Raw genomic sequence first — 51,300 nt, 5'->3', positions numbered from 1 at the left:
CTCGGCTACCTGCCGCTGCCCGGCGAAGCCGCCTCCGCCCTGTTCCAGGTCATCAACCAGCGCTACCTGAAGACCTCGATCGTGATCACCACCAACCGGCCCGTCGGCGCCTGGGGCGAGATCCTCGGCGACACCACCGTCGCCGCCGCCATGCTCGACCGACTCCTCCACCGCTCCGTCGTCGTCACCCTCGACGGCGCCTCCTACCGGCTCCGCAACCACCACGCCGCCGCCGGCGAACTCCGCCGCGTCACCACCGGCACGAACCTGCACTAACCTGACCCCGCGACCTGGGGAACTTCGATGAGCAACTCTGGGGAAATTCGCTGAGCGCCGTCATTGCGGAACGCAACCGCCTCGGCCTTGCGTCGGAAGGTCTTACGACGCTGCCGCCCCTCGGGATCTCGGTAGTTGACGACGTAACGAGGGCTGCCGTCGTCGGATGGTCTCCCAGAACTAATGCTTGCCATGGCAGCCCTCGGCAGCGTCGGACCGGGTGACCAAACATGCTGATGAGCATCTGCTCGCTGGTGGCGATGGAGTCGATTCCGGGTCAGGCTGATGGCCTGTCGGGATCACTGATTCTCCTCGAGTCGCACCGTCCAATTGATCACGGTTGCTGCCCGCCAGCGCAGGTGCTTGCCGACACGGAAGCCGGCCGGGCCGTAACCTGTCGTCCGCCAGGAGTAGATGGTCTGCTTGGTCACGCCAAGGTAGGAAGCGACATCGTCGATGTCCCACAGCTCTTGGGCCTCGACCAGCCTGGGTGCCCGGCTTCCGCGGTCTCCGCGCCGCCGCGGCCCAAAGATTCCCGGTTCCATAGCCGGCACGTTCGAGTTCGTTGCCATCATCAAGCCCCTCCTCGCGGCGTTGACGGACAGTTGGTCTACGGGCACCTATGTCCGACGGCGGCATGGGAGCGATCACGTCGGAGGAAACGATGTGGCAGCAAGATGACTCGGGCATCGCGGCGGTGGTTGCCCAACTGTGCGATGCCAGGCTGGTGGCTCGGGCAACCGACCCGGGCCGCGACCTACCCGAAGAGTCCCCTGAGGACCGTGTGGCAGGAGATGGCGCTACCCAAATTTGTACCGGATTTGTAACAGACGAGCGGCTACCAACAGCAAACGCCGCCGAACGACCAAAAGGTCGCTCGGCGGCGTTTGTGCAGGTCAGCGGCTGTTCTTTGCGGTCGTTCGGCGTTGCTGAATGACCGCAGCCGGAGGCCCGGTTAGATGTCGAAGTACATCTCGAACTCGTGCGGGTGCGGGCGGAAGCGGATCGGGTCGACCTCGTTCTTGCGCTTCCACTCGATCCACGTCTCGATGAGGTCCTTGGTGAAGACGTCACCCTCGAGCAGGAACTCGTGGTCCTCCTCGAGCGCGTCCAGCACCGCCGGGAGCGAGCCCGGGACCTGGGCGATGGCGTCGTGCTCCTCCGGCGGCAGCTCGTAGAGGTCCTTGTCCACCGGCTCCGGCGGCTCGATGCGGTTCTTGATCCCGTCGAGGCCGGCCATGAGCTGCGCCGCGAACGCGAGGTACGGGTTGCACGACGGGTCCGGGATGCGGAACTCGATGCGCTTGGCCTTCGGCGAGTCACCCGCGATCGGGATGCGCACGCACGCCGAGCGGTTGCGGGCCGAGTAGACGAGGTTGACCGGCGCCTCGTACCCCGGCACGAGGCGGTGGTAGGAGTTCACCGTCGGGTTCGTGAACGCGAGCACCGCCGGGGCGTGCTTGAGCAGGCCGCCGATGTACCAGCGCGCGATGTCCGACAGGCCGCCGTAACCGCGCTCGTCGTAGAACAGCGGCTCGCCGTCCTTCCACAGCGACTGGTGCGTGTGCATGCCCGAGCCGTTGTCACCGAAGATCGGCTTCGGCATGAACGTCGCCGTCTTGCCGCCCTGCCACACCGTGTTCTTGACGACGTACTTGAACTTCATCATGTCGTCGCCCGACAGGAGCAGCGTGTTGAAGCGGTAGTTGATCTCCTGCTGGCCCGCGGTGCCGACCTCGTGGTGGCTGCGCTCGACCTTGATGCCGACCTCGGCGAGGTTGAGGCAGATCTTGTCGCGCACGTCGGCGAAGTGGTCCACCGGCGGGACGGGGAAGTAGCCGCCCTTGTAGCGCGTCTTGTAGCCCTTGTTGCCGCCCTCCTCCTCGCGACCGGTGTTCCACGCGGCCTCGACGGAGTCGATGAAGTAATAACCGGCGTTCGCCTTGGTCTCGAAGCGGACGTCGTCGAAGACGTAGAACTCGGCCTCGGCGCCGAAGTACGCGGTGTCGGCGATGCCGGTCGACTTGAGGTACGCCTCGGCCTTCGCGGCGATGTTGCGCGGGTCGCGGCTGTAGGGCTCGTCGGTGAACGGGTCGACGATGGAGAAGTTCATGACGAGCGTCTTCTCGTCACGGAACGGGTCGAGGTAGGCCGTGCTGGGGTCCGGGATGAGCTTCATGTCGGACTCGTGGATCGCCTGGAACCCGCGGATCGACGAGCCGTCGAACGCCTGGCCCTGCGTGAAGAAGTCCTCGTCGACCGTCTCGGCCGGCACGTTGAAGTGCTGCATGATGCCGGGCAGGTCGCAGAAGCGGATGTCGACGAACTTGACGTCCTCGTCCTTGATGAAGGACAGGACCTCGTCAGCGGAGCTGAACACGTGGCCTCCTAGCCATGGGGGAATGCGGGCCGGCGCCCGAGCATGGGCATGACCCTAGGAGGGGGCGGTTTCTGCGCCATGACTCGAATGTTTCGCCGGTGTTACACCCTGCCAGAGCCCGCGGTGACCCCGCGGAACCGTCCACGGTGACGCCGCATACAGTCACTGCCTGTGAGTGGTTCCGTTCCCGATGAGGGCTCGTATGCCGGTGAGCAGCTCGGCATGCCGGCTTCCGGTCCCGGGTCCATGGCGCCGCTGTGGCGGCGCGCCGTGGGTCTGCTGGTCGACTGGGTCATCGTGCAGGTCCTTGCCGTCGCCGCCTTCGGGGCGCAGCTCGGGGCCGGGGGAGCGCAGGCCTTCGTTCCGCTCGGAATCCTCGCGGTCCTCAACATCCTCTGCGTCACGGCGTTCGCGGCGACGCCCGGCCACGCACTCATGGGCCTGCAGGTGCTCCAGCTCCGACGCGGCGCGTTCCCGCTCCAGGTCGTCATCCGGACGCTGCTGCTCTGCCTGTTCGTCCCGGCTGTCCTGACGGACCGCACCGGCCGCGGCTTCCATGACGCCGCGGCCGGCACGGTCATCGTGCGACGCTGAGGCTCAGCTGACGTCGTCGTCGACCCAGTCGAGGGTCTTGCTGACGGCCTTCTTCCAGTTGCGGTAGAGCCGCTCGCGCTCGTCCTCGTCCATCTGCGGGGTCCAGCGCTTGTCCTCGACCCAGTTGTCGATGATGTCCTGCTCGCTCTCCCAGTACCCGACAGCCAGCCCCGCGGCATACGCAGCACCAAGGGCGGTCGTCTCGGCGACCTTGGGACGGACGACGTCGACGCCGAGCAGGTCGGCCTGGAACTGCATGAGCGTCTCGTTGACGACCATGCCGCCGTCGACCTTGAGCTCGGTGAGCGGGACGCCGGAGTCGGCGTTCATCGCGTCGAGGACCTCGCGGGTCTGGAACGCGGTCGCCTCGAGCACTGCCCGGGCGATGTGGCCCTTGTTGACGTAGCGCGTCATGCCGACGAGGGCACCACGGGCATCACTGCGCCAGTGCGGTGCGAACAGGCCCGAGAAGGCGGGCACGAAGTACGTGCCGCCGTTGTCCTCGACGCTGAGCGCGAGCTTCTCGATCTCGGGGGCGCTGCCGATGAGGCCGAGGTTGTCGCGCACCCACTGCACGAGCGAGCCGGTGACGGCGATGGAGCCCTCGAGGGCGTAGACCGGCGCGTTGTCGCCGATCTTGTAGCAGACCGTCGTGAGCAGGCCGTTCTCGCTCGGCACCTGCTCCTCACCGGTGTTGAGGAGCATGAAGTTGCCGGTGCCGTAGGTGTTCTTCGCCATGCCCTTCTCGAGGCATGCCTGGCCGAAGGTCGCCGCCTGCTGGTCGCCGAGGATGCCGGCGACCGGGGTGCCGTTGAGCACGCCGGGCTTGGCCTCCCCGTAGACCTCGGACGAGGACTTGATCTCCGGCAGCATCGACATCGGGATGCCCATGTCGGCCGCGATGGACTCGTCCCACTGCAGGGTCGACAGGTCCATGAGCATCGTGCGGCTCGCGTTGGTCACGTCCGTGACGTGCACTCCGTCGTTCTCCGCGCCGCCGGTGAGGTTCCACAGGACCCACGTGTCGGTGTTGCCGAAGAGCAGCTCGCCCTTCTCCGCCTTCTCGCGGGCGCCGTCGACGTTGTCGAGGATCCACTTCACCTTGGGGCCGGAGAAGTAGGTCGCCAGCGGGAGGCCGACCTTCGCCTTGTACTTGTCCGTGCCGTCGTCACCGGCCAGCTCGTCGACGATCTTCTGGGTGCGGGTGTCCTGCCAGACGATGGCGTTGTAGACCGGCTGGCCGTTCGACTTGTCCCACACGACCGCGGTCTCGCGCTGGTTGGTGATGCCGATGCCGGCGATGTTCTTGCTGTTGAGGTTGGCCTTGGCGAGGGCGCCGCCGATGACCTTGCGCGTGTTCTCCCAGATCTCGATCGGGTCGTGCTCGACCCAGCCGGCCTTGGGGAAGATCTGCTCGTGCTCGACCTGGTCGACGGCGACGACGCTGCCGGCCTTGTCGAAGATCATCGCGCGGGTGCTGGTCGTGCCCTGGTCGATGGCGAGGATGTAGGTCTTGGGTGCCATGGTGCTGCAGCTCCTGGAGTCTCGAGAGTGAGTGGTGCGAGTTCAGCTGGGGGAGAGGCGCTTTCAGCTCAGACGTAGTCGACGAGGTTGGCGACGATGCCAGCGAGGACGCCGCCGATGATCGGGCCGACGACCGGCACCCACGAGTACCCCCAGTTGCTGCCGCCCTTGTTCCTGATGGGCAGGACGGCGTGGGCGATGCGCGGTGAGAGGTCACGTGCCGGGTTGATGGCGTAGCCGGTCGGCCCACCCAGGCTCGCGCCGATGCCGACGACGAGGAGGGCGACCGCGAGCGGTCCGAGCCCCGAGGGCGTCTTGCCGAAGGCGATGACGACGAAGACGAGGACGAACGTGCCGATGACCTCGGTCATGACGTTCCAGAACGGGCTGGCGATACCCGGGCTCGTCGAGAAGACGGCGAGCTTGGCGTCCGGGTCGGAGTCCGGGTCGTCGAAGTGCTTGCGGTAGGCGAGCCAGCACAGGACCGCGCCGATGAAGGCGCCGAGGAACTGCGCGAGCAGGTAGGCGACGATCTGGCCCGCGGACAGGTCCGCGCCCGAGGCGAGCAGGCCCAAGGTGACAGCCGGGTTGAGGTGCGCGCCCGACTTGTACGCGGCATACACACCGGCGAAGACGCCGATGCCCCAGCCGAAGTTCACGAGGAGGAAGCCTCCGTCGAAGCCCTTGGTCTTCGCGAGCGCCACATTGGCGACGACGCCGGTACCGAGGAGCAGAAGAAGGGCCGTGCCGATCGTCTCGTGCAGGAAGATCGTTCCGAAGTCCAGGCTGTCCACCCGTACCCCTTTCGTGTCGAGCAGGGGCCCGCACGGCTTCTTCGTGCAGGCCACTCCGCCTGAGGTGCGCACCCGACCCTAGTCGTAGAGTCGACCCTGACAACGGGGCACGACGGGCCATTTCCGCAGTGGTCCCCGTCGTCCCGACGCGCGACGCAGGAGGATCAGCGATGGCGAACCCACCGAAGCTGGACGGGGCCTACCGGAGCAAGGCGTGGGAGCGCCTGCGGGACAACCAGTTCGACGTGCTCGTCATCGGTGGCGGGGTCACCGGCGCTGGTGTGGCCCTCGACGCCGCGACCCGGGGGCTCTCGGTGGCGCTGGTCGAGCAGCGTGACTTCGCCTCGGGCACGTCGTCGCGCTCGTCGAAGCTGTTCCACGGCGGACTGCGCTACCTCGAGCAGATGAACTTCGCCCTCGTGCGTGAGGCGCTCAAGGAGCGCGAGCTCATGCTCACCTCGATCGCGCCGCACCTCGTCAAGCCGGTGTCGTTCCTCTACCCGCTGACCCACCGCGTGTGGGAGCGGCCCTACGTCACCGCCGGGCTCACCCTCTACGACTCCATGGGTGGCGCGCGGTCCGTCCCGCGGCACAAGCAGCTCACCCGCAGCGGGGCGCTGCGCATGGCCCCGGGCATCAAGCGCTCGGCCCTCACCGGTGCGCTGCTCTACTACGACGCCCAGGCCGACGACGCCCGGCACACGCTCACCGTGGTGCGCACCGCGGCGGCATACGGCGCGACGGTCCTCAGCTCCGCGCGGGTGACCGGGCTGAAGCGCGCGGGGGAGCGCATCGTCGGCGCGACGATCGAGGACGTCGAGACCGGGGACACGGTCGACGTCTCCGCGTCGGTCGTCATCAACTGCACCGGCGTGTGGACCGACGAGATCCAGACCCTCGCGGGCGGTCGCGGCCGCTTCCACGTGCGGGCGTCGAAGGGTGTGCACATCGTCGTGCCGCGCGACCGGATCAACTCCGAGACCGGCATCATCCTGCGCACCGAGAAGTCCGTCCTCTTCGTCATCCCCTGGGGCACGCACTGGATCGTCGGCACGACCGACACCGACTGGGAGCTCGACAAGGCCCACCCGGCGGCGAGCGAGGCGGACATCGACTACATCCTCGAGCACGTCAACACCGTCCTGACCGTGCCGCTGACGCACGACGACATCCAGGGCGTCTATGCCGGCCTGCGCCCGCTGCTCTCCGGCGAGAGCGACTCGACGAGCCAGCTCTCCCGGGAGCACGCCGTCGCCCGCCCGCAGCCGGGGCTCTACTCGATCGCCGGCGGCAAGTACACGACCTACCGGGTCATGGCCGAGGATGCGGTCGACGCTGCGGGGGAGGACCTCGGTGGGGACCTTGCGAGCAGCGTGACCGAGCACATCCCGCTCGTGGGTGCGCAGGGCTACCACGCCCTCGTCAACCAGGTCGAGCGTCTTGCCCGCAAGCGCTCCCTGCCGGTCTGGCGGATCACCCACCTGCTCGACCGCTACGGCTCGATGCTCGACGAGGTGCTCGCGCTGGCCGACGACGACCCGAGCCTGCTCGAGCCGCTGCCGGGCGCGGAGGAGTACCTCAAGGTCGAGGTCGTCTATGGCGTCACGCACGAGGGTGCCCTGCACCTCGACGACCTGCTCACCCGTCGTACGCGGATCTCCATCGAGACACCGGACCGCGGCGTCGCCAGCGCGGAGGCCGCGGCACGGCTCGTTGCCCCGCACCTCGGCTGGGACGACGAGCGGATCGCGACCGAGGTGGCGGCCTACACCGCGCGGGTCGAGGCCGAGCGCGAGTCGCAGAAGGAGCAGAACGACCAGGAGGCCAACGCCGAGCGCATCGCCGCCAAGGACGTGCGCAACCTCGCGGTCGGGCGCGCCCTCACCTGACCGGCCGGCTGGTCGGGCCCCGCCCAACCCGGCTCGCGAGCCGACCTCGCGCTTCGCGAGCCGGATCGATCCAGCGTACGAAGGAGCGCGCGGCTCGCGAGCCGTCGTGGGTCCTCGTATGCCGTCCGCGCGCCGTCCCGGGAGCGTCCGGTCAGGGACGAGCGCGGGGTTGGGTCAGATGCTCCGGGCGCCGGTGGCCGCGGTGAAGCCGCCCAGGCCGATGTAGGTCAGCCCGATCGCGACGCGGCCCTTGCGCGAGCCCTTCTCGACCCCGCGACGAGCCCGACGCGCGACGATGCGCGCGTGGATGGCACCCGCCAGCGCGCCGTAGCTCATGTCGAAGAGCAGCCCGATCGTCACGAACACCGCCCCGAGCACGAGGATCTGGCTCGTCATCGAGCCCCGCGCGGGATCGAGGAACTGCGGGAAGAACGCGAGGAAGAAGAGCGCCACCTTGGGGTTCGCGATCCCGACGAGGTAGCCCTGGCGCAGGCTCGCCCAGTCGCTGCGTACTGCCCGCACGACGGGCTGTGGAACGTCCTCGCTGTCGCCACCCCGGCGGCGCATGACACCGATGCCGAGCCAGACGAGATAGGCGGCGCCGACATACCGGATGACCGACAGGGCGAGCGCGGACGTCGCGAGGACCGCGGTCAGCCCGAGCGCCGTCGCGACGACGAACGTCGCCGTCGCGGACTCGACGCCGATCGCCGACATGACACCGACGCGCCGCCCACCGGACACGCCCCGGGCCACGAGGAACAGCATGGCCGGACCCGGCATGAGGATGAGGAGGAGGGACGCCACGGCGAAGGCGGCAAGGGTGGGCGCGGACGGCATACGAGAACGCTAGCGGCGACCACCCACACCAGGTGAGCGGATATCGCGAACCGGCCGCGGCACCGCACGTCCTGCCCAATCCGGTTCGCGAACCACGCGCTGCTTCGCAGTCCGGATCGATCCGGTCTGCGAACGACTCGGTGGTTCGCGAACCGCTGTGTGCACGGTCGGGTCACCGACCGCTCCGGGTCACTTCCCGCGCATCGCGCGGCGGTCGACCCGGGCCTTCGTCGGGTCCATGCCCGCCGGGACACCGGTGCGCAGCCCACCGAGGGACTTCAGGCGCTTGTTGACGACCGACGTCTCGTCCTTGGTGAGGACCGGGCGCATGCGCGTCAGCTTGCTGCTGATCTTGCTGACCTTGACCTCGTCCTCACCATCGCCGACGACCCACAGGTGCACGGGCACACCCGGGGCGACGCGGGTGACCTTCTTCTCCTCGGCCCTGAGCAGCTTCTGCACGCGCTGCTTCGGGCCCTCACCGATGAGCACGACGCCGGGCCGCCCCAGCGCCCGGAACACCATGGCCGCGCCGGAGAGGTCGCTCGGCTTCGACGCCCGGTTCGCGTCCACGGCGACCGGCTCGGTCGAGGCGTACCAGCCACGGCGGCCCATGCTCTGCAGCGCGGCACCGGCGGCTCCGGCCTGCCCCTCGAGGACGCCGTACATCGCCTTGTTGCCGCGACGGTTCATGACGAACACCGCGGCGAGCAGGGCGGACGGGATCGCGACGAGGAGCAGGTACCAGCGCCACAGCCCACCGAGGAGGAACCCCAGCCCGGCGATGACGACGAACGTCACGACCGCCGCGAGCAGCATGTAGAGCCCGATGCGCGGGTCGAGCTGCTTGATGGCGCGGTAGCCCTGGCGGATCTCGGCCAGGCGGCCCGGCTTCTTCTCGGTGGTGTCGGACACGTCTGTGGGTGCTTCCTGAGGTCGGTGGTCCCGGCGAGCGCGCGGGTGCCGGCGAGGTGCCAGCACCAAGGGCGTATGCCGGTGGGTCAGACCCTCAGGATACGGCGCGTGCCGGGCGGGCCACCAACGCGGCGGCCTCCTGGCGGGCCGGGTCGTTCGCGGCCTCGGCGAGGTGCGACAGGTGCTCGGGGATCTCGCGGCCCCACTTGCGCATGGCCGTCGCCCAGAGACGACCCGCGCGGTAGGACGAGCGGACGAGCGGTCCCGCCATGACGCCCTTGAACCCGATCTCCTCGGCGAACTCGCTCCAGTGCACGAACTCCTCGGGCTTGACCCACCGGTCGATCGGGTGGTGCAGCTTCGAGGGTCGGAGGTACTGCGTGATCGTGAGGATGTCGCAGCCGGCGTCGTGCAGGTCGCGGATGGCCTGCTCGACCTCGTGGTCCTCCTCGCCCATGCCGAGGATGAGGTTGGACTTCGTGACCAGCTCGGCCTTGCGGGCCATGGTGAGCACTTTGAGTGACTTGTCGTAGGTGAAGGCCGGGCGGATCTCCTTGAAGATGCGCGGCACCGTCTCGAGGTTGTGTGCGAACACCTCGGGGCGGGCGTCGAAGACCTGGCCGACGAGCTCGGGCTTGGCGCCGAAGTCCGGCGGGAGGATCTCGACGCCGGTGTTGGGGTTCTTCGCGTGGATCTGGCGGATCGTCTCGGCGTAGAGCCAGGCCGCGCCGTCCGGCTGGTCGTCGCGGGCGACGCCGGTCACGGTCGAGTAGCGCAGCCCCATCTGGGCGACCGACTCGGCGACGCGGCGCGGCTCGTCGAGGTCCAGCGCGTTCGGGCGACCAGACGTGATGTCGCAGAAGTCGCAGCGGCGGGTGCAGATGTCGCCGCCGATGAGGAAGGTCGCCTCGCGGTCCTCCCAGCACTCGAAGATGTTGGGACAGCCGGCTTCCTGACAGACGGTGTGCAGCCCCTCGGTCTTCACCATGGAGTGCAGCGCGGTGTACTCCGGCCCCATCTTGGCGGTGGTCCGGATCCACTCCGGCTTGCGCTCGATCGGGGTCTGCGCGTTGCGCGCCTCGACGCGCAGGAGACGACGTCCTTCGGGTGCGACAGTCACGCACTCAAGGGTACGCCCGCTCGTGTGGCCTCCCTCACGGACCTCCGCGCGCCAGCGCCTGTGGACAACCGCCCGGCCGGATTCTGCGTCTGCGCCACACTCCAGTCATGGCAGTGCACCAGCTCTCGACGACGCGCGTCCCGTGGCACGGGTTCATGATCGAGACCGCCTCGGACGGGCGCGAGCTCTTCCTATGGCGGCAGAACCTCGCCTGGCGGCCGCGGTGGATCATGGGCGTCGCGGGCGTCATCGGGGAGCTCATCGGCGCGGGCACCCGACCCGTGGCCGCAGTGCCGTTCGAGTCGCGCGAGAGTCGCCAGGAGCGAGCCCTGTCCCACCTCCTCGTGCATGCCGTGCTCATCGTCGGGGCACCGGTTCCGGCGCTCGTGGAGATCCTCCTCGCGGCCCTTGCCGCGCCCGCCTGGTGGCTCGCGCAGCGACTGCGCGGACGCGGCCCGGTCATCCACCTCTATGAGTGGGGGCGGCACGTCGAGACACGCACCGACGTCACCCCGGACGATCTCGATGACCTGTTGCGGTCGATCCGGGACGGGGGCTACGACCGGGTCGACGAGGACTTCTCCGACCTTCTCGTGCGCAGGCCGGGGCGCACCGTCCGCCGCCGTCGTCGGTGAGGTGTGCGCGCCTGCCAAGAAGCGTTCGTATGCCGTCCGCGCGGGTGCGCGGACGGCATACGGTCCGCGGTCAGGCGCCGGCCTCGTCGTCGACGCGGGGCAGCAGCCAGCGCAGGATGTCGCCGACCGTGACGACGCCGACGACGCGGCCGTCCTCACGGACGACCGCGAGCTGCTCGCTCGCGTCACGCATCGCCGCGAACGCCTCGTAGGCGAGGGTCGTGGGGGAGAGCGCCATGGCCTCGCGCGCGAACTGCCGGGCGGGTGCGCCACGGTCCGCGAGCAGCGTGTCGCGCACGTGCACGACGCCGACGTCGTCCCCGCTGTCGACGAGGACGCGCAGGTGGCCCGTACGGGTTGCGGCGGCCTGGACGTCGGCGACCACGGCGTCCGCCGGGACCGCGGTCGGAGATCCGCCACGGCCCTCGAGCAGGTCGCCGACGCGCAGGCTCTCGAGCTCCAGCGCGCCGTGCAGCTGGGCGCGGTAGGAGGCGTCGAGCGCGCCGACGTTGATCGAGTCCTCGACGAGCTGGCGGAGCGTGTCCGCGTCGCGGCCGCCCGCGGCTGCCCGGTCCACGGGGGTGACGCCGGAGCGGGCGACGAGGCGGTTGGCCACGGCGTTGACCCACGTGAGCAGGCCGCGGATGGGCCGGATGTACGCCCGCGCCGGCAGGCCGATCGCCACGGCGGCGCGCTCGGGGTGGGCGATCGCCCACGACTTCGGCGCCATCTCGCCGACGACGAGGTGGAGGAACGTCACGAGCAGCAGGGACAGCACGAACGCACTGACACCGCTCACGTGGTCGGGGATGCCCCAGCTCTCGAACAGCAGGTCGAGGACCTTGTCGACCGCGGGCTTGGTGATGGCACCGAGCGCGAACGTGCAGGCCGTGATGCCGAGCTGGGCGCCGGCGAGCATGATCGTCAGCTCGTGCGACGAGCGCAGCGCGGCCCGGGCCGCCCGGCTCGTGACGGCGGCCTCCTCGAGACGGTGCCGGCGCGCCCCGAGCAGGGCGAACTCGATGATGACGAAGAAGGCGCTCAGCGCGATGAGCGCGACGGTCGCGGCGGTGACCACCCAGGGGTTGCTCATGACCGCTCCTCCTGCGTGGCGTCGGAGTCGACGTCAGCGCCGGTGTCCGTGTCGGGGTGCGGGTCGGTGCCGTCGTCCGCGTCCTCGAGCAGCCGGACGCGCAGGAGCGACGGGACATGACGTTCGACCTCGAGGACCTCGATCTCGAGAGCCCGTCGCACGGGGTCGCCCTCGACGAGGTCGCCGGGGTCGTCGGGCAGCTCGACCCGGGTGATGGTGCCGACCTCGGGCAGCTCCCCGAGCCGGGCGATGAGCAGGCCGGCCATCGTCTCGTGGTCGCCACGGGGGAGGACGTGGCCGATGGCGCGTTCCGCCTCGTCGACGGGGACGTCGCCGTCCATGGTCCAGACGTTCGTGCCGGACTCGTGGACGACCTCCTGCGCCTCGGGGTCGTGTTCGTCGGTGATCTCGCCGACGACCTCCTCGGCCAGGTCCTCGGTGGTGACGATGCCGGCGAAGCCGCCGTACTCGTCGATGACGCACGCAAGCTCGGTACCCGCGTCGCGCATCGCCGCGAACAGCTCCGGCAGCGGCATGAGGGCCGGGACGACGAGCGGCGGCCGCATGATGTCGCTCACCGGGCGGGACCCCTGCGCCTGCAGGACGTCGACGAGCTCCACGACGCCGACGACGTCGTCGCGACCCGACACGACCGGGTAGCGCGTGTGACCCTCGGCCATGAGCCGGCGGACGTCTTCGACGTCGGTGTCCTCGCGGACGGCGCCGACGCGCGAGCGCGGAACCATCGCGTGCTCCACGTCGCGCTCGGGGAACTCGAGGATCCGCGCGAGCGTGAAGGACAGCTCGCTCGGCAGGTCGCCGCTCTCGCGCGAGTCCGCGACGATCGACTCGAGGTCGCGCGCGGTGGCCGAGGTCTCGACGTCCTCGACCGGGTCGATGCGCAGGGCACGGAGCAGCAGGTTCGCCGACTTGTCGAAGACGACGATGAGCCAGCCGAAGACGGTGAGATAGATGAGGGTCGAGCGAGCGAGCTTGCGCGCCAACGGTTCCGGGCTCGCGATGGCGAGGTTCTTGGGGTAGAGCTCGCCGAAGATCATCTGCACGACGGTGGACAGGGTCAGGGCGCCGACGGTGCCGGCGGTGATGCCGACAGCCGTGGGGACACCCACCCCGCCGAGCAGCGCACCGATGGACTCGCCGACGAGGGGCTCGGCGACGTAGCCGACGAGCAGGCCGGTGACCGTGATGCCGAGCTGTGCGCCGGACAGCATGAACGAGGTCCGCTGCGTGACCGAGAGGGCGCGCTTGGCCGCGCCGTCACCGGCCGCCGCCGCAGCGCGAAGGCGCGTGCGGTCGACCGACATGTAGGCGAACTCCTGCGCCACGAAGTAGCCGTTCGCCGCGATGATCAGCGCGATCGCGAGCAGTCCCAGCAGCAGGGTGAGGACGGTGGTCGCCATCAGCGCTCACCCCCGAGCGGGGTGGGATGGTGACTGGGGTCGTCGTCGGTGGGTTCGTCAGGGGGCGTGGTGGGTTCCACGGGTGCGGCTCCGCCTCAGGGGTTCGGTGGGGTCACTGTCGTGTACGAACCTGTACGACCGGGGAGCCGCCGAAGTTCCGGACGCCGCCGCCGAGGTGAGGGCTGGTGGCTGCGGGGTCAGCCGAGAACGTCGGTGAGGTGCTTCTCGGCATACGGCAGGAGGTCCTGCACGGTCACGGTGCGGCCGGCCTCGAGGCTGATCGACGAGACCCCCGCGTCGGCGATGCCGCAGGCGACGATGTTGTCGGCCCACGAGAGGTCGGCGTCGCAGTTGAGGGCGAAGCCGTGCATCGTCGTGCGCCGGCTCACCCGCACCCCGATGGCGCCGAGCTTGCGGTCCGGGCCGCGGTCGTCCGCGAGCACCCACACCCCGCTGCGTCCCTCGACACGCACCGTCTCGACGCCGAACTCGCGCGTCATCCGCATCATCGCCTCCTCGAGGCGGCGCACGTGCGCGACGACGTCGATGGGCACTTCGGGCAGCGCGACGATGGGGTAGCCGACGAGCTGGCCCGGCCCGTGCCAGGTGATCTTGCCGCCGCGGTCGACATCGATGACCGGGGTGCCGTCGAACGGCCGCTCGTGCGGCTGCGTGCGCTTGCCGGCGGTGTAGACGGCCGCGTGCTCGAGAAGCAGCGTGGTGTCCGGCACCCGCCCCTCGACGACGTCGTCGTGCACCTCGCGCTGGCGCGCCCAGCCCGCCTCGTAGTCGACGAAGTCGGGCGCGAAGCCCACGTGCTCGAACCGCATGGCCCTACGGTATGCCGTCCTCCGGTATGCCGTGCGCGCGCCTCGGGCGTCACCGCTCCCGCCTAGGGTGGGTGGCGTGCCGCACGGACAGAGTGGGTCAGGGGGCGTGGGCAGACCACGCGCGGTGCTGCTGGCTGCGCTCCTCGTCGTGCTGGCCTGGCTCGCCGTCGGCGGGATCGGGGGGCCGGCGGTCGGCCGGCTCTCCGAGGTGCAGAAGAACGACAACGCCTCCTTCCTCCCCGCGGACTCGGAGTCGACGGCGGTCCTCGACGCCGTCGCCCGGTTCGAGGACGAGGAGAGCGTGCCGCTCATCATCGTGGCCGAGAAGCCGGCCGGCGAGCGGCTCACCGAACGCGACCTCGGCGCCCTCGCGGGGCTCGCTCGGGAGATCCCGACGGTTCCGCTGCCCGAGATGGACGCGACGGTGGGGGAGTACCTCGTCGAGGGAGCCCAGATCGTGCCCGTCCCGAGCGAGGACGGACAGGCGGCGCTGCTCGTGGTGCCGCTCTCCGAACGCGCGTCGTCGACGGTGGTTGCCGAGCGGGCGCCACTGTTCGCCGCGGCCGAGGAGCTGCGCACCGAGGCGCGCCTCGCCGTCGACGGCACGGGGATGACCTCGCACGTCGGCGGTCCGGGTGGGCTGATCTCCGACTTCGAGGCAGCCTTCGCCGGCATCGACGGCATCCTCCTGCTCGTCGCGCTCGCGGTGGTCCTCGTCATCCTGCTCGTCGTGTACCGCAGCCCGATCTTGCCGATCGCGGTCCTCTTCAGCTCGGTCCTCGGCCTCAGCCTCGCCGCGCTGGTCATCCGGCCGCTCGCGGAGCGCGGCACGATCGAGCTGTCCGGCCAGTCGCAGGGAATCATGTTCATCCTCGTCGTCGGCGCCGCGACGGACTATGCCCTGCTGCTCGTCAGCCGGTTCAAGGAGGAGCTGCACGACGAGGCCTCGACGTGGGTCGCGCTGAAACGCGCATGGCGCGGTGCCGTCGAGCCCATCTCGGCGTCGGCGGCGACCGTCATCCTGGGGCTGCTGTGCCTGCTGCTCGCGAGCCTGCAGAACACCGCCGGTCTCGGCCCGGTCGGTGCCATCGGCATCGCCGGCGCCCTCCTCGCCTCGCTCACCTTCCTCCCTGCCGTGCTCTTGGTCTTCGGCCGGGCGGCGTTCTGGCCGTTCGCTCCTCGCGTCGACCACGCCCACGGTGAGGACACCGTCGGCACGAGGTCGCTCTGGGGTCGGGTCTCCGGCCTCGTCGGCCGGCACCCGCGCCGGACGTGGGTGGTCACGTTGGCCGTCCTGCTCGCCGCCGCCGCGTTCGCCCCGACGTTCCGTGCCGAGGGCGTGACCATCAAGGACACCTTCCTCGAGCCGACGGACTCGGTGCAGGCGCAGGAGGCCATCGAGCGGCACTTCGCGGCCGGTGCCGGTAGCCCGGTGCAGGTCGTCGTGCCGCAGGCGCAGGCCGATGCCGCCCTCGCCGTCCTCGAGGCGGACCCGGGCATCGAGAGTGCGTATGCCGGTGTCTCGCCTCCCGTGCCGGGCCAGCCCGTGCCCGAGCCTCCGGTCGTCGACGGGAGGGTGCTGCTGCAGGGCACGAGCACCGCCGCGACGGACAGTCAGGAGGCCGAGGACACCGTGCGCCGCCTCCGGGCGGACCTCGACGCGGTGAGCCCGGACGCGCTCGTCGGCGGCCAGGCGGCGATCAACCTCGACGTCCTCGAGGCGAGCGGGCGAGACCTGCGGGTCATCGTCCCGGTCATCCTCGTCGTGATCTTCCTCGTGCTGTGCGTCCTGCTGCGCTCGATCGTCGCGCCGTTCCTGCTCGTCGTCGCCAACGTCGTCTCCTTCGCCGCAACGATCGGGGTCGCGTCCCTCGTCTTCGACCACGTGCTCGGCTTCGGCGGCAGCGACCCGGCGATCCCGCTCTACGGGTTCGTCTTCCTCGTCGCGCTCGGCATCGACTACTCGATCTTCCTCATGACGAGGGTGCGCGAGGAGTCGGTCCACCGCGGGACCAGGCCCGGCATCCTCGTCGGCCTGGCTGTGACCGGAGGAGTCATCACGAGCGCCGGCATCGTTCTCGCGGCGACGTTCTCGGCATTGACGGTGCTGCCGCTCGTCTTCCTCGTGCAGGTCGCCTTCATCGTCGCGTTCGGCGTCATCCTCGACACGTTCGTCGTGCGTAGTCTGCTCGTCCCCGCCCTCGCCCACGACATCGGGCCAGCCGTCTGGTGGCCCTCGAGACTGGCCAGGGGCGCTGCCGCCCCGGGTCGCCACCGCAGGGAGAGGCCGACATGACCGACACCCGACCGACTCAGGCCAATGACCCGAAGTCCGTGCTGCAGCGCTACTTCCGTTCGATCCGTGACGCTGTCCTGTGGAAGCTCGAGGGGCTGAGCGAGCACGACCTGCGCCGGCCGCTCACCGCCACGGGCACGAACCTCCTCGGCGTCGTCAAGCACCTCGCGGGCACGGAGGCCGGCTACTTCGGCGACTGCCTCGGCCGCCCCGTCCCGGACATGCCGGGGTGGTATGTCGCCCTGGTCGCCGAGGAGCTCGAGGACAACGGCGACATGTGGGCCACGCCCGAGGAGTCGAGCGAGGAGATCCTCGCCCTCTACCGGCGGGTGGGGGAGCACTCCGACGCCGTCATCGACGAGCTCGGTCTCGACGCCACGGGCACGGTGCCGTGGTGGGGAGAGCGTGGACGGGACGTGCCACTGCACCTGCTGCTCGTGCACATGATCGCCGAGACAAACCGGCACGCCGGTCACCTCGACATCGTGCGCGAGCTCATCGACGAGTCCGCCGGTCTGCGCGACGGCGTGTCCAACCTGCCCGACGGCGACGCCCGGTGGTGGGCGGACTATCGGACCCGCGTGCAGGCTGCAGCCGACGAGTTTGCCTGAGCCACAGTCGTTCTCGGCAGGTGGCGCGGACTCACGGGTTGGTGAGTCGTCGCGGCTCGATCCGCTCCTCGACGGCCACGTCGCCCTCGCGGCTCACGATGAACGCGGCCTTGCCGTCGCGCTCGCTCACCGCCTCGACGAGCTCGGTACCGCGGTAGACCAGGCCCACCCCGTCGTCGGTGCAGTGCGTCGTCGGCAGGGTGCCGTTCGCGACGAGCTCGTGCACGAGCGGGCGCCGCCGCTCCTCGGAGTCGTAGTGGACGCCGTTGCCGTAGGGGAGCAGGCCGAGTCCGTTCGTCACCGCCCGCAGCTCCGGACCGAAGGAGTCGGTCGTCCCGCCGACGTACCAGCAGATCGACCCGGCGGAGACACCGGACAGCACCACGCCGGCCTCCCACGCGGCCCGCAGCGCCGGCCCGAGGTCGTGCACCTGCCACACGGCGAGCAGGTTCGCGACCGAGCCGCCCTGGACCCAGACGACGTCCTGGTCGAGGAGGAGTGCGGGCACGTCCTCGTGGTTCGGCATGGGGAAGAGGTCGAGCGTCTCGATGGCGAAGCCCGCGAGTCGGCCCGCCTGCCGCACGTGGTCGTTGAAGTAGCGCTGGTCACCGCCCGCCGTCCCGACGAAGAGCACTCGTGGCGTCCGACCGGTGACTCCGGAGAGCTCCACGGCGTGGTGCACGAGTGCGTCGAGCTCGAGGAAGGTGCGGGTTCCGGGACGGTAGCCGCCGGAGGTCGCGAGGATGGTGGGGGCGTCTGCAGGCATGCCGGCGACTCTACGTGTCGAGCCAGCGGGAACGCGCGGACCTTTCCGACCGTTGAGGATCCTGCGCCGACCGTCGGGGACCAGGCGCGAACCGTCTCGGAGGGAGACTGCATGACGTTCGGGCAGCAGGTCGACCGGCTCGTGGAGCTGGGCTATCCATCGCTGGCAGGGTTGGGGGAGAAGGGATTTCGCGACACGCTCGAGCCGCTGCGTGACACCGCGACCACCCTCGACGAGGTGAGCGGGGACGACGAACCGGGGCGCGCGGCATACGTGCTCGTCGTGACGCGAGCGCTCGTCGACCCCTACGACACGGTGCCGCTGCTGCGGCTCGCGAACGGACGCAGGCCCGGTGTCGTGGACCGCAACCACGCGCCCGGGGACCTCGCGACCTACGACCCGCTGGACGACCTCGCGGTCCCGGACGCACCGGCATACCTGCTCGTCGACGTCGACCGCGGCGAGGAGTTCCTCGGCGTTCGACCCGAGGAGGCGCTGCCGGTGATCCGCTCGCGCGGGCGGACGCCGCTCACCATCGACGAGGGCATCGCCGTCGTGACGCAGGTGCCGCGGCTGCTCGATAAGAACCGGTGCTTCATGCTCTCCGGCTCGCGACGCGGTGACCGTCGCGTCCCGGCGATGTGGATCAGCGAGCGGGCGCCGAAGCTCGGCTGGTGCTGGGACGGCAACCCGCACACGTGGCTCGGCGTCGCCTCCGCGGGGAGCCGCCGCACCTGAGCCTGTGGAAAAGTCCGCGGCGACTTTCGCGATCCTTGCCAGAGTGGCTGCATGGACGAGTCAGGGAGCACGAGCGCCCGGTATGCCGGCCGCCACCGGGTCGAGGACCATCGCGCACCGGAGGTGCCCGGCTTCGACGTCGTCGAGCCGCTGGGCCAGGGGGGATCCGGGTCGGTCTGGTCGGCGACGGACGCCCACGGGGACATGGTCGCCATCAAGGTGGTTGCTGCCGCCGACGCGGAGGCGGCGCTGGTCGAGCTCGCGGTGCTCGGACGGATCGAGGAGCCGCATCTCGTGCGGATGCGCGAGGCGGTCGCGCTGGCCGGCGGTGAGGTCGCGCTCGTCCTCGACCTGCTGCCAGGGGGGTCGCTCGGCGCGGCCGTGCGGGCGCGGGGACATCTCTCACCCGGCGAGACGGTGACGGTGCTGAGCCCCGTGGCCTCGGTGCTCGGTCGGCTCCACGGGATGGGTGTCGTCCACGGGGACGTCGCCCCCGGCAACGTCCTGCTCGACCTCGAGGGCCGGCCCTTCCTCGCCGACCTCGGCGTCGCCCGCATCGCCGGGACGGTGACCGGAGAGGTGCGCGGCACGGACGGGTTCGTCGCGCCCGAGGTGCTCATGGGATCGGCGCCGACCCCTGCCGCCGACGTGTTCGCGATGGGGGCCCTGGCCTGGTTCTGTCTCACGGGGGAGGCTCCGGAGCCGGCGGGGATCCGGAGGCCGCTGCGAGAGCGGCTTCCCGACCTCCCTGAGGCGCTCGCCGACGCGATTGAGGGGGCACTGCGCACGCGCGTTGACGATCGTCCCGACGCGGACGCCCTCGCCCTGGCCATCTTCGAGTCGGCGGAGCCGACGCCGCTCGAGCTCGTCCGCGGAGGCGACGACGTCAGCCTCCTCACCCGCCGGATCCGCGCGGCGGCACGGGCCGCGGCGGGCGAGACGCCGGCGACCGCTGCCGGACCGTCGCGCCGGGCAGCGTTGTGGCGCCCCACGCTCCGGGTGCCGCGCGCACGGCTGTCCCTGGCGGCCGGGTGGGTGCGGCCGTCGCTGCGGTGGCTGGGGGCCGTCGCGGCGGTGCTGCTCACCGTCGTCGCCGTCGGTGCCGGGTCGGCCGCCTGGTCGGGCGCCCAGGAGCGCACCGGCCGTACGGAGGCGTCCCCGGCCTCGGCCGGAGGGCCCGCCGTGAACGCCGCGGAGACCACCACGCCGTCGGACATCCGGCTGGCCCCCGAGGCTCCGCGGAAGGACCCGGTCGCCCTCGTGCGTGCCTTGGCCGACGCCCGGGCACGGGCCTGGTCGCGCGGGATCGCAGCCGGGCTGGTCGAGGTGGACGCGCCCCGCTCACCCGCCCTGGCCCGGGACACCGAGGTGCTGGCCGGGGTGCAGCGTGCCGGGCAGCGCTACGTCGGGCTGCGGTTCACCGTGCAGGAGGCGCGCGTCGTGGGGGAGAACAAGGGTGTCGTCACGGTGCGGGCGCGCATCGACACGGGCGAGCACATCGTGCGCTCGGCGGCGGGTGACCAGCGCCGCCCGGCGGTGGCCGCGGACCCGGTGCTGCTCGACCTCGTCCGCACCGACAGCGGGTGGCGGGTCCACGACGTGCGTGCAGTGTCGTCGTGACGGCTGACGTCCTGACGGCCTGACGATCCAGGCCCCCGGCTGCTCAGGCGTCGAGGAGCCAGCGCACGGCCTCGGGCAAGGTGGAGTGCTCGAAGTCGAACCCGTTCTCGCGCAGCCGGGCCGGCAGGGCACGCTGGCTCGCAACGATGTCGTCGGCCATCTCGCCCACGACGGCACGCAGCGCGAGCCGGGGCGCCGGCAGCACCGCGGGACGGTGCAGCTGCCGACCGATCTCGGCGGCGATGTCACGCTGCCGGGCGGGCTCGGGCCCGGTGAGGTTGACCGGTCCGTCGAGCTCGGAGTCGAGCACGTGCCGCATGGCGCGGACGTGGTCCTCGAGCGTGATCCACGACCAGTACTGCTCGCCGTCGCCGAGGGGTCCGGCGAGGCCGAACCTCGCAAGGCGGAGCAGCGGCTTCATGGCGTCGCCCTCGGGTGAGAGCACGATGCCGGTGCGCAGGTGCGCCACCCGGGACCCGGCCGCACGTGCGGGTTCTGCCGCGCCCTCCCAGGCCCGGACGAGGTCCGCGAGGAAGCCACTGCCCCCGGAGCTGTCCTCGGTCAGCACCTCGTCGCCGCGGTCGCCGTAGTAGCCCACGGCCGAGCCGGCGAGGAACGGCATACGGGATCCGGTGGCCGCGACCGCCTCGGCGATCGCGGTGGTCGTGTCGGTGCGGGAGCGGATGAGCTCGGCCCGCACCTCGGGGTTCCACCGCTTGTCCCCGAGGCCCGCGCCGGCGAGGTTGACGACGGCATCGGCGCCCTCGAGGACGACGGGGTCGAGCCGTCGGGTCGAGGGGTCCCACTGCACCTGGCCGGGCGCCTCGGGTGGGCGGCGGACGAGCCGGACGACGGTGTGGCCGTCACGTTCGAGGGAACGACACAGCGCACCGCCGATCAGTCCGGAGGATCCGGCGACGACGATGCGCTGTGTCATGGGTGTCAGGCTCCCGTGGGCGCTGCCCTGTGTCAGAGCCCGAGGTCGGCCTCGAAGTTGCCCTCCTCGAGCCGCTCCTTGACCGTGGAGAGGAACCGCGCGGCGTCGGCGCCGTCGACGATCCGGTGGTCGTAGGAGAGGGCGAGGTAGACCATCGAGCGGATGGCGATCGTCTCGCCGCCGTCGGCGTCGGTGACGACGACCGGCCGCTTCACGACCGCACCCGTGCCGAGGATCGCGACCTGCGGCTGGTTGATGATCGGGGTGTCGAAGAGCGCGCCGCGCGACCCGGTGTTCGTGATGGTGAACGTGCCACCGGCGAGGTCGTCGGGCGTGATCTTGTTGGTGCGCGTGCGCTCGGCGACGTCGGCGATCGCCCGGGCGAGGCCGGCGATGTTGAGGTTGCCGGCGTTCTTGACGACCGGGACGATGAGGCCCTTCTCGGTGTCGACGGCCATCCCGACGTTCTCGGTGCCGTGGTAGACGACGTTGTCGTCCTCGATGCTCGCGTTGACCGTCGGATGCACCTTGAGTGCCTCGACCGCGGCGAGGGTGAAGAACGGCAGGAAGCTGAGCTTCGTGCCCTCGCGACGGGCGAAGTCTCCCTTGGCGCGGTCGCGCAGGCGGGAGATCTTCGTGACGTCGACCTCGACGACCGTCGTGAGCTGCGCCGACGTCTGCAGCGACTCGACCATGCGCTTGGCGATCATCTTGCGCAGGCGGGTCATCGGCTGCGTCGTACCGCGCAGGTTCGTGTCCTCAGCAGCGGCCGCGGGCTTCGCGGCGGCAGCCGGGGTGGCTGCGCCACCGGACGCGGCGGCCGGAGCCTCCGCGGCGGGAGCGGGAGCCTTCGCGGCCTCGGCGGCGGCGAGGACGTCCTGCTTGCGGATGCGCCCGCCGACCCCGGTGCCCTTGACGGACGCGAGGTCGATGCCGTTCTCGGCGGCGAGTTTGCGCACGAGCGGTGTGACGTAGGCCGACGCGTCCTGCGGCTCGGCCGCGCTTGGCGTCTGCTGCTTCGGCTGCTCGGACTGCTGGGCGGCTGGAGCCTGCTGCTGCGACTGCTGCGGGGCCGGTGCGGTGGCCTGCGCGGTCTGACCGGAGGACTGCTGCGTCGTCTCGGCTGGAGCCTGCTGCTGCTTCGGCTCCTTCTGCTCCGGCTGCTCCTGTGCGGGCTCCTCCTGCTCGGCGTCCGGCGCCTTCTCGGGCTCGGACTGCTCGGTGGACGGCTCGGCCGGGACCTCGGGGGCCGGCTCGCTGGGCTGGGTCTCCTCGCCACTGGCGGCCTGCGACTGCGATCCGCCCTGGGCGCCGGAGTCGTCCGAGCCACCGGCGTCGGAACCACCTGCGTCGCCACCAACCACGGCGAGGTCGGCGCCGACCTCCACGGTCTCGTCCTCCTGGACGAGGATCTTCGTGAGCGTGCCCGCGACCGGGGAGGGGATCTCGGTGTCGACCTTGTCGGTTGAGACCTCGAGGAGGGGCTCGTCGACGGCGACCTCGTCGCCCTCGGCCTTGAGCCAGCGGGTGATCGTGCCCTCGGTGACCGACTCACCGAGCGCCGGCATGGTCACCTTCGTGCCACCGCCGGAACTACCGGTCGAGCCGCCGGTCGAGCCGCCTGAGCCACCGGAGGATGCGGGCGCGCTCTGCTCCTGCGGCGCGGCCTGCTGCTCGGACTGCTGGGACTGCTCGGACTGCTGAGCCTGCGCGGGGGCCTGCGTGCCCTCGTCGGCGCGGGCGGCGGCCTCGGGCGACGCCTGCTGCGGCTCGTCCGTCTGCGGAGAGGCGGGGTCCTGGCCGCCCTCGTCGCCGGCCTCGGTCACCGCGTTGCGGTCCTGCGCGGAGTCGACGGCGTCGCCGTCGTTCTCGCCGGACGAGCCGGAGTCGGACGAACCGGCGTCGGTGGACTGCGCGGCGGCGTCGGAACCCTCGCTCGACGCGCCGCCGGAGGAGTCTCCCTCACCAGCGGGGCCGTCGCCGATGACGGCGAGGTCGGCGCCGACCTCGACGGTCTCGTCCTCCTCGGCGAGGATCTCCTGGAGGGTGCCGGCCACGGGAGAGGGGATCTCGGTGTCGACCTTGTCGGTCGAGACCTCGAGCAGCGGCTCGTCGACCTCGACCTGGTCGCCGACGTTCTTCAGCCACCGGGTGACGGTGCCCTCGGTCACGGACTCGCCGAGGGCGGGCATGGTCACACGTTCGGACATGGTGTCAGTTCTCCTTATCGACGGTGGCGTACGTCAACTCTAGTTGTGCGACTGCTGGTCTAGCTGTGAGCATGCAGGGGTTTGCCGGCGAGCGCCAGATGCGCCTCACCGAGAGCCTCGTTCTGGGTGGGGTGGGCGTGGATGAGCGGTGCGACGTCGTCGGGGTGGGCCTCCCAGCCGACGATGAGCTGCGCCTCGCCGATCTGCTCACCCATCCGGGCGCCGACCATGTGCACACCGACGACGGGACCGTCCTTGACGCGCACGAGCTTGACGAAACCTTGCGTCTGCAGGATCTGGGACTTGCCGTTGCCGCCGAGGTTGTACTCGTAGGTCTCGACCTCGCCGTGGGCCTCGCGGGCCTGGGCCTCGGTGAGGCCGACCGAGGCGATCTCGGGGTTGCTGTAGGTCACCCGCGGGATGGACGAGTCCGGGATGACGGCGGGTGCGAGCCCGGCGATCTCCTCGGCGACGAAGATGCCCTGCTGGAAGCCGCGGTGTGCGAGCTGGAGGCCGGGCACGATGTCTCCCACGGCATACACGCCCTCGACCCCGGTGTGCAGGCGCTCGTCGGTCGTGACGAAGCCGCGCTCGAGGGTGACCCCGGCGTCCTCGTAGCCGAGCCCCTCCGTGACGGGGCCGCGACCGACGGCGACGAGCAGCAGGTCGGCCTCGATGGTCGAGCCGTCCTCGAGCGAGACGGTGACGACGTCGCCGTCCTGCGTCGCGCCGGCGAACGCCACGCCGGTGCGGGCGGTGATGCCGCGCTTGCGGAAGGCCCGCTCGAGCACCTTGGACACCGCCTCGTCCTCGGCGGCCACGAGCCGGGGCAGTGCCTCGACGACGGTCACCTCGGAGCCGAACGAGCGGAACACCGACGCGAACTCGACGCCGATGACGCCGCCACCGAGGACGACGACGCGCTCGGGCACGGTGTCCAGGGCGAGGGCCTGCTCGCTCGTCATGATGCGGCCGCCGATCTCGAGGCCGGGCAGCGTCTTCGGCTGTGAGCCCGTCGCGAGGACGACGTTGCGGCCGGTGAGGCGGCGCCCGTCGACCTCGACGGTGGAGCGGTCGAGGAGTCGGCCGGAGCCTTCGACGAGCTCGACCTTGTGGGCCTTGGCCAGGCCGAGCAGGCCCTTGTGGAGGCGGGCGATGACGCCGTCCTTGTAGCCGTTGACGCCGGCCATGTCGATCGACTCCAGCGTCGTGTTGACGCCGAGCTGCGAGCCCTCGCGGGCGGTGTCGGCGACCTCGGCCGCGTGCAGGAGAGCCTTGGTCGGGATGCAGCCGACGTGCAGGCAGGTGCCTCCGAGCTTGGCCTTCTCGACGAGGGCCACCGTCATGCCGAGCTCGGCGGCGCGGAAGGCGCAGGCGTAGCCGCCGCTCCCACCCCCGAGGATGACGACGTCGTAGGTGTCCTCGGCGGTGTCCGGCATCTGCGCTCCTGGTCGGTGGCTGGCGGGGCACGGGTCGGCGGGTCTCGCTGCGGCCGTGCCGGTGAGGCCATCCTGTCACTGCACCGTGGCGGGCGTCACAGCAGGTGTGCCCGGTCGATGCGACGCGCGCCGGCGGGGACAGGCGAGAGGCTCGTATGCCGCGCGCATTCGGCTGATTCCCGGTCACCTCCCAGCCGCCGCACCTATCGTGGCGTCATGGCGTGGTGGAGACGGAAGCCCCGAGAGGGTGCCGCGACGGGCGCCGCGCCCGTCTCCAAGGACGACGTCAAGCGGGTGCGCACCCACTTCCGCGAGTTCGCCGCGAGCCGCCGGGGAGTGGAGGCCTACGTCGAGCCCGCGACGAACGTCACCGCGACGACGGTCATCCTCATCGCGCACGACGGCGAGTGGACGCGTCGTGCCGTGCCGTCGCGCGAGGACGGGTTCCGGCTCGCGACCGAGCTGCGGCTCCCGACCTACGACGTCAACCAGACCGGCTACCCGCAGCGCATGCGCGACTGGAACGCCCGCCAGCGCGGTCCGAGAACCCCTCGGGAATAGGGAGTCCCGCGCGGACGGGAGCGGGAGTGGGACCGGCTCAGCCCTGCGTGGGTCCGCCGACGACGACGGACAAACCCGGTGGCCGCGCGCCGTTGCGCGTGTCAGAGTGGCAGGACAGACCGAGAGCCCAGGAGGCCCCGTGACCGACTCGAAGAGCTCCCGCCCGACCCCGAGCGAGGACATGAAGAAGAAGTTCCGCGAGGCGCTGGACAAGAAGAACTCCCACGGCGGCACCGACGTCTCGGACCACTCGGCGAGGTCCAAGGTCGACCACGACCACGGCCCGGAGACGACCGGCCGCGACCAGATGTTCCGTCGCAAGTCCGGCTGAACCACCCACGTGCTGAACCACCCACGTGCTGAACCACCCACGTGCTGAACTACCCACTTATTGCGCTTTGTGCACCGTTGCGCGGTCGGTGACCGTCGCCGGAAGGGTGCACAAAGCGCAATAAGTGGCAGGGGGGCTGGTCAGCTGCCGTGGTTCTCGATGAGGTTCACGAGGGTCGCGACGCCGTAGCCGGTGCCGCCCTTGGGGGTGGCGCCGTCCGGGCCCTTCTCGTTGAACGCCGGCCCGGCGATGTCGACGTGCGCCCACGGGATGCCTTCGCCGACGAACTCCTGGAGGAAGATCGCAGCCGTGAGCATGCCGCCCCACCGCTCGGCCGTGTGCGCGAGGTCGGCGACCGTCGAGTCGAGGCCGGCGCGCAGCTCCTTCGGGAGCGGCATCGCCCACGAGGCCTCGCCCGCAGCGGTCCCCGCGTCCACGACGCGGCTGCGGAAGTCGTCGTCGTTGCCCATGACACCGGCGACCCGGCTGCCGAGGGCCACGACGGCGGCACCGGTGAGCGTCGCCACGTCGACGATGACGTCGGGCCCGGCCTCCGAGGCGAGGCAGAGGCCGTCGCCGAGGACCATGCGTCCTTCGGCGTCGGTGTTGATGATCTCGACGGTCGTGCCGTTGCGCATCGTCACGACGTCGCCGGGGCGCTGCGCCGTGCCGCTCGGCATGTTCTCGGCGAGGCAGAGGTAGCCGGTGACGGCGACCGGGCCACCGAGCTCGGCGGCGGCGATGACGGCTGCCGCGACGGCGGCCGCGCCGGCCATGTCGCACTTCATCGTCACCATGCTCCCGGCCGGCTTGATGCACAGGCCGCCGGAGTCGAAGGTGATGCCCTTGCCGACGAGGGCGACCGAGCCGCCCTTGCTGCCGCGACCGGACGGGACATAGCTCATCGTCACGATGCGCGGCGGGTTGGCGGAGCCCTGGCCGACGCCGACGATGCCGCCGAACCCGCCCTTGGCGAGCGCCTTCTCGTCGAGGACGCTGACGGTGACCTTGCCCGACGATGCGGCCGCGGCCTTCTTGACCCGGTCGACGAAGAGCTGTGGCGTGAGCTGGTTCGGCGGGGTGTTGACGAGGTCGCGGGCGAGGTCGCGCGCGGACCCGATGACGCCGGCGCGCTCGACGGCGCGCTTGACCGCGGCGCCCTGGCCGATGCTCGACACGACCGTGATCTTCGGACCGTCGCCCGGGGCAGCCTTCCTTGATGAGGCCTTGCCCTTGGCGGTCTTCGTCGTGCCCGATGCGCGCGTGGAGCCGGCGTCGAAGGTGTAGCACCCGGCATACGCGCCGTCCGCGACCGCGGCGAGCGCCGCCTCGTCGGAGGCGGGGAGGGCGACGGCGACGGCCTTCTTCGACGCGACCGAGCGCAGCGCCGTACCGGCGCCGGCACGCAACACGTCCGGCGTGATATCGGCGGCCGGGCCGAGGCCGGTCACGACGACCGCGGTTGCGGCCACCTCGGGCACGGCGACGACGCGGACCACCTCACCGGCCTCGCCCTTGGCCTCGAGGTCGGCAAGGACGGTGGCGAGGTGCTTCGCGGCGGCTCCGGGGAGACCGTGTCCGTCGGCGAGGGCGGCGCCGTCGTCGGTCGACACGGCGCCGACGACGAGGGCGTCGGCGCGCAGGGTCGCGGCGTCGCGGGTGGTGAGGCTGAGGGTGGGCACGAGAGCTCCTGTGAGTGTGCGCGGCGGGCGAGGTCATCGCCCCTTCGCACCGCACCCTAGCCGCGACGCGCGCGCCCACCACAGCGCGATAGCGTGCGGCCATGACCGATCTGCTGCGTTCACCCGTCCACGACCGGCACGTCGCCCTCGGCGCGAAGATGGCCGACTTCGGCGGGTGGGAGATGCCGATCGAGTACCCCGGCGGCGGTGTCGTCGCCGAGCACACGAGTGTCCGTGAGCGGGTGGGCCTCTTCGACGTGAGTCACCTCGGCAAGGCCCGCGTCACGCGCGTCTCCGGCGAGGTCAGCGCCGTCGACTTCGTCAACGCGTGCCTGACCAACGACCTGCGCCGCATCGGTCCCGGCCAGGCGCAGTACACCCTGTGCTGCCAGGACGACGGCGGTGTCGTCGACGACCTCATCGCCTATGTCCGCAGCGACGACGACGTCTTCCTCATCCCCAACGCCGCCAACACCGCCGCGGTCGTCGACCTGCTGCGCGCCGCCGCTCCCGAGGGCATCGAGGTCGAGAACCTCCACGACGCGTATGCCGTGTTCGCGGTCCAGGGTCCGCGCAGCGACGAGGTGCTCACCGCCCTCGGGCTGCCGGTCGACCACGACTACATGAGCTTCGTCGAGACCGAGTGGCAGGGCCAGCCCGTCATCGTGTGCCGCACCGGCTACACGGGGGAGCGCGGCTACGAGCTCGTGCCCGCCTGGGACGCGGCCGGCTCGCTGTGGGACGCCCTCGCGTCCGCGGTCGCCGACCAGGGCGGTATGCCGGCCGGTCTCGGCGCGCGCGACACGCTGCGGACCGAGATGGGCTATCCCTTGCACGGCAACGACCTCAGCACCGAGATCACGCCGGTCATGGCCGCGGCCGCGTGGGCCGTCGGCTGGGACAAGGAGACCTTCTGGGGCAAGGACGCGCTCACCGAGCAGCGCGCGGCGAAGACGTCCCGCCTGAACCGCGGTCTCGTCGTCACCGGGCGCGGCATCCCGCGAGCGCACTGCTCCGTGCTCAAGGACGGCGAGGTCGTCGGCGAGGTGACCTCGGGGACGTTCAGCCCGACGCGCAAGCAGGGCATCGCCCTCGCCCAGCTCGAGGGCTCCGTCGCGGTCGGCGACGAGGTCGTCATCGACGTCCGGGGTCGTGAAGTGCCCGCGACGGTGACGAAGCCCCCGTTCGTCGAGGTGGGCGTGCGCGATGCCTGAGCGCCGCGACAACGGCGACCACACCTACCGCGCCACGATCGCGTGGGAGGGGTCCACGGGCGGCGGCTACACGGCATACACGCGGGACCACGAGGGAGCAGTGCCCCCGGCGGCGAATCCCGTTGCCCTGAGCGCTGATCCGCACTTCCGTGGTGACGCCGGGAGGGCCAACCCCGAGCAGCTGCTCGTCCTCGCCGCGAGCTCCTGCCAGATGCTGTCCTTCCTGCACGTGGCCGCGACCGCGGGTCTCGACGTGCTCGACTACACCGACGACGCCGGGGCGGATCCCGCGCCGCTGAGAGTGACTGTGGATGGTGCGAGGCGAGACGATCGCCTGACAAGGGGATGCGATTGCTGCCGGGTGAGGGGTTGCGCGTCCGCGAGGTTTGGTCCATAATCCTCCCCGTCCCACCCGTGTGGTTGGGGGTCCACGCGCGAGGCAATGGGGCACAGACGGTGGGCTGTATAGAGGGTCTGCCATGTCTGAGTCGTGGTTCTCCTGGAGTCCGAAGCTGATCGCTGAGGGGTCGGCGTCGGGGTGGTTTCGTCCGTGGGTGCGGGTGGTCGCGGTGGTGTCCGCGGCGGCGCTCGGTGTTGGGGTTGCTCCCGCGATGGCGGCGGAGCCTGCGACGGTGGCTCCGGCTGAGACGGCACCTGCGGCGCCTGAGGGTGAGCCGTTGGTGGCTGAGGACGTGATCTCGGCGCAGCTGACGGCGCGGGTGCGTGGCGCGCGGGTGGAGGTGCTGAAGGCGCGCTCGGAGGTCGAGTCGACGTTTGTGAACCCGGACGGGTCGTTCTCGACGGAGCAGTTCGGGGCGCCGGTGCGGGTGCGGGACAAGGCTGGCAAGGACGGGTGGCGTGATGTCGACCTGACCTTGACCGAGTTCAGTGATGGCACGGTCGGGCCGAAGGTTCACCCGCAGGGTTTGCGACTGGCGGGGAAGACGAGCGGGGAGGGGATGCTGGCCTCACTCGCGGACCGGGAGGGCCGCGGGGTTGAGCTGCGTTGGGGTCAGGCGTTGCCGAAGCCGCAGCTGTCGGGCACGGAGGCGACCTACCCCAACATCAGCGCCGGTACGGATCTGGTGCAGGAGGTGACCCGGACCGGGGTTGAGCAGTTCCTGCTGCTCAAGGACCGCACCGCGGCCGACGCCGCTGCAGCCGCAGCAAAGGATGGCAAGTACCTGGTGCGTATGCCTGTCCGGACCAAGGGCCTGGTGGCGCGTGATCGCGCCGATGGGGGCTTGGACTTCGTGGACGCCAAGGGCCGCGCGGTCCAGACGATCCCGGCGCCGCGAGCGTGGGACGCCAAGAAGGATCCCGGCTCGGGGCTCCCGGCCTCGGAGATCCCTGTCGGGATGCGGTTCGAGGCGGCCGATGCCAAACGCAACCGTGGTGACCTGGTGCTGTCGGTCGACGCGTCCTGGCTGGCATCTCCCGAGCGCACGTTCCCGATCACGATCGACCCGATCACCACGCAAGCGGCATACTCGGACACGTGGATCCAGCAGGACTGGACCGCAGCCCAGGCCGGCTCGACCGAGCTGCGGGCCGGGTACAACGGGACAGCGATCGCCCGCTCGCTGCTGTCGTTCAACACCGACGCGTACAAGGGTGCCGACGTCACGTCGGCGACGCTGTCGCTGTGGGAGTACCACTCCTGGTCCTGCTCGGCGCGTCAGCTGAACGTGTTGTCCTCGAACGCCTTCACGACGTCCACGACGTGGGCGAACCAGCCCACCGCTGGCGGGGTGTATGGCTCGGTGAACGTCGCGAAGGGGTTCTCCTCCTCGTGCGCGGATGGGTGGATCAGTGTCTCGGTCACGAGCCTGGTCGATGCGTGGACTGCGACCGGTGGTGTGCGGGCTCTGCAGCTGCGCGCCGCCTCGGAGAGCGACGTCTACGGGTGGAAGAGATTCAACTCCGCCAACGCCGCCTCCAACGTGCCGAAGCTGTCGGTCACCTACAACCGGTACCCGAACACCCCGGGCACCGCGACCCACTCGCCCGGCACGTCGTCGTCGACCTCGACTGCTGGGTGGTCGACGTCGGCGACCCCGACGTTGAAGGCGGTTGTCTCCGACCCTGACGGCGGCACGGTCAAGGGCCTGTTCAGTGTGTACCTCAACGGCACGGGTACTCCGGTCATCGACAAGGCGGCTGGTTCCAGCGTCACCTCGGGCGGCACGTCCCAGTACGTCGTCCCTGCCGGGAAGCTCACCAACGGCTCGCGCTACGTCGTGCGGGTCTACGGCAACGACGGGTCGTTGACGTCGAAGGCGTGGTCGAACTACGACAACTTCGTCGTCGACACGACCGCGCCTGCGGTCCCGGGCGTGGGGTCATCGACCTCGCCAGAGAACCAGTGGTCCGACATTGTGGACGCCGCCGGGAAGCTCGCGTTCACCGCGACCTCGAGCGCGTCCGACACCGCGAAGGTGCAGTACTCCCTGGACACCGCCACCTACGCCAGCAGCGTGACCGCATCCGCGAACCAGGCGGTCGCGATCTCGCTGGCCAAGCCAGCAGAGGGCAAGCACACCCTGTACGTGCGGTCCATGGACAAGGCCGGGAACGTGTCCGCCGGGAAGGCCTACGTCTTCTATGTGGGGTCCGGGGTCGCAATCGGGCAGCCCGTGGAGAACCACGTCACGGCACGCCGCGTCCCGTTGCAGCTCCTCATCGACTCGTCGCAGGTTTCCGCGCTGGGGACACACAAGTTCCAGTACCGACGCGGCGTCACCGCCGCCTGGACCGATATTCCACTGGCGGACGTGACGGACACTGCCGGGGCCACGCGCTCGTCGTGGCCGGCAACGGCGTCCCCGACCACGGCAATGTCGTACTGGGACGCCGCCACCACCCTCGCCGGTGGCGGGGTGGTCGAAATCCGAGCACTGTTCGCGAACGGGTCCAGCACTGACCCGAACACCGTCACCGTGGACGTGAACGCTGGCCAGGCCGGGGACGCCACCGCGGGCCCGGGCAGCGTGAACCTGCTCACCGGTGCCCTGTCGCTGTCGGACACGGACGCGACCCTGTTCGGAGCCAGCATCGGCCGCACCTACGGGTCCCGGTCTCTGACGGCCGGTACCGACAACGGCCAGGCCGGCGGCTTCGGCGCCGAGTGGTCGCTGTCCGGGGCGTCGGAGTACACCGACACCAACTGGGTCGCCGTCCTCAAGACCAGCGCCACCTCCCTCGAGGTTCAGGACGAAGAGGGCGAGGTCATCGCCTACACCGCCGGCCCGAACGGCACCTGGGTGCCCGAGCCCGGCTTCGCAGACCTGACCCTGACCGGGTCGTTCACCGGGTCGTTCACCCTGAAGGACTCTGACGGGAACGTCACCACCTTCGCCAAACCGACCGGTGGCACACCACCGGCGGACACGTGGCCAGTCGCCTCCAGCACCCCGACCGGTCAGGGCGCCACGGCCCGCTACGGCTACACCCTCGACCCCGCCGGCAAGCTCCGCCTCAGCCGGGTCGCGGCACCGAACCCTGCCCTGACGGACACGGCCTTGCAGGCCTGCGCGAACCCCGCGACCGACCTCACCCAGGCCGCGTCCCGTGGCTGCCGCACCCTCGAGCTGACCTGGGGCGTGCCGGACTCGGGCGGCTACACCGGGCAGCGGATCACGAAGATCACCGCGTACACGTGGGACCCCGCTGCTGCCTCGGGTGCGGGCGCGATGACCGGCACAGTCGAGGCCACCTACGGCTACGACAGCACCGGCCGCCTCATCACGGCCACCGACCCCAAGCCGGGTCTCACCACGGGCGGGAAAGCGCTAACCACGACCTACGGCTACGACAGCAACAACCTGCTCACCACGCTCACCCCGCCCGGTGAGCAGCCCTGGACGTTCGACTACGCGACGGGCTCGGTGGTCGCTGGCCCGGCCTGGGACCGGACCCTGCCCACCAGCAAGGGACGCCTGGTGAAGGTGTCCCGGCCGACCCTGGCACCGGGCACCACCAGCACCGTGAACGGGACCGCGACCACCGCCATCGTGTACGGGGTGCCCACGACGACCGCGGCCCGCGGCCCGGTCAACGTCGACGCCGCAGCCGCGGCGACCTGGGCCCAGAGCGTCGCGGCCGTAGAGGGCACCGCCGTCTTCGACGCTGACGCTGCGGCGCAGCCGTCGAACGACTACTGGGCCGGCGACGACGAGACCACCCGCTCGTGGGGCAAGGCTGCCGTCACGTACATGGACGTCAACGGCCGCGAGGTCAACCAGCTCACCCGTGACGGGCTCCTCGACGCGACTGTCTACGACGTCCTGGGCAACGAGGTCCTGTCCATCGACGGCGGCAACCGCGCCCTGGCACTCGGCCAAGGCACCGACGCAGGCGCCAAGCTCGCCGAGCTCGGCCTCGACGGCCTGAGCACCGACGCGCGCGCCCAAGCCCTCGCCACGGTCACCGCGTACGAGAAGTCCCCCACCACCGGCGCCTCCCGCACTCTGTGGACCCAGGGGCCGCTGCGCACCGTCGTCACCTCGACCGGTGCCGAAGCACAACACCGACCCACGACCCGCAGTACCTACGACGCGGGCCGACCCACCGACGCGGCCACCTCTGACCTGGTCACCAGCACAGTCACCGGTGGCCTCGGGCTCGAGGACGACCCCGCCACGACCGTCCTGGACAACGCCCGGAGCACCACCACGAGCTACGACTGGGCCCTCGGGCTGCCCCTGGCCGTGACGACCGACCCCAGCTCGGCTGCCGGGGACGAGATCACCGTCCGCACCAAGTACGACGCCAAGGGCCGCATTACCCACCAGCAGCAGCCGTCGGACGCGGCCGGCACCGGCGCAGGGACGCGCACCACGTCCTACTGGGACGACAACACCGGCGCCTGCACCGGGCGTCCCGAGTGGGGTGACCTGCCCTGTCAGGTCGGCTACGCCGGCGCCATCACCGGCTCCTCATCCAATACCTCCCTGCCGGTCACCACGACCGAGTACAACCGAGTTGGCGCCGCCGCGGTCGTCACCGAGACCGCCAACGGGGCGTCCCGGAAGACCACGACCGTCTTCGACGAGGCCGACCGCGCCACAACGGTCACGACCAGCAGCAGCGGCCTGGGCGCGAACCCTGCCGCCCAGACCCTCAGCTACGACCCCGACACCGGAGCTCTGGACTCAACCAGCGGCGGCGGGAAGACGATCAGCACGATCACCGACACGCTCGGCCGCAACATGGCCTACACCGACGCCTCCGGTCTGAAGTCCGTGACTGAGTACGACAGCCTCGGCCGCCCGGTGAAGGTGACCGAGTCCGACGTCCTGGCTGGTGGGCTGACGCGCTCCTTCGCGACCACAACGGCCTATGACGCCGCCACCGGGCGGCAGACATCGCAGACCGACGCCCAAGGCGGGCAGGTCACGCTCGGCTACGACACCGCCGGTAACACCACCTCCCAGACCATGGGTGCGGCCGCCGCGGGAGGCCTGAAAGCCACCTCCCGCTACGACACCTCCGGCGCAGAGGTCGAACGGGTGTGGACCATGACCGGCCTGGCCGACCCGGTCCTGTCCGAGCTCGCCGTGGAGAACATCCATGGCCAGCAGGTCGACCACACTATGATGCCCGGCGGTCACCGCACCTACCGCTACGACGGCACCGGCAGGCTCACCTCCACCGTTCAGCTCGACGGCGACCAGTGCACCGTGCGCGCCTACCGGTTCGACGCCAACTCCAACCGCACCGGCTTCTCCAGCACCACCGCAGCCGCAACCGCCGACGGCAACGGAGACCTCACCGTCTGCGCTGCCCCGAGCACCCCGGCCGGGACCGCCACGTTCGACAGCGGAGACCGGCTCACCAGCAGCGGATACACCTACGACGCGTTCGGGCGCACGACCCGCCTCCCGCTCAGTGACGGACAGGTCGCCCGGGTCAGCTACCACTCCAACGACCTCGTCGCGACCCAAACCAGCTACGCGACTGCGGCCGACGCGGACGCGAACAACGGTGCCGGGCAGAACCCCACCGCCTCCTCCACATACACGCTCGACGTGACTGGGCAACGGATCGCGACCCGCACCGCCCAGGAAGCCGACCCCGACACCGGAGCCCTGATCACCCGAACCAAGACGCTGCGCTACGCCAGCACCGCAGATGCCCCAGACTGGACCGACGAAGGCGACGGCACCATCACCCGCAACATCGTCGGACCCACCGGCGACCTCGCCGCGACCGCCACCATCGACAAGACCGGTGCCGCCGCCGACGCCCTCGCCTGGCAGATCAGCGACCTGCACGGAGACATCGCCGCCACCCTCCCCGCCACCGACACCGAACCACTCCAGGTGTCCCGGCCCGACGAGTACGGCGTCACCACCAGCGACAGCAGCCCCCGCTACGGGTGGCTCGGCGCCAAACAACGCGCCGGCGACACCCCCGGCGGCCTCCTCCTCATGGGAGTGCGGCTCTACAACCCCAACACCGGACGCTTCCTCAGCACCGACCCCGTCTACGGAGGCAACGCCAACACCTACACCTACCCCAACGACCCCATCAACGCGTTCGACCTCGACGGCCGGGCCATGATCCACCGCGATGGGGGTGGTGGAGCGGGCGGTGGAGGCGGCGCTGCTATGGCCCTAGGCATGCTCTCCGCGAAAGCAATTGGGAAATTGCTTTCCAAGTGGAAAGCGAAGGGGGTTAAGGGCAAAAAGCTAAAGAGTGGTGGCCGGCAGTACGCTATGCCAAAGAAGGGAATCCGCGTCGCACTCGGGCATTTCAATAACTTGACTCAAGGGCGCAAAATCACGTACATGGCCAACGGGTCGCGGAAGGCAAAGTTGAAGGATGGCACCTGGGTGACGTTGAATCCGAATTCCAGAACGGGACCTCCGACTATCTATGTCAATAGGGGTGGCAAAACTGATAAGTTCAGGTTCTAACATGGGCGAGTTCGTCGACACCGGGCCGCTGCCATTGGATGAGTTCAAACGGCTGGACAGAGCCCAGTTTCCGGGCGTGCAGTGGGAGATCGTTCTCGAGGACTTCCCCAGCGATACCGAACTCACGGCCCTTTGGGACCTTATAGCTGTGGGCGGCGAAGTTGAAGCCTATGTGGACGCGGTCGGCAGCAAAACTGTCAAGTCGAAACTCGAACTGAAAGATTTGCTGGGCGAGTATGCTGGGTTCGTGACAGTCCTTGGCAACTTCGATCAGGACTACTTTGCAGTCTTCCCGTATGTGGATTATTGGCTTATCGGGAGACGCGACAAGAAGCCTGCCCCTCCTCTTGCCGGTCTATCCAAGGAGGAAGCCCTTCAGGAGGCGGCTAGCTTCGATAGTTGGGGTGCCCGGAATATTCGCCTAGGCGTGGAACACTATCTGTCCTGACCGAGTCTGTCCTATCCCTGATGGCCATCGGCAGAAGGAGCCCGGATCCCGTTCGTTCTCAGCGGCGGATGACCCAGTGCCGCCTCAAGTCCGCCGATGACACGAAAGTGATTCGCTACCCCGAGCCGGTCACAATGGCGCAGAGCCCGAGCCGGACACGGAGCGAGCTCGCAGTGGATGGTTGCCGAGTTGGTTCGCACCGGATCGACGGTTGAATGGGCCATCGACCGAAGTCTGTAGGCTCGTCTTCGAGTCGAACGTGCTGGGTCGCGCCGACCATTGAGGAGATGACATGAGCGAAGCCTGGACCTGGACGTTCGAGGACGCCGATGGTGGCGAGGTCACTGGTGAGCCGACGACGAGCACCGCCTTCCCGACCCAGTCCGACGCCGAGAACTGGTTCGGCGAGACGTGGCGTGAGCTCGCCGATGCCGGTGTCGCCGCGGTGACGCTGCACCGTGACGGCGACAAGGTCTACGGGCCGATGTCGCTCGACGCGCCGACCTGACCGGGGGAGTGCGCGCTGCTCAGCCGGGGTACTCGCCGCGGGCCACGAGCGGCCGCGGCATCCGGGTGCGTCGCATCTGGAACGCACGCATCGCGGTGTAGAACCCGTCCCCGCGCCCGACCGCGTCGTCGCCGTACTTCTCGACGAGGCGCTTCTTGATGCGCCGCCACAGCAGGAACGTGTCGAGGACGGCCGCGGCGATGAGCCCGTAGACGAGCGAGAAGACGACGAGCATCGCCCACGGCGTCCGGACGAAGGACAGGGCGAGGACGATGAGCATGACCGGCAGCATGAACTCGGCGACGTTCCACCGGGCGTCGACGTAGTCGCGGATGAACCGCTTGGCGGGGCCCTTGTCCCGCGGCGGCAGGTGCGTCTCGTCGCCCGTGCGCATCGCCTCGCGCTGCTTCATGATCTGCTCGCGGCGCTTCTCGCGGTCCTGGCGCCGCGCGGCCTTGCGGTCGGTCACGACGAGCGGCCGCTTGCGCGCCGCCTCCTGGTCGCGCCGCTTCGGCGTGGGGCGGTTCTTGGCGCCCTCGCGGTGGGTCTCGTTGACCTGCTCCGCGAGCTCTTCGTTGGTGGTCTTGCTGCGTCCGAACACCGACCGAGTGTATGCCGCCCCGCTGGGGACCCGGCGCGCGTCACCGGCCGTGGGCCGCTGGGTAGGGTCGGAACGTGAGCGAACCCGCTGTCCCCGCGTCCCTGTCCGACCTGCGCGAGACCGTCCGTGGTCTCATGCCGCAGCTGCGCGCCGACCTCGAGGCGCTGACCCGCATCCCGAGCGTGTCGCTGCCGGCGTTCGACCAGAGCCATGTCGACGCCTCCGCCGAGGCGACGGCCGAGCTGCTACGCGCCGAAGGGCTCGATGTCGAGATCGTCCGCGAAGGTGGCGCCCCTGCCGTCATCGCGCACATCGACGGGCCGGAGGGCGCGCCGACGGTCATGCTCTACGCGCACCACGACGTCCAGCCGCCGGGTGACGAGGCCGACTGGGAGAGTGCGCCGTTCGAGCCGACCGAGCGTGACGGGCGGCTCTACGGCCGCGGCGCGGCCGACGACAAGGCCGGGATCATGGCGCACATCGCGGCGCTGCGTGCCCACCGCGGCAACCTGCCGGTCGGTGTCACGGTCTTCGTCGAGGGTGAGGAGGAGGTCGGCTCCGACTCGCTCATGACGATCCTCGAGCGGCACGGCGACAAGCTCGCCGCCGACGCGATCGTCCTCGCCGACTCGACGAACTGGGAGATCGGCACGCCGGCCCTGACGACGACCCTGCGCGGGCTGATCCGTGTCGTCGTCACGGTGTCGACACTCGACCACGGCATCCACTCCGGCATGTTCGGCGGCGCCGTCCCCGACGCGGTCACCGCCCTCGTCCGGCTCATCTCGACCCTTCACGACGAGGACGGCAACGTCACCGTCGCGGGCCTGAAGTCCGGCGAGGCGGCCGACCTCGACTTCTCCGAGGAGCGGCTGCGCGAGGAGTCCGGCCTGCTCGACGGGGTCTCGACGATCGGCTCGGGCTCGCTTCTCTCGCGGATGTGGACCAAGCCGTCGCTCACGACGATCGGCATCAACGCACCGAGCGTCGAGAAGTCCTCGAACACCCTCGTGCCGACCGCGTCGGCGAAGCTGTCGATGCGCATCGCCCCCGACGAGAACCCGCAGGACGCCTTCGCCGCCCTCGAGAAGCACCTGCTCGACAACGCGCCGTGGGGTGCCAGGGTCGAGGTCAGCCTCGACGACCAGGGCGCCGGCTTCGCCGCCGACGTCGACGGCCCGATCTACGACGAGGCCCGTGCGGCCTTCGCCGACGCGTGGGGCACCGAGCCGGTCGACATCGGCGTCGGCGGCTCCATCCCGTTCGTCGCCGCCTTCGCCGAGCGCTTCCCCGACGCCGCGATCCTCGTCACCGGTGTCGAGGACCCCGACACGCGCGCCCACGGCGCGAACGAGTCGCTGCACCTCGGCGAGTTCGAGAACGTCTGCGTCGCCGAGGCGGCCCTGTTTGCCCGCCTCGGCGCCCGGGCATCGGAGCCGGCATGAGCGAGAAGGCGAGCGACGACACCCAGCAGGGCACCTACGTCGAGGACGAGTTCACCCGCGACACGGCATACATCGAGGACCGCATCACCGACGGTGGTGAGCAGTGGCCGGTCGAGGCCGGCCGCTACCGGCTCGTCGTCGCCCGCGCCTGCCCGTGGGCGAACCGCGCGATCATCGTGCGCCGGCTCCTCGGGCTCGAGGACGCCATCTCGATGGGCATCTGCGGGCCGACCCACGACGCGAACAGCTGGACCTTCGACCTCGACCCGGGCGAGGTCGACCCGGTGCTGGGCATCCCGCGGCTCAAGGACGCCTACGAGAAGCGGTTCCCCGGCTACCCCAAGGGGATCACCGTGCCGGCCATCGTCGACGTGCCGAGCGGGGGAGTCGTGACGAACAACTTCCCGCAGATCACCCTCGACCTCTCGACGCAGTGGACCCGGTTCCACCGTGACGGCGCGCCGGACCTCTACCCCGAGGAGCTGCGGGCCGAGATCGACGAGGTCAACGAGCGCGTCTACACCGAGGTCAACAACGGCGTGTACCGCTGCGGGTTCGCCGGGACGCAAGCCGCCTACGACGCGGCATACGAACGGCTCTTCACCGCGCTCGACTGGCTCGAGGAGCGCCTCGCCGACCAGCGCTACCTCGTCGGCGACACGATCACCGAGGCCGACGTGCGGCTCTTCACGACGCTCGCGCGCTTCGACGCGGTCTACCACGGCCACTTCAAGTGCAACCGGTCCAAGCTGTCCGAGATGCCGGTGCTGTGGGCCTACGCGCGCGACCTCTTCACGACGCCGGGCTTCGGGGACACGACCGACTTCGCCCAGATCAAGAGCCACTACTACGAGGTCCACCGCGACATCAACCCGACCGGCGTCGTGCCCCTCGGGCCGGACCTCACGAACTGGGCGGAGCCGCACGGGCGGGAGGCGCTCGGTGGCCGGCCGTTCGGTGACGGCACGCCTCCCGGCCCGCCCCCGGAGGGGGAGCGGGTCGACCCGGCGAACAACCCGCTCGTCGGCGCCGACGGCCTGGTCCGCGTCTGACCTTCGCTAGGCCCGCGGACGCGGGCTCCGCAGCGGCAGTCGCCCTCAGGACCCTCCGCGGCTGGGACCAACCCGCTCGACAGATCGATGGCCTATAGGTACGTGTCCTACGTACCTATAGGCCATCGATGTGAAACCAGAGAACCCCCGAGGAGCAGGCGCCGCGGGGCCCCGTCGCGGGCTCAGTCCTTGCTGGTCTCGCCGGGGAGGGCAAGCATCTGGTCGAGCGCTCGGCGGGCGTCGGCGGCGACCTGCTCGTCGACGCGGATCGGGTTGACGACGCGCTCCTCGACGAGCGACTCGAGCGCCCACACGAGGTGCGGCAGGTCGATGCGGTTCATCGTCGAGCAGTAGCAGACGTTCTTCTCGAGGAAGGCGATCCGCTGCTTGGGGAACTCCTTGGCGAGCCGCTGCACGAGGTTGAGCTCGGTGCCGACCGCCCACGCCGTGCCGTCGGGCGCGGCCGCGATGGTCTTGATGATCTTCTCGGTCGACCCGACCTCGTCGGCAAGCTCGACGACCTCGTGACGGCACTCGGGGTGGACGATGACCCTCACGTCGGGGATCTCGCGCCGGGCCGCCTCGACCGCCTCGACGGTGAACCGCCCGTGCACCGAGCAGTGCCCGCGCCACAGGATCATCCGGGCGTCGCGCAGCTGCTCCACCGTGAGCCCGCCCATCGGCTTGTGCGGGTCCCACACGACGCAGTCGTCGAGTGCGCCGCCGAGGTCGCGCGCCCACGTGTTGCGCCCGAGGTGCTGGTCGGGGAGGAAGAGCACCTTGCCCTCGCCGCCGACCCCGCCGTGCTCGTCGAGCGCCCACGTCAACGCCGTCTTCGCGTTGGAGGACGTGCAGATCGTGCCGCCGTGCCGGCCGGTGAACGCCTTGATCGCGGCCGAGGAGTTCATGTATGTCACCGGGACCGTGACGTCCGCGACGCCGGCCTCGGTGAGCTGCTCCCAGCAGTCCTCGACCTGGGCGATCGCGGCCATGTCGGCCATCGAGCACCCGGCGGCGAGGTCGGGGAGGATGACGGTCTGGTCGTCGCTGGTGAGGATGTCGGCGGACTCGGCCATGAAGTGCACGCCGCAGAAGACGATCCACGGCGCCTCGGGCCGCGCGGCCGCCTCCTTGGCGAGCTTGAAGGAGTCGCCGGTGACGTCGGCGAACTCGATGACCTCGTCGCGCTGGTAGTGGTGCCCGAGGACGAAGACCTTGTCGCCGAGCGCCGCCTTGGCCGCACGGGCACGCGCGACGAGGTCGGGGTCGGAGGGCGCGGGCAGGTCGCCCGGGCACTCGACCCCGCGCTCGGTGCGCAGGTCGCGGCCCTGGCCGAGGACGAGGAGGGGGAGCGGTGCGGCTGGCGTCGTCGTCACGGTTCGATCGTAGGCCGTGACCGACCGTCCGTATGCCGGCCGCTCACCCTGCGCTCCTGCGTTGCGTCTGCGTGGATGGTCAGGTTCTCGACCATCCACGCAGACGCACGCAGCCCCGAGGCCGGGGTCGGCTCACTGCTGCAGGGTGTCCGTGGTGCCCTCGTAGAGCCCGATGCGGTTCCCGTCCGGGTCGTCGAAGATGGCCCACCAGCTCGTCTCCGAGATCGGCTGCTTGTCCATGACGACGGTGGCGCCCTTCTCGGTGGCCTTCGCGAGCGTCTCCTCGATCGAGTCGACCTCGACGTAGGACCGGGGCTGGGTGAAGTCGCCCTCGCGCGGAGCGAGGCCGCCGCCGCTGATCTTGTTGGGGGCCTGCCACATGGGGTAGCCCTCGAAGCCGGGGATCTCGGCGATCTGCCAGCCGAAGAGGGTGGAGTAGAAGTCGGTGGCTCGCTCCAGGTCGCTGACCGGGATGTCCACGTGGGTGATGTCGCCGTGCGGCATGACGGGTCCTCTCGGGAGGGTGCGGGCCGCACCGGGCGGCGGGCCCGGTCCACACTCTCCTCCCGAGGTCCGACACCGCGCCAGAGTGAGAACCTCTCGGATCAGGTGCGGGGGATCTCCATGTGCTGGTAGTCCTTCAGCGTCGTCCAGTGACCGCCCCAGTCGAAGCCGCGGCTCGTGAACGCCTCGACCTCGGCGCTGCCGTCGACGAGCATCCCCGGGCGGACGTCGGTGCGGTCGAGGAACTCGGCACCGGCCGGCGGTAGGACGAGGGTGCCCTTGACGTAGGGGTTCTCGATCGTGTTGATGTCGATGGCCTTGCCGTAGGAGTGCACCGAGTAGCGCGTGCCGCCGGTGATGGCGCGGCAGTTGAAGGCCGAGGTGTTGTCGGCGGCCATCGACGCGTCGTCGTCGCCGCCGTAGTTCTCGATGAGCTCCATCCGGCGGATCGGGAACCCCTCGCGGTAGAGCACTCGGAAGGCGTTGATGGTGTCGCGGGCGATGTCCTCGTGAACCATGAGCTGTCCGACGTGGTCCTCGCCGTCGAAGCCGCGATAGGTCATGTCGATGATCCGCAGGTCCTCGATCGGCACGGGGCAGCCCGGCTTCCACGAGACGCCGATCATCGTGGCCCGCGTCGCGTCGTCGACGGGCCGGATGACGGCATGGAAGCCCTTGCCCGGCGGCAGCGAGCGCTCCGGGATGTCGGCAGCCGACGCCGCGGTTGACGCGGCGGTGCCGGCGGCGAGGACGGCGGTGAGCAGGGCGGTGACGGTGGTGCGCAGGCGCATGATGGCTCCTCCAGCGGGCGAATGGCGAACCTTCGCAGCGAACCACCGATCTCTCGATTCCGCCACCGTTCCCGTGCCGCCGGGCCCGTTCTGCACGCTCGGCCGTTGTCCACAGGCGCAGGGTTCGTGGGTCGTCATCCACAGGGTCGGCGAGCGGTGGTGGCGGCGGGGAGGCACGGCGCATCAGGGTGGCCGCAACCCACCGAACTGCATCCAAGGAGATCCTGATGAGTCGAATCATTCGAACTGCACTCGCCATGACGTGCGTCCTGCTGGCCACCACCGGCGCCGCCTCGGCGGCAGTCGCGCGACCCGAGACCACGAGGACGACGGCCTCGATCGCCGTACCGCCCAGCCGCTCGGCAGCGGAGGTGGGCGGCGTCGCGTTCCCAGGCCTGCCCGAGGGCCTGGGGGAGCTGAGCGTCTTCGACTCCGAGGACGACGGGGTCGCGATCACGACCGGCGTCTGGGAGTCCGCCGGCCCTGACGGCGGCACTGCCGTCGACCTGTCGGTCACGGTCGTGCGCGCCGAGCGCTTCACCTCCGCGGTGGCCCTGCACGACTGGCTCGTGCCATGGCAGGAGCGGCCCGCGGACGAGGCCGTCTATGAGCCGGTGCTCATCGCCGGGGACCAGGCGTGGCTCGCGAAGGACCAGGTCTTCTGGCTGTTGCGACCCGGTGTCGGGGTGTCGATCACCCTCGACGAGAACCGGTTCGACGCGGCAGCCTTGCCGAACATGGCCACGAGCGCTCACGAGCTGCGACGGGGGAGGCGATAGCGTTCGGCACGTGCACGTCGTCATCGCCCCCGACTGCTTCACCGGCACGCTGACCGCCACCCAGGCGGCCGAGGCCATGGCCGCCGGCTGGCACGACACGGCCCCGCACGACACCCTCACGCTCCTGCCGCTCTCGGACGGCGGGCCCGGCTTCCTCGACGTCCTCGCCCGAGCGGTCGAGGGGGAGACCGTGGCCGTCACGGTGAGCGACCCCGTGGGTCGCGAGGTGCCCGCAGCGGTCCTCGTGGTCGACCGCGACGGCGAGCGGACGGCATACGTCGAGTCCGCGCAGGCGGCCGGGCTGCACCTCCTCGGGCCGGACGAGCGCGACCCCGCCCTCACGAGCACGTGGGGCGTGGGGCAGCTGCTCCGCGCGGCGCTGGCCGAAGGTGCGCGGCGCATCGTCGTCGGTCTCGGCGGCAGCGGCACCAACGACGGGGGAGCAGGCCTGCTCGCCGCCCTCGGCGCCGGCCCCGAGGAGCACCTCGCCCGGGGCGGACGAGCGCTGGCCGGCGCCCCCGACGACGCACTCAGCGGGCTGCTCGCCCTGCGTGAGGAGTTCGCCGGGGTCGACCTCGTGCTCGCGACCGACGTCGACAACCCGCTGCTGGGACTGCAGGGCGCGAGTGCCGTCTTCGGTCCGCAGAAGGGCGCCTCGCCGGAGGTCGCCCAAGAGCTCGAGGGCGCGCTCGGCCGGTTCACGGAGATCGTGTCGCGCACGCTCCCCGTCCCGACCGACCTGCTCACCGGAGCGCCGCGGCGGCTCGACAAGGAGCCCGGAGCGGGCGCCGCGGGCGGTCTCGGCTACGCGCTCTACCTGCTCGGCGGGCGCCGGGTCAGCGGTGTCGAGCTCGTCCTGGACACGGTGGGCTTCCGCGACGTCCTGCGGGGCAGCGACCTCGTCGTCACGGGTGAGGGCAGCTTCGACTGGCAGAGCCTTCGCGGCAAGGTCGCGGCGGGCGTCGCCGAAGCGGCCCTCGAGGCGGGGCTCCCGAGCGTCGTCATCGCGGGTCAGGTGCTCGTGGGCCGCCGCGAGACGATGGGACTCGGGATCAGCGGCACGTATGCCGTCGCCGAGACTCCCGCTGAGGTCGACGCGGCGCTCCTCGACCCCGTGGGGACGCTGCGGGCCCGGGCGGCGCGGGTCGCCCGGACGTGGTCCCCTGCGCGGTGATGTCGCCCGCGCGACGTATCCTGTAAGCCCGTCGGGAACAGATCACCGGCCACACCGGTTGGGACCTGTGCCGAGTTCCGAGCCCCGCTCGCGACCCGGCCCCCGACCACGAGCACCCACGCACCTCAGGAGTCACCATGAGCGAGCTCGACACCCAGACCCCCGACGCCGCCACCGAGGCGCCGGCCCACGGCGTCGTCCTCACCGACGTCGCCTCGACCAAGGTGAAGTCGCTTCTCGAGCAGGAGGGCCGCGACGACCTGCGCCTGCGCGTCGGCGTCCAGCCCGGCGGCTGCTCCGGCCTCATCTACCAGCTCTACTTCGACGAGCGCACCCTCGACGGTGACCTCGTCCGCGACTTCGACGGTGTCGAGGTCGTCGTCGACCGCATGAGCAGCCCCTACCTCGAGGGCGCGACGATCGACTTCGCCGACACCATCGAGAAGCAGGGCTTCACGATCGACAACCCCAACGCCGGCAGCTCCTGCGCCTGCGGCGACAGCTTCAGCTGAGCCGCGCACCCGGCATACGCCACGAAGGCCCCGTCACCGAACGATCGGTGACGGGGCCTTCGTCGTATGCCGGTTCGTCGCCTTCCCTGTGCCGTGCAGCCGGTGCCGTCACGCGATGTGCCAGAACACCGACCCGACCTGGTGCCCCTCGGAGACGACGCCGGGGGTCCACGCGACGCCTGCGCTCGTCGGTCTGGGGCGGCCGTTCGAGTTGCTCGACTGCGGCCAGACGAGCAGCTTGTAGTAGCCGGGGTCGTCAAGCGAGAAGCTGCCCAGCTCGGTGAGCAGGCGGCCCAGCACGCCCGGGCCGTGGTTGGGCAGCCCGGTGACGAGGACCGGCTGCGGCGTGACACTGGCGGGCGCGCCGGTGTCACCGCGTACGAACTGGTAGTACAGCGCGGTGGTGGCGTCGTTGCCCGTGGGGAGGTCCCGCCCCGAGTTGATGGCGTCGACGTGGAACTTCGCGCCCAGCAGGGTCGCGGTGCTACCCGCTGGCACAACGTTGCCCCAGCCGGTCTGTGAGTTCGGCCCGACGTAGCCGGGCAGGCCGGCGGTGGTGAAGTCCCAGGCGTTGACCGCCATGGGTCGACCGGTGTTGTTCCGCGGGGGGTTGACGAGGATCGGGAAGGTCTCGGTGCTGCTCGACCCGTCTGGCCAGGTCACGAGCAGGGTGAGGGTGTAGTTCGTGGGCGTCGTGGGGAAGACGTCGCCGAGGTCGCCCCGAGCAGAGACGTAGAGCTCGCGGAGCCCGCCACCGAGGTCCACGCTCGCGACGATGCCGTAGTTCTGGTCGATGGACTGCTGCACGTCCGGGATGTACGTGAGGACGGTGTCGGGCGCACCGCCCGGCAGGAAGCTGTAGCGGATCTGGGCCGGCAGCTCGGACGAGCCGGCGACGAGGATGAAGTCGGCGCGGAACTCGCTGATCCCGAGCTCGGTCACATTCGCCCAGCCGAGCATCGTGATGTCGTGCGGGATGGCCGGGGGCGGGCTGGCGCTGGCCATGGGGACCGTGGCAGCCGCGACGATCGTCGGGACGGACCACGCGAGCGCCGTGCTCACCTCGCGTCGGGACGGTCGCCCGTGAACGCGTCGTGCTGGTCTGGCCCGTGCTGCAGGATGGTCGTGCCCGTGGGGACGGGCTCGCTGCTGAGACACCGAAACCTCCGGTGGATCCAGATCGAGAGCTCCGCCTCGCGCCGCCTACCCAAGCAGCTGCGGGGGATATGCCTGTTCGGCACCTTCAGGGTACCAACACAGGTCGTGCATTGTCACCCACGAGAGCCCTTGCGGCGGAGCAGGCGCCACGGCTGCGCCACCGCGAGGAAGGCGAGCGTCGGTCCCGCCACGAGCTGCCACATCCCCGTGACGGAAAGGGCGAGACGCTCGGCAGTGGACTCGACGGTGAAGGTCGTCCCGAACCACGGGAATGGGCTCACGGACACCGGGCCGCCGGCCTGCGCGGCGTCGGCCGTGTCGAGCACGGTCAGGCTGGTCAGGGCCAGCCAGGTCGAGAGCACGAGGAGCGTCAGGACCGCGGCCATGGCGCCCTGGGACCAGCGGGGACGGCTGGGGTCGGTCTCCGTCGCGGCGTGGGCGAGCTGCTTGGGGGAGCCGATCCCGAAGAGGGCCCTGGTGGTGCCCACGTCGGCTGACGCCTCGCGAAGGTTCGTGCGCAGCTCTTGCTGCAGTTCGCGCCGACGCTTGCCGGCCACCCCGCGCATCTCGAGCCAGAAGTCGTACCGCTGGATCGCCGACTCGATCCGGAGTGTGTCGATGACGTTCATGCGGGTTCCCCTGTCCTCGTGGTGATGGTGTCGACGGCCGTGACGAGCGCGTGCCAGGACCGGGTCCGGGCGGCCAGCTCGGTCCGACCGGCATCGGTGGTGCGGTAGTACTTGCGCGCGGGCCCCGAGCTCGAGCGCTCGAGATGGGACTCAAGGAGCCCGGCGGCCTCGAGCCGGGTGAGGGCGGGATAGACCGTGCCCTCCGCGAGGTCGTCAAAGCCGGCCTCGCGCAGGCGGGTGACGATGGCGTAGCCGTAGCCGGGCTCGTCGAGCAGGACGCTCAGCAGGAGGAGCCCGAGGACTCCCTTGAGCATCTGCGGGTCGTGGGTGGACATGGCGCCCATCCTTGGCCTAGTACTAGACGATGTCAAGTACTAGGCAACAAAAGAGTGAGGTGGTGTCCGGGCCGTCCGCGGCGAGATAGGTTGCTCCCGTGCATGTCGCAGTCACCGGGTCCATCGCCACCGACCACCTCATGACCTTCCGGGGGAGGTTCGCGGACTCGCTCGTCGTCGAGCAGCTCGACAAGATCTCGGTGTCCTTCCTCGCCGACTCCCTCGAGATCCGGCGCGGCGGTGTCGCGGGGAACATCTGCTTCGGCATGGCCGTCCTCGGTCAGCGCCCCGTCCTCGTGGGCGCCGCCGGCGAGGACTTCGCCGACTACCGCAGCTGGCTCACCAGGCACGGCGTCGACTGCGACCACGTCCACATCTCCACCTCGAAGCACACCGCCCGCTTCGTCTGCACCACCGACGACGACATGGCCCAGATGGCGACGTTCTACGCCGGTGCCATGAGCGAGGCCCGGCTCATCGAGCTCGGGCCGATCCAGGAGGCCAAGGGCATCGACCTCGTCCTCGTCGGAGCGAACGACCCCGAGGCGATGCTCCGCCACACCGACGAGTGCCGCACGCGGGGCATCGCCTTCATCGCCGACCCGTCGCAGCAGCTCGCCTTCGCCGACGGGCCGTTCATCCGCCAGCTCATCGACGGCGCCGACTACCTCTTCACCAACGAGTACGAGTCGCACCTCACCGAGAGCAAGACGGGCTGGAGTGCCGAGGACATCGCCGAGCGCGTCACGACCCGGGTCATCACCAAGGGCAAGGACGGCGCCGTCATCCAGACCCGCGGCGAGGACCCCATCGAGGTCCCGATCGCGGGCGAGGTCCGCCGCGCCGACCCGACCGGCGTGGGCGACGCGTTCCGTGCGGGCTTCCTCACCGGCCTCGCCGCCGGGCTGCCGCACCGCCGCTGTGGCGAGATCGGCTCGCTCCTCGCGACCTACGTCATCGAGACCGTCGGGACGCAGGAGTACACCCTCGACAAGGCCGACTTCCTCCGCCGACTCGCCCAGTCCTACGGCGACGACTCGGCCGCCGAGGTCGAGCCGCACATCACCTGCGCGACGGTGTGACCGGGCGGCCCGTGAGCGCCCACCCCGTCCCGTTCCCGCCGGTCGAGCCGCCGCCGAGCGAGTGGGCCCTCGGTCAGCTCGCCGCTGCCGACGACGACGACCTCGTGGCCGCCGGCGCGGACCTCGAGCCCGGCACCCTCGTCGCGGCCTATCGCGCCGGGCTCTTCCCGATGGGTCTCGGCGTCGACGGCGCGCGGCCGATCGGCTGGTGGTCCCCGGAGCCGCGGGGCGTCCTCGTCCCGGCGGAGTTCCGCGAGCGCCGTTCCCTGCGGCAGGCCCGCGGCCGCTTCGAGGTGCGCGTCGACACTGCGTTCACCGAGGTCATGCGTCGGTGCGCCGACCCGGCTCGTGAGGGCCGCTGGATCACCGACGACATCGTCGACGCCTACACCCGGCTGCACCGGCTCGGCTGGGCGCACAGCGTCGAGACGTGGCGGGACGGTGAGCTCGTCGGCGGCCTCTACGGCGTGGCCATCGGCGGGCTCTTCGCCGGGGAGTCGATGTTCCACGCCGTCCGGGACGCCTCCAAGGTGGCGCTCGCCGGGCTCGTCGACCTCGTCCGGGCCGACGGCGACCCACGCCGGATCATCGACGTGCAGTGGTCGACCGACCACCTCGCGCGGCTCGGCGTCGCGGCGTGGCCGCGCGAGCGCTACCTCGCGGCGCTCGCCACCGCACTCGAAGCGCCGCCGCTGCGCTTCGGCTGAGTCAGCCGACGACGATGCGGTATGCCGTGTGCGCGCCGCGTCGTTCGAGCGTCACCGTGTGGCCGCGCATCCGCGCCCAGGCCGGGATGTCCGCCTCGGCCGCGGGGTCATCGGCGAGGGCGAGGAGCACCGTGCCGGGGTCCGCAGCGCGGGCGATGCGGGCGAGCCGGATGACCGGCAACGGGCACTTCAGCCCCCGAGCGTCGAGGTCCGGAGCCTTGTCGGTCGCGTCACACACGTCGTCCTCCTCGCTGGGTGGCGCCGGAGGGGATCGTGGTCGGCGCGTTCACAGGTCGTCCACCCCGAGGCGGGACCGGAGGTCGGCGATGACACCGGGAAGCGCCCGGCAGAGCCGGTCGACCTCGACCTCGCGGTGCGGGGCGACGGCCGCGAGCGGCAGGGTGACGCGGACGTTGCCGTGGGTGAGCGCTCCCATCGCCGCGAGGACGTGGCTCGGCTCGAGCCGGCTCGAGGTGCACGCCGAGCCGGAGGCCACCGCGAGACCGTGCTCCCGGTCGAGGGCGTCGACGATGCTCTCGCCGTCGACATAGAGCGCGCTGAAGGTGACGACGTGGGGGAGCCGGTCCACGGGGTCGCCGACCACCTCGACGTCCGGGACGGCCCTCGCGGCGGCCCGGATGCGGTCGACGAGCTCCCTCGCCGACTCTGCCTCGGCGGCACGCGCCGCCTCGGCCTGCTGCCACGCCTCGGCCGCGGCCAGGGCCAGCGGCACCCACGGGTCGGCCGGCTCGCGGCCGTGCTCGGGCTCCCAGCGTGGCCCGGGGAGGTCGAACCGGGTCCCGGTGCGGACGGTGAGGACGCCGACCGGCGGCCCGGCCACCGTGGCCGCGTCCCCGACGAGGGCGTCGTATGCCCGCGGCGGGTCGACACGACCCAGCGAGGCAGTGGCGTCCACGAGCAGCGGGACCGCAGCGGAACGGCATACGGAATGCACGTCCGCGACGGGCTGGGAGGTGCCGACCTCTCCGTTCGCCTGCTGCAGCGCCACGAGCACCGCAGGCGTCTCCTCGGCGAGCGAGGCAGCGACCGAGGCGGGGTTGACGCGGCCGTCGCGGTCGACGGGCAGGGGAGCGGAGCCGGGGTCGACGGCATACGCCTCGTCGAGCAGGACCTGGCGGTCCACCGCCGACGTGACGACGCGTGAGCCGGTGCGGCGGCGTGCGTGGGCCAGCCCCCGGACGCCGGCCAGGAGAGCGTGCTCTGCGGACGGGTGGAAGGACAGCTCGTCCGGCCGGGCGCCGATCGAGGCGGCCACGCTCTCGCGCGCCCGGTCGAGGAGGAGACGGGCGCGGCGACCCTCGCGGTGCAGGCGGCGGGGGTCGGCCCACCCCTCGTCGAGCGCCGCGAGAAGCGTGTCCCGGGCGATCGGGTGCAAAGGGCTGCGAGTGGCGTCGAGCACGCCTGCACCGTAACGCGACCCGTCCCCGGGAAGTTCCTGCTCATGCACTAGTGTTTGGTGCTGTTCCCAGACACGATGAGGGAGGGTGCTCCGGTGCCTCAGCAGGACCACATCTCACCCCGGGCACGCGGCCGCCGAATGGCCACGTGGACGGTGGTCACGGTCATGGCCGTCCTGGCCCTGAGCGGCTGTGAGCTCGGAGAGCTCAAGGACGGGTACCTTCCGCGCGGCGTGACGGAGAACTCCGAGCGCGTGCGCACGCTCTGGATCGGCTCGTGGATCGCTCTGCTCGCCGTCGGCGTCCTCGTCTGGGGCCTCACCGCGTGGTGTGTCGTCGCCTACCGGCGTCGGCGCGACGACAACGAGCTTCCCGTGCAGCTGCGCTACAACGTGCCGCTCGAGATCCTCTACACGATCGTCCCGATCTTCATGATCGGCGTCTTCTTCTTCTACACCGCTCGCGACCAGGTGGCACTCCTCGACACCTCGAAGAAGCCCGACGTCACCGTCAACGTCGTCGGCAAGCAGTGGTCCTGGGACTTCAACTACGTCGAGGGCAACGTCCACGAGGTCGGCACCCAGGCGATCATGACCGGCAAGCCCGGCGCCGAGGAGACCATCCCGACGCTCTACCTCCCCGTGAACAAGCGGACCGAGTTCGTGCTCACCTCGCGCGACGTCATCCACTCGTTCTGGGTGCCGCAGTTCCTGCAGAAGCTGGACCTGCTGCCCGGCAAGGTGAACAAGTTCCAGGTCGTCCCGACCGAGGAGGGCACCTTCAAGGGCAAGTGCGCCGAGCTGTGCGGGTCCTACCACTCGCAGATGCTCTTCAACGTCAAGGTCGTCTCCGAGCAGGAGTTCAACGACCACCTCGAGGACCTGCGCCAGCGCGGCCAGACAGGCATGCTGGGAGTGGACCTCAACCGCGAGAAGCTCGTCCCCGGCGAGGATCAGAAGCTCCCAGAGCGGCTGCGCCCCCCGAAGACGACCGAGACCTCGGAGAACTGACATGAGTGCGGCCAACCCCACCACGAGCAGCGCGACGATGCTGCGCGAGCGCGAGACGGTGAGCCGTCCCCGGCTCGCTCCCGGCGCCACCGTGGTCAAGTGGATGACGACGACCGACCACAAGGTCATCGGCAA

Annotated in this window: 49 protein-coding genes (1 of these 49 only partly in view); 25 read left to right on the top strand and 24 right to left on the bottom strand. The window is 70.6% G+C overall.

The genetic code is table 11. The annotated features are described in order from the left end of the window. On the top strand, positions 1 to 276 hold a 276-nt coding region (locus tag BCF74_RS04235), incomplete at its 5' end, for an ATP-binding protein (protein WP_170070123.1). 299 nt (positions 277 to 575) lie between these two features. On the opposite strand, the gene BCF74_RS04225 is transcribed toward BCF74_RS04235, so the two are convergent. Further along, positions 576 to 848: a helix-turn-helix transcriptional regulator gene (locus BCF74_RS04225; protein WP_218279195.1), complete on the bottom strand. Its 273-nt coding sequence runs from the start codon at positions 846 to 848 to the stop codon at positions 576 to 578. Between the two features lie 50 nt (positions 849 to 898). Here BCF74_RS04225 and BCF74_RS17030 point away from each other — a divergent pair, with 50 nt between their 5' ends. Then, the gene (locus BCF74_RS17030; RefSeq protein WP_146132869.1) at positions 899 to 1,213 is read left to right on the top strand and encodes a hypothetical protein; all 315 of its coding nucleotides are present in this window, start codon (positions 899 to 901) and stop codon (positions 1,211 to 1,213) included. Positions 1,214 to 1,231: 18 nt separating this feature from the next. Here the strand turns inward: BCF74_RS17030 and glnA are convergent, their stop codons facing one another. Beyond that, positions 1,232 to 2,656, bottom strand: coding sequence for a type I glutamate--ammonia ligase (gene glnA / locus BCF74_RS04220; RefSeq protein WP_106296703.1), 1,425 nt, complete (start codon positions 2,654 to 2,656; stop codon positions 1,232 to 1,234). A 171-nt stretch (positions 2,657 to 2,827) separates the two neighbouring features. On the opposite strand from glnA, the gene BCF74_RS04215 reads away from it, so the two are divergent. Further along, complete coding sequence (locus tag BCF74_RS04215; protein ID WP_245889201.1) at positions 2,828 to 3,250, top strand: RDD family protein; 423 nt, start codon at positions 2,828 to 2,830, stop codon at positions 3,248 to 3,250. A gap of 3 nt (positions 3,251 to 3,253) precedes the next feature. Here BCF74_RS04215 and glpK read toward each other — a convergent pair whose 3' ends face one another. Further along, positions 3,254 to 4,774, bottom strand: coding sequence for a glycerol kinase GlpK (gene glpK / locus BCF74_RS04210; RefSeq protein ID WP_106296702.1), 1,521 nt, complete (start codon positions 4,772 to 4,774; stop codon positions 3,254 to 3,256). 68 nt (positions 4,775 to 4,842) lie between these two features. Beyond that, the gene (locus BCF74_RS04205; RefSeq protein WP_106296719.1) at positions 4,843 to 5,559 is read right to left on the bottom strand and encodes an MIP/aquaporin family protein; all 717 of its coding nucleotides are present in this window, start codon (positions 5,557 to 5,559) and stop codon (positions 4,843 to 4,845) included. A gap of 179 nt (positions 5,560 to 5,738) precedes the next feature. On the opposite strand from BCF74_RS04205, the gene BCF74_RS04200 reads away from it, so the two are divergent. Beyond that, the gene (locus BCF74_RS04200) at positions 5,739 to 7,457 is read left to right on the top strand and encodes a glycerol-3-phosphate dehydrogenase/oxidase (RefSeq protein ID WP_106296701.1); all 1,719 of its coding nucleotides are present in this window, start codon (positions 5,739 to 5,741) and stop codon (positions 7,455 to 7,457) included. Positions 7,458 to 7,631: 174 nt separating this feature from the next. Here the strand turns inward: BCF74_RS04200 and BCF74_RS04195 are convergent, their stop codons facing one another. The 3 genes from BCF74_RS04195 to lipA all read right to left on the bottom strand — a co-directional run bounded on the left by BCF74_RS04195 (position 7,632) and on the right by lipA (position 10,332). Further along, positions 7,632 to 8,297 carry a LysE family translocator gene (locus BCF74_RS04195; RefSeq protein ID WP_106296700.1) on the bottom strand — a complete coding sequence of 222 codons (666 nt, stop codon included), beginning with the start codon at positions 8,295 to 8,297 and terminating at the stop codon, positions 7,632 to 7,634. 189 nt (positions 8,298 to 8,486) lie between these two features. Beyond that, complete coding sequence (locus BCF74_RS04190) at positions 8,487 to 9,212, bottom strand: DUF4191 domain-containing protein (RefSeq protein WP_106296699.1); 726 nt, start codon at positions 9,210 to 9,212, stop codon at positions 8,487 to 8,489. A 94-nt stretch (positions 9,213 to 9,306) separates the two neighbouring features. After that, positions 9,307 to 10,332, bottom strand: a complete 1,026-nt coding sequence (gene lipA, locus BCF74_RS04185; RefSeq protein WP_106296698.1) for a lipoyl synthase — start codon at positions 10,330 to 10,332, stop codon at positions 9,307 to 9,309. Positions 10,333 to 10,439: 107 nt separating this feature from the next. Here lipA and BCF74_RS04180 point away from each other — a divergent pair, with 107 nt between their 5' ends. Further along, the gene (locus BCF74_RS04180) at positions 10,440 to 10,967 is read left to right on the top strand and encodes a hypothetical protein (protein ID WP_106296697.1); all 528 of its coding nucleotides are present in this window, start codon (positions 10,440 to 10,442) and stop codon (positions 10,965 to 10,967) included. Between the two features lie 70 nt (positions 10,968 to 11,037). Here BCF74_RS04180 and BCF74_RS04175 read toward each other — a convergent pair whose 3' ends face one another. From BCF74_RS04175 to lipB, 3 genes are all read right to left on the bottom strand, one after another. Beyond that, positions 11,038 to 12,060, bottom strand: coding sequence for a CNNM domain-containing protein (locus BCF74_RS04175; protein ID WP_106296696.1), 1,023 nt, complete (start codon positions 12,058 to 12,060; stop codon positions 11,038 to 11,040). Beyond that, the gene (locus BCF74_RS04170; RefSeq protein WP_106296695.1) at positions 12,057 to 13,481 is read right to left on the bottom strand and encodes a hemolysin family protein; all 1,425 of its coding nucleotides are present in this window, start codon (positions 13,479 to 13,481) and stop codon (positions 12,057 to 12,059) included. The genes BCF74_RS04175 and BCF74_RS04170 overlap by 4 nt, the downstream gene beginning before the upstream one ends. Before the next feature lie 197 nt (positions 13,482 to 13,678). Then, a complete protein-coding gene (lipB, locus tag BCF74_RS04165) occupies positions 13,679 to 14,311 on the bottom strand; it encodes a lipoyl(octanoyl) transferase LipB (RefSeq protein ID WP_106296694.1) in 633 nt (210 codons plus the stop codon). A gap of 106 nt (positions 14,312 to 14,417) precedes the next feature. Between lipB and BCF74_RS04160 the strand changes: the two genes are divergently transcribed. Both BCF74_RS04160 and BCF74_RS04155 read left to right on the top strand, forming a co-directional pair. After that, a complete protein-coding gene (locus BCF74_RS04160) occupies positions 14,418 to 16,607 on the top strand; it encodes an MMPL family transporter (protein WP_245889200.1) in 2,190 nt (729 codons plus the stop codon). Beyond that, on the top strand, positions 16,604 to 17,218 hold the full coding sequence (locus BCF74_RS04155; protein ID WP_106296692.1) for a DinB family protein: 615 nt from the start codon (positions 16,604 to 16,606) through the stop codon (positions 17,216 to 17,218). Before BCF74_RS04160 ends, BCF74_RS04155 begins: the two co-directional genes overlap by 4 nt. Before the next feature lie 31 nt (positions 17,219 to 17,249). Here BCF74_RS04155 and BCF74_RS04150 read toward each other — a convergent pair whose 3' ends face one another. Next, positions 17,250 to 17,984, bottom strand: coding sequence for a Type 1 glutamine amidotransferase-like domain-containing protein (locus tag BCF74_RS04150; RefSeq protein ID WP_106296691.1), 735 nt, complete (start codon positions 17,982 to 17,984; stop codon positions 17,250 to 17,252). Positions 17,985 to 18,095: 111 nt separating this feature from the next. Between BCF74_RS04150 and BCF74_RS04145 the strand changes: the two genes are divergently transcribed. Both BCF74_RS04145 and BCF74_RS04140 read left to right on the top strand, forming a co-directional pair. Beyond that, positions 18,096 to 18,722, top strand: coding sequence for a DUF5701 family protein (locus BCF74_RS04145; protein WP_106296690.1), 627 nt, complete (start codon positions 18,096 to 18,098; stop codon positions 18,720 to 18,722). Positions 18,723 to 18,773: 51 nt separating this feature from the next. Next, complete coding sequence (locus tag BCF74_RS04140) at positions 18,774 to 20,342, top strand: serine/threonine-protein kinase (RefSeq protein WP_106296689.1); 1,569 nt, start codon at positions 18,774 to 18,776, stop codon at positions 20,340 to 20,342. 43 nt (positions 20,343 to 20,385) lie between these two features. Here the strand turns inward: BCF74_RS04140 and BCF74_RS04135 are convergent, their stop codons facing one another. From BCF74_RS04135 to lpdA, 3 genes are read right to left on the bottom strand one after another with little or no spacing between them, the layout of a single operon-like run. Continuing rightward, positions 20,386 to 21,279, bottom strand: a complete 894-nt coding sequence (locus BCF74_RS04135) for a TIGR01777 family oxidoreductase (RefSeq protein WP_106296688.1) — start codon at positions 21,277 to 21,279, stop codon at positions 20,386 to 20,388. 32 nt (positions 21,280 to 21,311) lie between these two features. Further along, on the bottom strand, positions 21,312 to 23,489 hold the full coding sequence (sucB, locus tag BCF74_RS04130; RefSeq protein ID WP_106296687.1) for a 2-oxoglutarate dehydrogenase, E2 component, dihydrolipoamide succinyltransferase: 2,178 nt from the start codon (positions 23,487 to 23,489) through the stop codon (positions 21,312 to 21,314). 59 nt (positions 23,490 to 23,548) lie between these two features. Next, positions 23,549 to 24,928 carry a dihydrolipoyl dehydrogenase gene (gene lpdA / locus BCF74_RS04125; RefSeq protein ID WP_106296686.1) on the bottom strand — a complete coding sequence of 460 codons (1,380 nt, stop codon included), beginning with the start codon at positions 24,926 to 24,928 and terminating at the stop codon, positions 23,549 to 23,551. A gap of 216 nt (positions 24,929 to 25,144) precedes the next feature. On the opposite strand from lpdA, the gene BCF74_RS04120 reads away from it, so the two are divergent. Both BCF74_RS04120 and BCF74_RS04115 read left to right on the top strand, forming a co-directional pair. Next, positions 25,145 to 25,489 (top strand): hypothetical protein, encoded by a 345-nt coding sequence (locus BCF74_RS04120; protein WP_106296685.1) that lies wholly within the window; start codon positions 25,145 to 25,147, stop codon positions 25,487 to 25,489. 139 nt (positions 25,490 to 25,628) lie between these two features. Further along, positions 25,629 to 25,820, top strand: a complete 192-nt coding sequence (locus BCF74_RS04115; protein WP_106296684.1) for a DUF5302 domain-containing protein — start codon at positions 25,629 to 25,631, stop codon at positions 25,818 to 25,820. Positions 25,821 to 25,960: 140 nt separating this feature from the next. On the opposite strand, the gene BCF74_RS04110 is transcribed toward BCF74_RS04115, so the two are convergent. Then, a complete protein-coding gene (locus tag BCF74_RS04110) occupies positions 25,961 to 27,502 on the bottom strand; it encodes a leucyl aminopeptidase (protein ID WP_106296683.1) in 1,542 nt (513 codons plus the stop codon). A 101-nt stretch (positions 27,503 to 27,603) separates the two neighbouring features. Here BCF74_RS04110 and gcvT point away from each other — a divergent pair, with 101 nt between their 5' ends. The 5 genes from gcvT to BCF74_RS04085 all read left to right on the top strand — a co-directional run bounded on the left by gcvT (position 27,604) and on the right by BCF74_RS04085 (position 36,592). Next, positions 27,604 to 28,716, top strand: coding sequence for a glycine cleavage system aminomethyltransferase GcvT (gene gcvT, locus BCF74_RS04105; RefSeq protein ID WP_106296682.1), 1,113 nt, complete (start codon positions 27,604 to 27,606; stop codon positions 28,714 to 28,716). Further along, positions 28,709 to 29,113, top strand: coding sequence for an OsmC family protein (locus BCF74_RS04100; protein ID WP_106296681.1), 405 nt, complete (start codon positions 28,709 to 28,711; stop codon positions 29,111 to 29,113). The genes gcvT and BCF74_RS04100 overlap by 8 nt, the downstream gene beginning before the upstream one ends. A 283-nt stretch (positions 29,114 to 29,396) precedes the next feature. Next, positions 29,397 to 35,636 (top strand): RHS repeat-associated core domain-containing protein, encoded by a 6,240-nt coding sequence (locus BCF74_RS04095; RefSeq protein WP_106296680.1) that lies wholly within the window; start codon positions 29,397 to 29,399, stop codon positions 35,634 to 35,636. A 1-nt stretch (position 35,637) separates the two neighbouring features. Further along, positions 35,638 to 36,084: a hypothetical protein gene (locus BCF74_RS04090; RefSeq protein ID WP_106296679.1), complete on the top strand. Its 447-nt coding sequence runs from the start codon at positions 35,638 to 35,640 to the stop codon at positions 36,082 to 36,084. A gap of 292 nt (positions 36,085 to 36,376) precedes the next feature. Then, positions 36,377 to 36,592 (top strand): hypothetical protein, encoded by a 216-nt coding sequence (locus BCF74_RS04085; protein ID WP_106296678.1) that lies wholly within the window; start codon positions 36,377 to 36,379, stop codon positions 36,590 to 36,592. A gap of 19 nt (positions 36,593 to 36,611) precedes the next feature. Here BCF74_RS04085 and BCF74_RS04080 read toward each other — a convergent pair whose 3' ends face one another. Further along, positions 36,612 to 37,193 carry a DUF3043 domain-containing protein gene (locus tag BCF74_RS04080; protein ID WP_106296677.1) on the bottom strand — a complete coding sequence of 194 codons (582 nt, stop codon included), beginning with the start codon at positions 37,191 to 37,193 and terminating at the stop codon, positions 36,612 to 36,614. 134 nt (positions 37,194 to 37,327) lie between these two features. On the opposite strand from BCF74_RS04080, the gene BCF74_RS04075 reads away from it, so the two are divergent. Together BCF74_RS04075 and BCF74_RS04070 are read left to right on the top strand one after the other, a co-directional pair. Next, positions 37,328 to 38,638, top strand: coding sequence for a dipeptidase (locus BCF74_RS04075; RefSeq protein ID WP_245889204.1), 1,311 nt, complete (start codon positions 37,328 to 37,330; stop codon positions 38,636 to 38,638). Next, positions 38,635 to 39,690 (top strand): glutathione S-transferase family protein, encoded by a 1,056-nt coding sequence (locus BCF74_RS04070; RefSeq protein ID WP_106296675.1) that lies wholly within the window; start codon positions 38,635 to 38,637, stop codon positions 39,688 to 39,690. The genes BCF74_RS04075 and BCF74_RS04070 overlap by 4 nt, the downstream gene beginning before the upstream one ends. Before the next feature lie 182 nt (positions 39,691 to 39,872). Here BCF74_RS04070 and nadA read toward each other — a convergent pair whose 3' ends face one another. The 3 genes from nadA to BCF74_RS04055 all read right to left on the bottom strand — a co-directional run bounded on the left by nadA (position 39,873) and on the right by BCF74_RS04055 (position 42,361). Further along, positions 39,873 to 41,066 (bottom strand): quinolinate synthase NadA, encoded by a 1,194-nt coding sequence (nadA, locus tag BCF74_RS04065; protein WP_106296674.1) that lies wholly within the window; start codon positions 41,064 to 41,066, stop codon positions 39,873 to 39,875. Between the two features lie 132 nt (positions 41,067 to 41,198). Next, positions 41,199 to 41,570: a VOC family protein gene (locus BCF74_RS04060; protein ID WP_106296673.1), complete on the bottom strand. Its 372-nt coding sequence runs from the start codon at positions 41,568 to 41,570 to the stop codon at positions 41,199 to 41,201. Positions 41,571 to 41,671: 101 nt separating this feature from the next. Next, complete coding sequence (locus BCF74_RS04055) at positions 41,672 to 42,361, bottom strand: M15 family metallopeptidase (protein ID WP_106296672.1); 690 nt, start codon at positions 42,359 to 42,361, stop codon at positions 41,672 to 41,674. Between the two features lie 227 nt (positions 42,362 to 42,588). On the opposite strand from BCF74_RS04055, the gene BCF74_RS04050 reads away from it, so the two are divergent. The 3 genes from BCF74_RS04050 to BCF74_RS04040 all read left to right on the top strand — a co-directional run bounded on the left by BCF74_RS04050 (position 42,589) and on the right by BCF74_RS04040 (position 44,826). After that, the gene (locus tag BCF74_RS04050) at positions 42,589 to 43,140 is read left to right on the top strand and encodes a hypothetical protein (RefSeq protein ID WP_146132868.1); all 552 of its coding nucleotides are present in this window, start codon (positions 42,589 to 42,591) and stop codon (positions 43,138 to 43,140) included. 10 nt (positions 43,141 to 43,150) lie between these two features. After that, positions 43,151 to 44,314 (top strand): glycerate kinase family protein, encoded by a 1,164-nt coding sequence (locus tag BCF74_RS04045; protein ID WP_106296670.1) that lies wholly within the window; start codon positions 43,151 to 43,153, stop codon positions 44,312 to 44,314. A 137-nt stretch (positions 44,315 to 44,451) separates the two neighbouring features. Then, on the top strand, positions 44,452 to 44,826 hold the full coding sequence (locus BCF74_RS04040) for a HesB/IscA family protein (protein ID WP_106296669.1): 375 nt from the start codon (positions 44,452 to 44,454) through the stop codon (positions 44,824 to 44,826). Positions 44,827 to 44,934: 108 nt separating this feature from the next. Here the strand turns inward: BCF74_RS04040 and BCF74_RS04035 are convergent, their stop codons facing one another. The 3 genes from BCF74_RS04035 to BCF74_RS04020 form a co-directional block, all read right to left on the bottom strand. Then, entirely contained in the window at positions 44,935 to 45,888 is a 954-nt protein-coding gene (locus tag BCF74_RS04035; RefSeq protein ID WP_106296668.1) for a hypothetical protein, read from the bottom strand. A 209-nt stretch (positions 45,889 to 46,097) separates the two neighbouring features. Further along, positions 46,098 to 46,613, bottom strand: a complete 516-nt coding sequence (locus BCF74_RS04025; RefSeq protein ID WP_106296666.1) for a hypothetical protein — start codon at positions 46,611 to 46,613, stop codon at positions 46,098 to 46,100. Beyond that, positions 46,610 to 46,948 (bottom strand): PadR family transcriptional regulator, encoded by a 339-nt coding sequence (locus tag BCF74_RS04020; protein ID WP_106296665.1) that lies wholly within the window; start codon positions 46,946 to 46,948, stop codon positions 46,610 to 46,612. Before BCF74_RS04020 ends, BCF74_RS04025 begins: the two co-directional genes overlap by 4 nt. 98 nt (positions 46,949 to 47,046) lie before the next feature. On the opposite strand from BCF74_RS04020, the gene BCF74_RS04015 reads away from it, so the two are divergent. Together BCF74_RS04015 and aat are read left to right on the top strand one after the other, a co-directional pair. After that, positions 47,047 to 48,030 carry a carbohydrate kinase family protein gene (locus tag BCF74_RS04015; protein WP_106296664.1) on the top strand — a complete coding sequence of 328 codons (984 nt, stop codon included), beginning with the start codon at positions 47,047 to 47,049 and terminating at the stop codon, positions 48,028 to 48,030. A gap of 11 nt (positions 48,031 to 48,041) precedes the next feature. Beyond that, positions 48,042 to 48,737, top strand: a complete 696-nt coding sequence (gene aat / locus BCF74_RS04010) for a leucyl/phenylalanyl-tRNA--protein transferase (RefSeq protein WP_106296718.1) — start codon at positions 48,042 to 48,044, stop codon at positions 48,735 to 48,737. Position 48,738: 1 nt separating this feature from the next. Here the strand turns inward: aat and BCF74_RS04005 are convergent, their stop codons facing one another. Beyond that, on the bottom strand, positions 48,739 to 48,975 hold the full coding sequence (locus BCF74_RS04005; RefSeq protein WP_106296663.1) for a sulfurtransferase TusA family protein: 237 nt from the start codon (positions 48,973 to 48,975) through the stop codon (positions 48,739 to 48,741). Between the two features lie 48 nt (positions 48,976 to 49,023). Then, positions 49,024 to 50,157, bottom strand: a complete 1,134-nt coding sequence (locus BCF74_RS04000; protein ID WP_106296662.1) for a cysteine desulfurase family protein — start codon at positions 50,155 to 50,157, stop codon at positions 49,024 to 49,026. A 93-nt stretch (positions 50,158 to 50,250) separates the two neighbouring features. On the opposite strand from BCF74_RS04000, the gene ctaC reads away from it, so the two are divergent. Both ctaC and ctaD read left to right on the top strand, forming a co-directional pair. Further along, a complete protein-coding gene (gene ctaC, locus BCF74_RS03995) occupies positions 50,251 to 51,165 on the top strand; it encodes an aa3-type cytochrome oxidase subunit II (RefSeq protein ID WP_245889199.1) in 915 nt (304 codons plus the stop codon). Positions 51,166 to 51,202: 37 nt separating this feature from the next. Beyond that, positions 51,203 to 51,300, top strand: partial view of an aa3-type cytochrome oxidase subunit I gene (gene ctaD / locus BCF74_RS03990; protein WP_106296717.1) — the start only. 1,624 nt of this gene lie beyond the right edge of the window; 98 of the gene's 1,722 nt are visible here — the first part of the coding sequence; the start codon lies at positions 51,203 to 51,205; the stop codon falls past the right edge of the window.

Origin of the sequence: Knoellia remsis (assembly GCF_003002895.1) — a bacterium.
GTDB classification, from domain to species: domain Bacteria; phylum Actinomycetota; class Actinomycetes; order Actinomycetales; family Dermatophilaceae; genus Knoellia; species Knoellia remsis.
The sequence above is the reverse complement of the archived record's forward strand: the minus strand, read 5'-3'. Positions and strand labels throughout refer to the sequence as shown.

Bases quoted from the DNA above. Each gene is read 5' to 3' on its own strand.
- BCF74_RS04225 (WP_218279195.1), bottom strand. From the start codon at position 848: ATGGCAACGAACTCGAACGTGCCGGCTATGGAACCGGGAATCTTTGGG.
- BCF74_RS17030 (WP_146132869.1), top strand. From the start codon at position 899: ATGTCCGACGGCGGCATGGGAGCGATCACGTCGGAGGAAACGATGTGG.
- glpK (WP_106296702.1), bottom strand. From the start codon at position 4,774: ATGGCACCCAAGACCTACATCCTCGCCATCGACCAGGGCACGACCAGC.
- BCF74_RS04200 (WP_106296701.1), top strand. From the start codon at position 5,739: ATGGCGAACCCACCGAAGCTGGACGGGGCCTACCGGAGCAAGGCGTGG.
- BCF74_RS04195 (WP_106296700.1), bottom strand. From the start codon at position 8,297: ATGCCGTCCGCGCCCACCCTTGCCGCCTTCGCCGTGGCGTCCCTCCTC.
- BCF74_RS04180 (WP_106296697.1), top strand. From the start codon at position 10,440: ATGGCAGTGCACCAGCTCTCGACGACGCGCGTCCCGTGGCACGGGTTC.
- BCF74_RS04175 (WP_106296696.1), bottom strand. From the start codon at position 12,060: ATGAGCAACCCCTGGGTGGTCACCGCCGCGACCGTCGCGCTCATCGCG.
- BCF74_RS04170 (WP_106296695.1), bottom strand. From the start codon at position 13,481: ATGGCGACCACCGTCCTCACCCTGCTGCTGGGACTGCTCGCGATCGCG.
- lipB (WP_106296694.1), bottom strand. From the start codon at position 14,311: ATGCGGTTCGAGCACGTGGGCTTCGCGCCCGACTTCGTCGACTACGAG.
- BCF74_RS04155 (WP_106296692.1), top strand. From the start codon at position 16,604: ATGACCGACACCCGACCGACTCAGGCCAATGACCCGAAGTCCGTGCTG.
- BCF74_RS04150 (WP_106296691.1), bottom strand. From the start codon at position 17,984: ATGCCTGCAGACGCCCCCACCATCCTCGCGACCTCCGGCGGCTACCGT.
- BCF74_RS04145 (WP_106296690.1), top strand. From the start codon at position 18,096: ATGACGTTCGGGCAGCAGGTCGACCGGCTCGTGGAGCTGGGCTATCCA.
- BCF74_RS04140 (WP_106296689.1), top strand. From the start codon at position 18,774: ATGGACGAGTCAGGGAGCACGAGCGCCCGGTATGCCGGCCGCCACCGG.
- BCF74_RS04135 (WP_106296688.1), bottom strand. From the start codon at position 21,279: ATGACACAGCGCATCGTCGTCGCCGGATCCTCCGGACTGATCGGCGGT.
- sucB (WP_106296687.1), bottom strand. From the start codon at position 23,489: ATGTCCGAACGTGTGACCATGCCCGCCCTCGGCGAGTCCGTGACCGAG.
- lpdA (WP_106296686.1), bottom strand. From the start codon at position 24,928: ATGCCGGACACCGCCGAGGACACCTACGACGTCGTCATCCTCGGGGGT.
- BCF74_RS04120 (WP_106296685.1), top strand. From the start codon at position 25,145: ATGGCGTGGTGGAGACGGAAGCCCCGAGAGGGTGCCGCGACGGGCGCC.
- gcvT (WP_106296682.1), top strand. From the start codon at position 27,604: ATGACCGATCTGCTGCGTTCACCCGTCCACGACCGGCACGTCGCCCTC.
- BCF74_RS04100 (WP_106296681.1), top strand. From the start codon at position 28,709: ATGCCTGAGCGCCGCGACAACGGCGACCACACCTACCGCGCCACGATC.
- BCF74_RS04090 (WP_106296679.1), top strand. From the start codon at position 35,638: ATGGGCGAGTTCGTCGACACCGGGCCGCTGCCATTGGATGAGTTCAAA.
- BCF74_RS04085 (WP_106296678.1), top strand. From the start codon at position 36,377: ATGAGCGAAGCCTGGACCTGGACGTTCGAGGACGCCGATGGTGGCGAG.
- BCF74_RS04075 (WP_245889204.1), top strand. From the start codon at position 37,328: ATGCCGCAGCTGCGCGCCGACCTCGAGGCGCTGACCCGCATCCCGAGC.
- BCF74_RS04070 (WP_106296675.1), top strand. From the start codon at position 38,635: ATGAGCGAGAAGGCGAGCGACGACACCCAGCAGGGCACCTACGTCGAG.
- BCF74_RS04060 (WP_106296673.1), bottom strand. From the start codon at position 41,570: ATGCCGCACGGCGACATCACCCACGTGGACATCCCGGTCAGCGACCTG.
- BCF74_RS04055 (WP_106296672.1), bottom strand. From the start codon at position 42,361: ATGCGCCTGCGCACCACCGTCACCGCCCTGCTCACCGCCGTCCTCGCC.
- BCF74_RS04050 (WP_146132868.1), top strand. From the start codon at position 42,589: ATGAGTCGAATCATTCGAACTGCACTCGCCATGACGTGCGTCCTGCTG.
- BCF74_RS04040 (WP_106296669.1), top strand. From the start codon at position 44,452: ATGAGCGAGCTCGACACCCAGACCCCCGACGCCGCCACCGAGGCGCCG.
- BCF74_RS04025 (WP_106296666.1), bottom strand. From the start codon at position 46,613: ATGAACGTCATCGACACACTCCGGATCGAGTCGGCGATCCAGCGGTAC.
- BCF74_RS04020 (WP_106296665.1), bottom strand. From the start codon at position 46,948: ATGTCCACCCACGACCCGCAGATGCTCAAGGGAGTCCTCGGGCTCCTC.